The 57,671-nt window shown below is 46.2% G+C and carries 39 protein-coding genes (2 of these 39 only partly in view); 15 read left to right on the top strand and 24 right to left on the bottom strand.

Annotated features, from left to right (window positions below; all coding sequences use genetic code 11):
• The 3 genes from thiI to pomA form a co-directional block, all read right to left on the bottom strand.
• On the bottom strand, window positions 1–1,398 hold the 5' portion of the coding sequence (thiI, locus tag L5M40_RS13430; protein ID WP_263177309.1) for a tRNA uracil 4-sulfurtransferase ThiI. Its footprint begins 57 nt before the window's first position; 1,398 of the gene's 1,455 nt are visible here — the first part of the coding sequence; it begins with the start codon at window positions 1,396–1,398; its stop codon lies off the left edge, out of view.
• A 449-nt stretch (window positions 1,399–1,847) separates the two neighbouring features.
• Entirely contained in the window at window positions 1,848–2,774 is a 927-nt protein-coding gene (locus L5M40_RS13425) for a flagellar motor protein MotB (protein ID WP_113941028.1), read from the bottom strand.
• Window positions 2,775–2,777: 3 nt separating this feature from the next.
• Complete coding sequence (gene pomA, locus L5M40_RS13420) at window positions 2,778–3,545, bottom strand: flagellar motor protein PomA (RefSeq protein ID WP_173497062.1); 768 nt, start codon at window positions 3,543–3,545, stop codon at window positions 2,778–2,780.
• A 314-nt stretch (window positions 3,546–3,859) separates the two neighbouring features.
• Here pomA and xseB point away from each other — a divergent pair, with 314 nt between their 5' ends.
• From xseB to dxs, 3 genes are read left to right on the top strand one after another with little or no spacing between them, the layout of a single operon-like run.
• Window positions 3,860–4,099 carry an exodeoxyribonuclease VII small subunit gene (xseB, locus tag L5M40_RS13415; protein ID WP_006080884.1) on the top strand — a complete coding sequence of 80 codons (240 nt, stop codon included), beginning with the start codon at window positions 3,860–3,862 and terminating at the stop codon, window positions 4,097–4,099.
• Between the two features lie 2 nt (window positions 4,100–4,101).
• On the top strand, window positions 4,102–4,983 hold the full coding sequence (ispA, locus tag L5M40_RS13410) for a (2E,6E)-farnesyl diphosphate synthase (RefSeq protein ID WP_028760690.1): 882 nt from the start codon (window positions 4,102–4,104) through the stop codon (window positions 4,981–4,983).
• 21 nt (window positions 4,984–5,004) lie between these two features.
• The gene (dxs, locus tag L5M40_RS13405; protein ID WP_263177308.1) at window positions 5,005–6,873 is read left to right on the top strand and encodes a 1-deoxy-D-xylulose-5-phosphate synthase; all 1,869 of its coding nucleotides are present in this window, start codon (window positions 5,005–5,007) and stop codon (window positions 6,871–6,873) included.
• 127 nt (window positions 6,874–7,000) lie between these two features.
• Here the strand turns inward: dxs and grpE are convergent, their stop codons facing one another.
• Window positions 7,001–7,621, bottom strand: coding sequence for a nucleotide exchange factor GrpE (grpE, locus tag L5M40_RS13400; RefSeq protein WP_028760692.1), 621 nt, complete (start codon window positions 7,619–7,621; stop codon window positions 7,001–7,003).
• A 100-nt stretch (window positions 7,622–7,721) separates the two neighbouring features.
• Here grpE and nadK point away from each other — a divergent pair, with 100 nt between their 5' ends.
• The 7 genes from nadK (at window position 7,722) to L5M40_RS13365 (ending at window position 18,980) form a co-directional block, all read left to right on the top strand.
• Complete coding sequence (nadK, locus tag L5M40_RS13395; RefSeq protein ID WP_081729057.1) at window positions 7,722–8,600, top strand: NAD(+) kinase; 879 nt, start codon at window positions 7,722–7,724, stop codon at window positions 8,598–8,600.
• A 1,021-nt stretch (window positions 8,601–9,621) separates the two neighbouring features.
• A complete protein-coding gene (locus L5M40_RS13390) occupies window positions 9,622–11,265 on the top strand; it encodes an L-lactate permease (RefSeq protein WP_049821741.1) in 1,644 nt (547 codons plus the stop codon).
• Window positions 11,266–11,342: 77 nt separating this feature from the next.
• The gene (locus L5M40_RS13385) at window positions 11,343–14,147 is read left to right on the top strand and encodes an FAD-binding and (Fe-S)-binding domain-containing protein (RefSeq protein ID WP_113941023.1); all 2,805 of its coding nucleotides are present in this window, start codon (window positions 11,343–11,345) and stop codon (window positions 14,145–14,147) included.
• Between the two features lie 311 nt (window positions 14,148–14,458).
• Entirely contained in the window at window positions 14,459–15,202 is a 744-nt protein-coding gene (locus L5M40_RS13380; protein ID WP_006085148.1) for a (Fe-S)-binding protein, read from the top strand.
• 10 nt (window positions 15,203–15,212) lie between these two features.
• Window positions 15,213–16,607: a lactate utilization protein B gene (locus L5M40_RS13375; RefSeq protein ID WP_168823309.1), complete on the top strand. Its 1,395-nt coding sequence runs from the start codon at window positions 15,213–15,215 to the stop codon at window positions 16,605–16,607.
• A gap of 1 nt (window position 16,608) precedes the next feature.
• The gene (locus L5M40_RS13370) at window positions 16,609–17,178 is read left to right on the top strand and encodes a lactate utilization protein C (RefSeq protein ID WP_263256759.1); all 570 of its coding nucleotides are present in this window, start codon (window positions 16,609–16,611) and stop codon (window positions 17,176–17,178) included.
• A gap of 623 nt (window positions 17,179–17,801) precedes the next feature.
• Window positions 17,802–18,980: an AAA family ATPase gene (locus L5M40_RS13365; RefSeq protein WP_263256757.1), complete on the top strand. Its 1,179-nt coding sequence runs from the start codon at window positions 17,802–17,804 to the stop codon at window positions 18,978–18,980.
• 468 nt (window positions 18,981–19,448) lie between these two features.
• Here L5M40_RS13365 and L5M40_RS13360 read toward each other — a convergent pair whose 3' ends face one another.
• The 4 genes from L5M40_RS13360 to L5M40_RS13345 form a co-directional block, all read right to left on the bottom strand.
• The gene (locus tag L5M40_RS13360; protein WP_263256765.1) at window positions 19,449–20,426 is read right to left on the bottom strand and encodes a transposase; all 978 of its coding nucleotides are present in this window, start codon (window positions 20,424–20,426) and stop codon (window positions 19,449–19,451) included.
• 173 nt (window positions 20,427–20,599) lie between these two features.
• On the bottom strand, window positions 20,600–20,923 hold the full coding sequence (locus L5M40_RS13355) for a hypothetical protein (RefSeq protein ID WP_263256756.1): 324 nt from the start codon (window positions 20,921–20,923) through the stop codon (window positions 20,600–20,602).
• 265 nt (window positions 20,924–21,188) lie between these two features.
• Window positions 21,189–22,700 carry a hypothetical protein gene (locus L5M40_RS13350; RefSeq protein ID WP_113941018.1) on the bottom strand — a complete coding sequence of 504 codons (1,512 nt, stop codon included), beginning with the start codon at window positions 22,698–22,700 and terminating at the stop codon, window positions 21,189–21,191.
• Between the two features lie 388 nt (window positions 22,701–23,088).
• The gene (locus L5M40_RS13345; protein ID WP_028760699.1) at window positions 23,089–24,444 is read right to left on the bottom strand and encodes an MATE family efflux transporter; all 1,356 of its coding nucleotides are present in this window, start codon (window positions 24,442–24,444) and stop codon (window positions 23,089–23,091) included.
• Between the two features lie 400 nt (window positions 24,445–24,844).
• Between L5M40_RS13345 and L5M40_RS13340 the strand changes: the two genes are divergently transcribed.
• Entirely contained in the window at window positions 24,845–26,386 is a 1,542-nt protein-coding gene (locus L5M40_RS13340) for an MFS transporter (RefSeq protein ID WP_028760700.1), read from the top strand.
• 100 nt (window positions 26,387–26,486) lie between these two features.
• On the opposite strand, the gene L5M40_RS13335 is transcribed toward L5M40_RS13340, so the two are convergent.
• Window positions 26,487–27,011: a DUF3087 domain-containing protein gene (locus L5M40_RS13335; protein ID WP_219250127.1), complete on the bottom strand. Its 525-nt coding sequence runs from the start codon at window positions 27,009–27,011 to the stop codon at window positions 26,487–26,489.
• A gap of 384 nt (window positions 27,012–27,395) precedes the next feature.
• Between L5M40_RS13335 and L5M40_RS13330 the strand changes: the two genes are divergently transcribed.
• Window positions 27,396–28,157: a substrate-binding periplasmic protein gene (locus L5M40_RS13330; protein WP_263140379.1), complete on the top strand. Its 762-nt coding sequence runs from the start codon at window positions 27,396–27,398 to the stop codon at window positions 28,155–28,157.
• A gap of 79 nt (window positions 28,158–28,236) precedes the next feature.
• Here the strand turns inward: L5M40_RS13330 and L5M40_RS13325 are convergent, their stop codons facing one another.
• The 9 genes from L5M40_RS13325 to malQ form a co-directional block, all read right to left on the bottom strand.
• Entirely contained in the window at window positions 28,237–29,343 is a 1,107-nt protein-coding gene (locus L5M40_RS13325; protein WP_263256754.1) for a CobW family GTP-binding protein, read from the bottom strand.
• A gap of 240 nt (window positions 29,344–29,583) precedes the next feature.
• Window positions 29,584–31,002 carry a DEAD/DEAH box helicase gene (locus L5M40_RS13320; protein ID WP_263140384.1) on the bottom strand — a complete coding sequence of 473 codons (1,419 nt, stop codon included), beginning with the start codon at window positions 31,000–31,002 and terminating at the stop codon, window positions 29,584–29,586.
• A gap of 129 nt (window positions 31,003–31,131) precedes the next feature.
• Window positions 31,132–34,179: an EAL domain-containing protein gene (locus L5M40_RS13315; RefSeq protein ID WP_263176725.1), complete on the bottom strand. Its 3,048-nt coding sequence runs from the start codon at window positions 34,177–34,179 to the stop codon at window positions 31,132–31,134.
• Window positions 34,180–34,307: 128 nt separating this feature from the next.
• Window positions 34,308–35,927, bottom strand: coding sequence for a glycogen synthase (locus L5M40_RS13310; protein WP_263176724.1), 1,620 nt, complete (start codon window positions 35,925–35,927; stop codon window positions 34,308–34,310).
• 103 nt (window positions 35,928–36,030) lie between these two features.
• Entirely contained in the window at window positions 36,031–37,293 is a 1,263-nt protein-coding gene (glgC, locus tag L5M40_RS13305; protein WP_006085131.1) for a glucose-1-phosphate adenylyltransferase, read from the bottom strand.
• A gap of 183 nt (window positions 37,294–37,476) precedes the next feature.
• Window positions 37,477–40,011 (bottom strand): glycogen/starch/alpha-glucan phosphorylase, encoded by a 2,535-nt coding sequence (locus L5M40_RS13300; protein WP_263256753.1) that lies wholly within the window; start codon window positions 40,009–40,011, stop codon window positions 37,477–37,479.
• Entirely contained in the window at window positions 40,004–42,220 is a 2,217-nt protein-coding gene (gene glgX, locus L5M40_RS13295) for a glycogen debranching protein GlgX (protein WP_173246012.1), read from the bottom strand. Before glgX ends, L5M40_RS13300 begins: the two co-directional genes overlap by 8 nt.
• A gap of 1 nt (window position 42,221) precedes the next feature.
• Window positions 42,222–44,456 carry a 1,4-alpha-glucan branching protein GlgB gene (gene glgB / locus L5M40_RS13290; protein ID WP_173246015.1) on the bottom strand — a complete coding sequence of 745 codons (2,235 nt, stop codon included), beginning with the start codon at window positions 44,454–44,456 and terminating at the stop codon, window positions 42,222–42,224.
• A gap of 128 nt (window positions 44,457–44,584) precedes the next feature.
• Window positions 44,585–47,011, bottom strand: a complete 2,427-nt coding sequence (gene malQ, locus L5M40_RS13285; RefSeq protein ID WP_263176717.1) for a 4-alpha-glucanotransferase — start codon at window positions 47,009–47,011, stop codon at window positions 44,585–44,587.
• Window positions 47,012–47,577: 566 nt separating this feature from the next.
• Here malQ and L5M40_RS13280 point away from each other — a divergent pair.
• Window positions 47,578–48,207, top strand: a complete 630-nt coding sequence (locus L5M40_RS13280; protein ID WP_105249787.1) for a peptidylprolyl isomerase — start codon at window positions 47,578–47,580, stop codon at window positions 48,205–48,207.
• Between the two features lie 87 nt (window positions 48,208–48,294).
• Here the strand turns inward: L5M40_RS13280 and L5M40_RS13275 are convergent, their stop codons facing one another.
• From L5M40_RS13275 to betI, 6 genes are all read right to left on the bottom strand, one after another.
• On the bottom strand, window positions 48,295–48,771 hold the full coding sequence (locus L5M40_RS13275; protein ID WP_006080852.1) for a MarR family winged helix-turn-helix transcriptional regulator: 477 nt from the start codon (window positions 48,769–48,771) through the stop codon (window positions 48,295–48,297).
• A 102-nt stretch (window positions 48,772–48,873) separates the two neighbouring features.
• Window positions 48,874–49,578: a TorF family putative porin gene (locus tag L5M40_RS13270; RefSeq protein ID WP_263176713.1), complete on the bottom strand. Its 705-nt coding sequence runs from the start codon at window positions 49,576–49,578 to the stop codon at window positions 48,874–48,876.
• Between the two features lie 14 nt (window positions 49,579–49,592).
• A complete protein-coding gene (locus L5M40_RS13265; protein ID WP_263176712.1) occupies window positions 49,593–50,810 on the bottom strand; it encodes a BCCT family transporter in 1,218 nt (405 codons plus the stop codon).
• A 372-nt stretch (window positions 50,811–51,182) separates the two neighbouring features.
• Entirely contained in the window at window positions 51,183–52,868 is a 1,686-nt protein-coding gene (gene betA / locus L5M40_RS13260) for a choline dehydrogenase (protein ID WP_263176711.1), read from the bottom strand.
• A gap of 9 nt (window positions 52,869–52,877) precedes the next feature.
• Window positions 52,878–54,341: a betaine-aldehyde dehydrogenase gene (gene betB, locus L5M40_RS13255; RefSeq protein ID WP_263256752.1), complete on the bottom strand. Its 1,464-nt coding sequence runs from the start codon at window positions 54,339–54,341 to the stop codon at window positions 52,878–52,880.
• Entirely contained in the window at window positions 54,332–54,937 is a 606-nt protein-coding gene (gene betI, locus L5M40_RS13250; RefSeq protein WP_263176708.1) for a transcriptional regulator BetI, read from the bottom strand. The genes betB and betI overlap by 10 nt, the downstream gene beginning before the upstream one ends.
• Window positions 54,938–55,538: 601 nt before the next feature.
• Between betI and yiaY the strand changes: the two genes are divergently transcribed.
• Window positions 55,539–56,687 (top strand): L-threonine dehydrogenase, encoded by a 1,149-nt coding sequence (gene yiaY, locus L5M40_RS13245; protein WP_263176707.1) that lies wholly within the window; start codon window positions 55,539–55,541, stop codon window positions 56,685–56,687.
• 850 nt (window positions 56,688–57,537) lie between these two features.
• On the top strand, window positions 57,538–57,671 hold the start of the coding sequence (locus tag L5M40_RS13240) for a hypothetical protein (protein WP_028760718.1). It continues 232 nt past the right edge of the window; the window shows 134 of its 366 coding nt (coding positions 1–134); its start codon is at window positions 57,538–57,540; its stop codon lies beyond the right edge, outside the window.

Genomic DNA, 57,671 nt, shown 5'->3' with positions numbered 1-57,671 from the left:
CAATTTACTCATCACCCCACGCTCACAATAGAGCAAATAAGTCTTTTGCTTATCGAGATCGGCAAACTGAGTCGCTAACTTGAAGAATGGGATGCGCTTTATCTCAATACCTTCAATTTGCAGCGGTTTGCTTTCCTCTTCTTCAGGGGCACGAATATCAATGACCACTTGGTTGGTATCGATACTGGCAACTGTTTCTGTCTCAGTAATCCGAGTATCCATTTGTTCTGCGATCTCCCTGATATCGATAGTGACAGATTGGGCGATGATCTGATCAATCAAATCCTCAGAGAACTTTTTCTCTTCCGCTTCAACCTTAGCTAATACCGCTTTTACCGTCGGCTTTTGCGAAATTACGCCGCAATATTCAGGCATTGATTTAGCAAAATCTTCGGTGCCGATTTTACGGCTCTCGTTGATAATGTCTTGCTTATCCATGGCGATTAAGGGACGTAGAATCAATAACTCAGTACAACGGTCGATGACGTTTAAGTTGGTCAGGGTCTGGCTAGACACTTGGCCTAAACTTTCACCGGTAACTAAGGCTTGAATGCCCATACGCTCGGCGATACGCGCCGCGGTACGCATCATCATGCGTTTCAATACAACGCCCATTTGACCGTTATCGATACGCTCTAAAATCTCAGCAACCACAGGCTCAAAAGGCACAGAGATAAACTTCACTTTGTGGGATTCACCGTAGGTTTTCCACAAATGGTAAGCCACTTGTTTAACACCAATTTCGTGCTGTGCACCGCCCAGATTGAAGAAGCAGAAGTGGGTACGAGCGCCTTTTTTGATAAATTGATAGCTAGAGACGCCAGAGTCAAAACCACCCGAAATCAAGGACAATACATCTTCCTGTGTTGCCATCGGAAAACCGCCTAGACCTTCAATACGCTTAGTCACCATATAAAGATTATCGCGCTCAATCTCTAAATTAACGGTAATGTCCGGATTCTTTAAACGCACGCCCAGCGCATCTGTAAACTGGTTTAAGCCACCACCGACATAACGCTCAACTTCAATAGAATTAAAATCATGATCGCCAGTACGCTTTACTCGCACGCAGAAGGTTTTACCCGCGAGTTGGTCACGGTAAACAGGCAAGACTTGCTGATAAATATCATCAACAGATTCAAAGCTGTACTCATCCACTTGCACTACGTGTGCAATGCCAGGAATACACGCCAGACGCTCACCGAAAGCTTGTGCCAATTCAGGCTTATCCTTTGGTACCATCACCATAATGCGGTCCCATTGACGCTGCACTTTTGCATCTTCGTCAACTTTTTTAAGCACATTACGGATGTTAGTTTCGAGCATTTTGGTGAAGCGCATGCGTACAGGCTTGCTCTTCATCATGATTTCTGGATACAGCTTTACAATAAACTTCATGGGATTTCCGCGGGCAATTTTAAAACAGCAAAATTGGTTAAAAGAATAATCGGGGGATTATATACCCAAGCAACCTAAAAAGGCGAGTTTCAGCGCACATAGCCAACAGCGACACAGGCCATATTTGTGGCGTATTCATTGCGTATTAATGACTAAATCACGGCAGCTAATTAGGCTGAAATAATGTTACTAAAGCCTATTCGAGTGGTTTGAATTGCTCTGCTTAAAATAAGTGATTTGAGATGAATCATTAACAATAAGTCGTTGAGGGATGGTTAAGGAAACTTAGGGATTACACACTCAATGTGATTAACGTAAAGCCCAAATGGATTTAAATCAACCACAGCGATTTGATGCATAACACGTTAACTAAAAAGGGAAAAGTCCACATTAGCTCGATAAAAAAGCCGCAAGATTATTGCGGCTTTAGATTGGGAGTATCTAAACACTTAAGGCGAATTACCGATCTGAATTTCTTCAGACTCCTTCGCTTTACCTTGCTCAATAGCAATTTCAACCCTGCGGTTACGGGCACGATTTTCCGGAGAATCGTTAGGCACAATCGGATTGTTAGACGCCATACCAACCACTTTCATTCGATTAGAATCAAAGCCGCTGACCTGTACTAACTCATGGGCCACTGCTACGGCACGTTTGCTGGATAAATCCCAATTAGAACTATAGAGCTCATCGCTTATTTGCATATCATCCGTGTAACCTGACACTGTGATGACACCTGGCACATCTTTTAACAATTCGCCGACTGAGCGCACCACAGGTTTAAATCGAGGCTGTAAGAAACCTGAGCCAGAAGCAAATGACCCCTTCTCACGTATACGAATAATAATCTGCTGACCTAATGACTCAATTTCAATCGCTCCATCGGTGATCTCTTTATTGAGCTCCTGCGCCATCTTCTTCACTTGCTGATTGATCTTTTCTTGCGCCGCTGCTGCTTCCGCTTTAACCGCATCGGCCACTTCTTGCGCCGTAGCACTCGCTTCGCCACCCCGCTGAGAACCATTTTGCTGCTGCACGCCGCCAGCACTATCGTCTTCACCCGCTTGGAAATCCAATACAGGTTCAGTCATTTCATTCGTTTGCTGGTTAATGATTTCAATCGGAGTCGGATCGGGGCGACCGGGTCTAAATTCTAAGGCAATGACAGAAGTCCCTTTCGGGATATCTTTAACTTCCACCTTATTTTGCACACCAAAGGCATACTTCATTGAGCCCGCGATCTGCTTAAACTTCATCACGTCCATTTCAGAAAATGACAATAACAATACGAAGAAACACATCAACAGCGACATCAAGTCGGCAAATGTTGCCAACCAGAGCGGTGCTCCGGGCGGTGGACAATTGCACTTAGCCATGGGCTACTCTCCGTCCGTTGTATCGATTTTACGATTTTTTTCAGCGAGATAATTTTTCAAAAAGCCTTCAATCACCCGCGGGTTTTGTCCGTCTTGAATCGCCAATACCGCATCCATAATAAGGTTACGATTGAGCATTTCCTCCCCCATCCTAAGCGTTAGCTTATCCGCGATAGGAAGACAAACCATGTTAGCGACCATAGCGCCGTATAATGTGGTTAACAACGCAACGGCCATCGAAGGACCAATAGATTTAGGATCCGCCATATTTGATAACATGGCCACGAGACCAACGAGTGTACCTATCATCCCCATCGCTGGCCCAACATCACCAAAGGCTCTAAATATGCCAATCCCCGTACGATGACGTTCTTCCGTTAGAGCGATATCCTTCTCTAGAGCTGCACGCACTACTTCACCATCATGACCATCGACTAACATATCGACAGCCTTTTGCATAAAAGTATTGCTAATTTGCGCTTCTTCTAATGCCAAAAACCCCCCTTTACGGGCAGCATCCGCCATAGTGACTGACTGTTCAATCAAATCTTCTGGTTTATCAATCTTAAATACAAAAGCTTTCAAAGCAATTTTAACGGCGCTTAAAAACTGTTTAAGAGTGAACTTCATCATTACCACGAAGAAGGACCCACCGAACACAATCAGGATCGAGGGCACATCAACGAAAATCATCAAGCCGCCACTGGTCACCATAGCGCCGAGAATAAAACCAAAGGCTCCCACAATTCCGATTATTGTTGCTAAATCCACAACGGCTCCTCAATTTTCGTAATAAACGACATAATACTTACTCTGGGTAAGCAAGAACACTCAGTTATTCTACCGAATAAGATAATCCCACCGACACACATACGAGCCTTGTTTATCCAGTTAAAAATTACCATACAAATGATGATACTATTGTCAGTTATCGGACACACACTAAGCAAGTTTAGCGACAATTTATATTTTCTGGAAAAATTTCAGTAACAAAGCGTGCTATTGAGCAAATATCTTTAGTCTGAATTTGACCCTTACGCCGCCCTGATATACCTTGTGTCCGCTAAATCAAAGGAAACCTGAACGTGGCGAAGAAACCCGAAAATCTTAGTTTTGAAGAATCCCTTGGCGAACTTGAACGCATCGTTGCTGATCTAGAACAAGGCGATATCTCCCTCGATGACGCGTTAAAACAATTTGAACGTGGCATTAATCTCGTTCGAAATAGCCAAGCAAAACTCGAACAAGCCCAACAAAAAGTGGCCATTTTACTGAAACAAGACGAAAATGCGCCCCTATCCCCCTATGCCGTTGAGGGCGAATAAGCGTGTTAGTCAGTACCATTCAAGAATATCAACAACGAGTTGATGATCAATTAAAACAGCGTTTTAGTACGCTTGAAGATACCGCTCCCCAATTAAAAGCCGCTATGACTTACGGTGCCTTATTGGGAGGGAAACGCATTCGACCGTTCCTCGTATACAGTGTAGGGCGCATGTTTGGGGTCGAACTTGAAAAGTTAGATGCTTGCGCCGCAGCCATTGAATGTATCCATGCTTATTCATTAATCCACGACGATTTACCCGCCATGGACGATGACGAGCTCCGCCGTGGCCAGCCGACAGTGCATATCGCCTTTGATGAAGCGACGGCCATTTTAGCGGGGGATGCTCTGCAAACCTTAGCCTTTGAAATTGTCACCGAAGCGGTACCAGGGATCAGCAGCGAACAACATATTGCTATGGTAAGAGTATTAGCTAAAGCCTCAGGTTATCGTGGTATGTGTGGAGGCCAAGCGATAGACTTAGCCTCGACCGATAAACATATTGATCTTAAAGCGTTAACTCAGCTACATAATATGAAAACTGGCGCCCTTATCAGCTGCGCTGTTGAGTTGGCTTTAATCGCCGCAAACGCGCCAAAAGATCAGTATGCTGCTATGATGGATTTTGCCCGTGCGGTAGGACTCGCCTTCCAAGTACAAGACGATATCCTTGACATAGTAGCCACCACCGAAGAGCTAGGTAAACCGCAAGGCTCTGATACTGAATCGAATAAGAGTACGTTTCCACAACTACTTGGACTACAAGGTGCACAAGACACCGCCAAACAACTGATCCAAGAGGCACTATCAGCGCTGGCTAAATTGCCATACAATAGCCAGTTAATTGCAGACTTCGCCCGCTATATCATTGAGCGAAGAATATAATAAGAGTCGAAGTATCTCGCTATGAGTTTGGACATTTCTCAGTTTCCCGTGTTGGCGCAGGCCAACACCCCCAATGAGCTCCGCCAGCTTCCTCAGGCACTTTTACCACAAGTAGCCGATGAACTGCGCGAGTTCCTTCTTAAGTCTGTTGGCATGTCCAGCGGACATTTTGCCTCTGGGCTCGGCACAGTAGAACTCACTGTGGCACTGCACTATGTCTACAATACCCCCTTTGATCGACTGATCTGGGACGTAGGCCATCAAGCCTACCCCCATAAAATTCTCACGGGTCGACGTGACAAGATGCACACCATTCGGCAAAAAGATGGCTTACATCCTTTCCCATGGCGTGAAGAAAGTGAATACGACACTTTCAGTGTTGGCCATTCTGGCACGTCGATTAGCGCCGCGCTGGCGATGGCGATAGCTGCAGAAAAAGAACAAGCAGGTCGTAAAGTGGTCGCTGTCATCGGCGATGGCGCTATGACCGGCGGCATGGTGTTTGAAGCCATGAACCACGCGGGCGACTTGCACAATGACATGCTCGTGGTACTGAACGACAACGAAATGTCGATTTCAGAAAATGTCGGCGCCCTCAACAATCATTTAGCACAACTGATGTCAGGCCGTTTCTACACCACACTGCGCGAAGGCGGCAAAAAAGTGTTGAAAGGTATGCCTGTCATCAAAGAAATGGCCAAGCGCACTGAGGAACACCTCAAAGGTATGGTCGTTCCTGGCACTCTATTTGAAGAGTTAGGTTTCAACTACATAGGTCCTATCGATGGCCACGACGTAGACGCTCTGGTCGAGACCATGCGCAATATGCGTAATCTGAAAGGTCCACAGGTGCTGCACATCATGACCAAAAAAGGTCGTGGTTATGAACCTGCTGAAAAAGATCCTATCGGTTGGCATGCTGTGCCTAAATTTGACCCATCACTCTTTAAAAAGCCGGCCACCAAACCCGGTTTACCGACCTTTTCTCAAGTCTTCGGTAAATGGTTGTGCGACATTGCCGAACAAGATGAGAAAGTGTTAGCGATTACTCCTGCGATGCGTGAGGGTTCTGGCATGGTGGAGTTTTCCCAGCGCTTCCCGAAACAATATTTCGATGCAGCGATTGCCGAGCAGCATGCAGTCACCTTAGCGGCGGGTTTTGCCTGCGAAGGTTTCAAGCCTGTAGTCGCGATTTACTCGACCTTCCTGCAACGCGCCTATGATCAGCTTATTCACGATGTCGCACTACAACAATTACCCGTGTTATTTGCCATTGACCGTGGCGGCATCGTCGGTGCCGATGGTCCAACCCACCAAGGTGCATTCGATTTAAGTTTTATGCGTTGTATCCCTAATATGGTGATCATGGCGCCGTCCGATGAAAACGAATGTCGTCAAATGCTCTACACAGGCTATTGCTATGATGCGGGCCCAAGTGCGGTGCGTTACCCAAGGGGTAGTGCCACGGGAGCGATGCAAGTCGAGTCCATGACTGCGTTGCCAATTGGTAAAGGTGTCATTAAGCGCATAGGTAAGCGTATTGCCATACTTAACTTTGGTACCTTGCTCGCATCGACATTAACCGCTGCCGAAAGCTTAGATGCGACGGTTGTCGATATGCGCTTTGTGAAACCACTTGATGTTGATCTGGTAAAAGAAATGGCACTAACCCATGAAGTGTTAGTCACTGTGGAGGAAAATGCCATCATAGGCGGTGCGGGTGCCGGAGTGCTTGAACAGCTTCAAAAGCTAAAAATGCCTAAAGCCGTACTCCAAATTGGTTTGCCAGACGAGTTCATTAAACATGGCTCGCCAGAGGAAGTCATCCACGACTTGCAACTGGATGCCGAAGGCATACTGGCGCAAATCAATGCTTATCTAGCGCAATAGGCTGAACTTGCTTATCTCGTTAAGACGCTAAATGTTATCAATAAAAAATTCCGCCCATAAAAAAAGGACTGCAATTGCAGTCCTTTTTTGTTGCTGTCTTTTATAACAGCGGCTGATCCAATAAAGCTTAAGCTTCGATATCTATCGTTGCGCTTTCTTGGTTAGGGCCACCCTGTGACACCATCACCATAGCAGGGCGCAGCAAGCGACTGTTCAGCTCATAACCCTTTTGCATCACCAACATCACAGTGTTCGCAGGGAACTCGGCGCTTGGCTGCATGCCAATCGCTTGATGTTGGTCAGGGTTAAATGACTGACCTTGTGGATCAATTTGCTTAACACCAAATTTAGCCACCGCAGTGAGTAAGCTTTTTTGAGTTAACTCAACACCTTGATAAATCGCTTTCGTCGCTTCATCTTCTGGGTTTGTACCCATTAGCGCGCGCTCCATGTTATCAAGCACAGGCAAAAGCTCATTGGCGAACTTTTCCAAGGCAAACTTGTTCGCCTTTTCTACATCCATTGCGGCACGACGACGAATGTTATCGACCTCGGCTGCGGCGCGGATGACTGAATCCTTCTGCTCTTCAACTTTCGCCAAAGCTTCAGCGAGTAACTGTTCCAGCTCTTCAATACGGAAATTGGCCTGGGTAAGCTCATCGATCAGACTTGCTTCTGCGGTAGATACTTCAGACTCTACACCCTCTTGGATCAGATCCTGTTCTGCTTTAATCGATTCGTTGCTCATTTTCACTCCAGCTAAAAATGCTTTGTTTCTGAAATACTCTGGGCATATTATGGGGATCAATTTTGACGTTTCAAGGCCTAAGGCCAGATCTAGCATAAATATGACCACAAAGTTTCATACTATCGGCCTTATCGGCAAACCTCACCACCAAGGGACCAACCAAACCTTAAAGCGTCTGCATTATTGGCTGACAATGCAGGGCTTTGAAGTCTTAGTGGAAGAGCGTGTTGCTACCGAATTAGGACCCAATATCATAGCGGTCGATTTACTAGAAATTGGCGCGCGTTGCGACTTAGCCATAGTCGTCGGTGGTGACGGTAACATGCTCGGCGCGGCAAGGGTATTAGCCCGCTTCGATTTAGGCGTGATTGGGGTTAACCGCGGCAATTTAGGCTTTTTAACCGATCTGCCGCCCGATGCCTTCGAAGAGGCGCTCGCCAAGGTACTCGATGGAGAGTTCGATACCGAGCATAGATTCTTACTCGAAGCCGAAGTCTATCGCCACGGTATGCTCAAGGCGAGCAACACCGCCGTCAACGAAGCCGTACTCCATCCGGGTAAAATTGCCCACATGATTGAGTTTGAGGTCTATATTGACGATCAGTTCATGTACAGCCAACGTGCCGACGGCATGATAGTGTCAACGCCTACCGGTTCAACGGCCTACGCCCTCTCCGCTGGCGGTGCTATCCTGACGCCTAATTTACAGGCCCTAATCTTAGTACCTATGTTCCCGCACACTTTGTCGTGCCGCCCGATTGTTGTCGATGCGTGCAGCACGATAAAAATGGTTGTGTCACCTGAAAATGGCGAAAACCTCGAAGTCAGCTGTGATGGCCACGTGCATTTAGCCGTGTTACCCGGCGATGAAATTATAGTTCGCCGCAGCTCTGAACGTTTACGGCTTATTCATCCTAAAGGACACAACTATTTCCACGTGCTGCGGACCAAATTAGGCTGGGGCAGCAAGTTGTTTTAAGTCTGTATCTTTGGGCTAAATCACCAATAAAAGAGACATATCACGTCTCTTTTTTATTTTGTAAATTTAACCTAAAAGGTTGCCATTAAAGCCTTATCTTTTCCCCTGCACTGTCTTTGGTGAACTTTTTAGCACTTCTCACAAACAACTAATATTCGCATTAATGACGTTTAAGCATTAATGACACTAACCAGTTTGATAAAAGTTCAAACAGTATTTTTTAGTTTTGTTACTTAAAATTTCTGCTTCAATTTCACCCTGTTCTCTCAATTTCCCCTCTTAACCCATTAGAAGCGGTCACTTTTTATTTCAACTTTTATGTTGTTCTCTCAATATACTTGAATATTTTGGCTGGCTGTTCGCTCAAATAAACTGAAATTAAATTAAATTAAATAATGGTTATTAAATTTCATATTAAAGTAAAATTCATTAAGTGATATCCATCACAATAAAATCCCACCATTTTAAAACGTGCTCTAGATCACTATAAAAAACCATTCCAAAATGGAAATATTAGGCAAGCATTACAATAGCTTGATGAAAATAGAAGTAAATGAGTTAATCCAGCCACAACAATCTATGCGACCTTAATCACACCTTAAAAATGACTGAAAAAACCAATAACAGACTATTAATGAAATAAATGGATCAGTTAATTGCAATAATGACGATGAATATGAGTGATAGCTCTACTTTTAATAACCAGAAAAACAACAAATTTAATTTAATATAACCAAAGTAGATATACACCCAACAGTCTAAGTGATCATTGTCACATATAAGAAAATCCCCCGAGAGAAGCACCCCGCAGCACTGTAAATTAGCATTTCATATAACAGCCAAGATGATCTAGATCATATTAGTCAAGCTCACAATAGCGTCTAGTACACAACACAGAATGTCGAGACCGTAAGTACTTGCAGTATTAACTGCTGATTTATTGGTCTGGGAAGTCGACATGAAGGCAGATGAAAAATCCTAATATCAATAATAAGACAGACCACTTTATGAAGAGGCAAGCATGACAATACTTCAACTCCTCGCTAGCTTGACGCCAGTGCTCAGTGTAATGCTATTTCTAGTGTTACTCAGAATGCCTGCATCTAAGGCTATGCCTATCTCCATGATAATCACAGCGCTCGCCGCCGTGTTTATTTGGCAAATGGATACCACATTACTGGCGGCATCGGTCCTCGAAGGACTGCTCTCAGCCATCACACCGTTAACCATCATTTTTGGCGCCGTATTCCTACTCAATACCCTGAAATACTCAGGTGCCATGGACACTATCCGTGCTGGGTTTACTAACATCAGTGCCGATGCCCGTGTACAAGTCATCATCATCTGTTGGTTATTCGGTGCCTTTATTGAAGGTAGTGCTGGTTTTGGTACTCCCGCAGCCATTGGCGCACCACTACTGGTATTGCTTGGTGTACCACCCGTTGCCGCAGCTGTCGTGGCTTTGATTGCTGACTCGGCCTGTGTATCCTTCGGTGCAATTGGCCTACCCGTACTTTTTGGGATGGAACAGGGTCTGATCCAAGGTGGCGTGAGCATGGCGGCGGAGCAATTTGCTGCCCATGGGGGTAACTATGCTGGTTATGCTCGATATATCGTCATGCATATGATCACTATCGACTTAATCACAGGTTCATTAATTCCTCTCGTAATGGTGACCATGCTAACTGGATTCTTTGGTCGCAATAAATCCTTTAAGGAAGGCTTAGCAATTTGGAAATTTGCGATTTTCTCAGGTCTTGCCTTTACCGTCCCCGCATGGATCATCAACTACCTTGCAGGCCCAGAATTCCCTTCGGTTATCGGTTCATTGATCGGTATGGCCTTAGTGATCCCGGTTGCGCGTAAAGGCTACTTACTGCCTAAAACACCATGGAATGATTTCGCAGAGAATGACAGTCAAGAAAGCGGAAAAGTCGAAACAACGGCTAAGTTTTCCCAAATTGCCGCTTGGACACCTTACATCATCATGGCTGCGCTTTTGGTGCTGTCGCGTACAGTGGCACCGTTAAAAGCATGGTTATCAAGCTTTAACATCAGCTGGACAGGCCTAATGGGCACTGAGCTTAAAGCCAGCTTCGCAACCTTATATGCACCAGGTGCCTTCTTTGTTGCCGTGTGTATTTTAGGTTTCTTCCTGTTCAAAATGAAAAGCCCTGCGATTCAGCAAACGGTCGGTGTTTCATGTAAGTCCATGTTGCCAACCATTATTTCATTAGGCGCATCAGTGCCTATGGTGAAAATCTTCTTAAACTCAGGCGCTAATGGTGCAGGTCTTGCCTCAATGCCTGTCGCTTTAGCGGATATGTTGGCAGGTTCCATGGGCGCAGTGTGGGCTTGGATGGCGCCTATCGTGGGGATTTTTGGTGCCTTCTTATCGGGTTCCGCCACCTTCTCAAACATGATGTTCTCCAGCCTACAATACAGCGTGGCCGACAATATTGGCATGAACCACACACTGGTATTGGCACTACAAGGTATCGGTGCAAACGCCGGTAACATGATGTGCGTAATGAACGTGGTTGCCGCTGCAACGGTAGTGGGTATGGCAGGTAGAGAGTCAGAAATTATCCGTAAAACAATGCCTGTTGCCATTGGTTATGCCTTACTGGCGGGCACAATAGCTACCCTGTGGGGTGGATTCTAAGCCGTTTTATTTTATTGAATGCCCGAAGTCACTCCCAGTGACTTCGGCTTTAATCTATTAATAAAGAGAGTGATGCTATGTCGATTAACTATAAACTGGTCATCGATGATCTAAGAACGCAATTAGGTGATCATCCCGTGACGGATGATCCCGTTCGCCGTTTTGCCTGGTCCACCGATGCAAGCTACTTCAGGATAGTCCCAGAAGTGGTTGTCCATGCAGAAACCCTAGAACAGGTAAAGCTCACATTAGCCGTTGCCCGTAAACATGATGCACCCGTCACGTTTAGGGCCGCAGGAACCAGTTTATCTGGCCAAGCTATCGGTGAAGGTATTTTGTTGATCCTTGGCCATGATGGTTTTAGAAAGATTGAAGTCAGTAGCGATGCCAAACAGATCACCTTAGGTGCTGCTGTCATTGGTTCCGACGCTAACGCCGTACTCGCGCCGCTTAACCGCAAAATTGGTCCCGATCCCGCCACCATAGGCTCCGCCAAAATTGGTGGTATTGTGGCAAACAATGCTTCGGGAATGTGCTGTGGTACTGCGCAAAACAGTTACCAAACTATCGCTTCCGCGAAACTTCTTTTTGCAGATGGTACTGAACTCGATACAGGCTGTGAAAAATCAAAAGCTGCCTTTGTTAAATCCCATGGAAAAATACTGGATGCGCTGACAGAACTGTCGCACATGACTCGCCATAACACAGTGTTAGCGGACAGAATTCGTAAAAAGTATTCCATTAAAAATACCACCGGCTACGGCATCAATTCGTTACTCGATTTTACCGACCCATTTGACATCATCAACCACTTAATGGTGGGGATGGAAGGCACCTTAGCCTTTATTAATGAAGTCACTTATCACACAGTGAATGAAGCTAAATTTAAAGCCTCTGCTATGGCCGTATTCCATAATATGGAAGATGCCGCACGAGCCATACCACTGATAAACGGTGAAAGCGTTTCTGCTGCTGAACTCCTTGATTGGCCATCAATCAAAGCAGTAACGGGCAAGCCAGGCATGCCAGATTGGTTATCAGAATTACCGGCCCTATCCGCAATTCTACTGATAGAATCCCGTGCTGATGACGACAAAACCTTAGAAAATTATACTCAAGATGTCACCGCGAAACTCGCCGGTTTTGACTTTATCCGCCCAATGGAATTTAGTACTAATCCAGCGGTTTATGACAAATACTGGGCAATGCGCAAAGGCTTGTTCCCGATTGTAGGTGGTGAGCGTCCAAAGGGAACCTCAGTTATCATCGAAGACGTGGCCTTTGAACTAGAGCACCTTGCTGCTGCGGCGCACGATATCACTGAGCTTTTCCATAAACATGGTTACCCTGAAGGCTGTATTTATGGCCATGCTCTTGCGGGGAACTTCCACTTTATCATTACCCCCACCTTCTCGACTCAAGCTGATATCGATCGTTTCCATGCCTTTATGGATGATATTGCCGACATGGTGATTAACAAGTACGACGGTTCAATGAAAGCCGAGCATGGTACTGGCCGTGCTGTCGCGCCGTTCGTCGAAAAAGAATGGGGACAAGATGCTTACACTTTGATGAAGAGCATCAAACAAGTATTTGATCCACAGGGTATTCTAAACCCAGGCGTTATTCTTAACGACGATAGCAATGTCCACGTTAAAAACATCAAGCCCTGCCCTGTGGTCGATGATTTTGTTGATAAGTGTATCGAATGTGGTTTCTGTGAAAAAACCTGTCCAACATCGGCACTCAACTTCTCACCTCGTCAGCGTATTGCGACTCTGCGTGAAATCGAACGTTTAGAACAATCCGGTGATAAAGCCGCCGCAGCAGAAATGCGCGCCGCCGCTAAATACGATGTAGTTGATACCTGTGCCGCCTGCCAGCTTTGTACTATTGCTTGCCCAGTGGATAACAGCATGGGCCAACTGGTGCGTAAACTGCGCACGCCGTACATCAGCACTACTGAACAAAAAGTCTTAGATTTCCAAGCCAAACACTTTGGCGCAGTTAACCAGGTTATCAGTTCAGGTTTTGACATGCTTGGCGTGATCCACAAGATCACTGGCGACAACATTACCAGTGCCCTAATGAAAACCGGCCGTTTGATTTCAAAAGAAGTGCCTTATTGGAACCCCGATTTCCCGAAAGGCGGCAAATTGCCAAAACCATCCCCCGCTAAAGTTGGCCAAGAAACAGTGGTTTACTTCCCAGCCTGCGGCGGCAGAACCTTTGGTCCGACGCCAAAAGATCCCGATAACCGCACTTTGCCAGAGGTGGTCGTCACGCTGCTGGAACGTGCTGGCTATAACGTTATCACGCCAGAAAAAACCCGCGATTTATGTTGCGGCCAGATGTGGGAATCTAAGGGCGACTTTAAAAACGCCGATGCCAAACGCCAAGAACTTATCGATGCAGTGAGCAAGATGACCAATGGTGGCAAGCTGCCAGTGATCGTCGATGCCTTGTCTTGCACCTACCGCACTTTGTCAGGTAATCCAAAAGTACAAATTATCGACTTAGTTGAGTTTATGCACGACAAGCTACTGACTAAGCTCAACATCAGCAAAAAAGTCAATGTGGCACTGCACTTAGGTTGTAGCGCACGCAAGATGAAACTCGAGCCTAAGATGCAAGCAATCGCCGATGCCTGCTCTGCGCAAGTGCTCAAACCTGCAGGAATTGACTGCTGCGGTTACGCGGGTGAAAAAGGCTTGTATAAGCCTGAAATCAACGCCAGCGCACTGCGTAATATCAAAAAGCTCATTCCTGTCGAGATTAAGGAAGGCTATTACGCCAACCGTATGTGCGAAGTCGGTTTGACCCAACACAGCGGCATTTCCTACCGCCACTTAGCTTATCTGCTCGAAGAGTGCAGCCGCTAATCTGGTATGTCAGTAGTAAACAACGGGGCTATTTTTAGCCCCGTTTGTTTATATAAGCGAACTATTCTCATTTATTTGTCATTAAGTATTTTTTGAGAATTTCAAACCTGAATAAATACATTTTAAAATCAATTTAATCAGCAAGTTAAAATATTCTCATTTTTGCAAAAATCTACAAGCTCATTTACTAAATTAAGGCTACTTATTCCGCATAGATAGGCCTATATTTGATCAACTACCTTAGCATTTGTGTGGACTTTGGGGTCGCACAGCAAGGCAATGTCGTTCACTAACAAGAAAGAGAAAACACAATGAAAATCGCCCTTTTCATCCCGTGTCTAGTCAATCAAATGATGCCAGAGGTCGCGATCGCCACCTTGGAATTATTAGAGAAACTCGGGCACCAAGTGATTCTACCCGCGGGTCAAACATGCTGTGGCCAGCCGATGACAAACTCGGGTTGCTTCGATGCAGCACGCAGTACCACCCTTAAATTGCTCAACGCCTTTAAAGGAGTGGAATGCGACGCTATTGTTTGCCCTGCCGCCTCTTGTTTAGTGGCCGCCAAAGAAAACTTCCACGAGTTTGATAGCAGCCCAGAAGCACAAGCTGTGATCAACAAACTCTATGAACTCACAGAGTTTTTACACGATATCGCGCCGATCCCCGCCTTTACCAAGCCCTTCGCGCACAAGGTAAGCTTGCAACTGAGTTGCCATGGCATTCGCATGTTAAGCCTTGCCACCCCAAGTGAGCAAATGGGGCCAAGATTCAACAAAGTCGAAGCTGTATTGGCCAATATTGCAGGCATAGACATAGTGTATCCAGACCGCCGTGACGAATGCTGCGGCTTTGGTGGCACCTTCGCCGTCGATGAAGGCGCAGTGTCAGCCAAAATGGGCAAAGACAAGGCCCAAGCCCACGCCGCAACGGGTGCTGAGTATGTGGTGGGTTTTGATCCTTCATGCCTGTTGCACCTCGATGGCATGATCCGCAGACAGCAATTGCCGATTGAAATTCGCCACATAGCGCAAGTGCTAAACGCCGCGCTCTAGGAGACTCACCATGGCTTACAATCATAATCACGGAGCTAATGGCTCCCAAGTCCATGCCCATAAAGCCGATATTTTTTGCCGCGACGAAACCCGTGTCGACTGGCATTCAAAAGCGCTATGGATGCTCAGAGAAAAACGCGACCGCGCCGCGGGTAGCATCCCAGAATGGGAACAACTGCGTCAGCTTGGCTCAGAAATTAAGCTCCACACGCTAACCCATCTTGCTCAATATCTTGAAACCTTTGAACAAAACTGTATCGCCAACGGCATACAAGTCCATTGGGCGAAAGATGGCGCAGAGCATAATCGTATCGTGCATGACATTTTATCCCGCCATAAAGTCAAAAAGTTGGTGAAGTCTAAGTCTATGCTGACCGAAGAATGTCACCTCAATCCGTACTTAGAACAACGTGGCATTGAGGTCATAGATACCGACTTAGGTGAGCGGATTATTCAGCTCGCTAAAATGCCGCCATCACACATAGTCGTGCCCGCGATCCATATGAAGAAAGAAGAAGTCGGCGAACTCTTCCATGAAAAACTCGGCACTAAAGCGGGGGGATCCGATCCCTTGTATTTAACCCGCGCCGCCCGTGCCCACCTGCGTGAACAGTTCCTTAGCGCCGATGCCGCGATGACAGGCGTGAACATGGCGATTGCCGATAAAGGCGCCGTGGTGGTCTGCACGAACGAAGGCAATGCCGACATGGGTGCTAACCTGCCTAAGTTGCAGTTGCATTCAATGGGGATCGACAAAGTGGTGCCCGATATTGATAGCGCAGCCGTTTTACTGCGCACACTGGCACGCAACGCCACAGGCCAACCTGTCACGACTTATAGCGCCTTTTACCGTGGCCCACAGCCCGAAGGTGAGATGCACATTATTATCGTCGACAATGGCCGCACTGAGATGCTCAAGGATAAAATCCTCGCAGAATCATTGAAGTGTATTCGTTGTGGTGGTTGCCTCAATACCTGTCCTGTGTATCGTCGCTCCGGCGGTTACAGCTACAACTACACCATCCCTGGCCCAATTGGTATCGCAGTGGGCGCTAAGATTGATGACACTAACTCGATTGCCTGGGCCTGTACCTTGTGTGGCAGCTGTACCTATATCTGCCCAACTAAGGTGCCGCTCGATAAGATTATTTTCCACCACAGACGCCTTAAGGCTGAAGCCGGAAAACTCCCCTATGGCAAAAACAGTTACATGCCATTAGTGGGTAAATTTATGGCAAGCGAAACCATGCTGAACTGCTCTATGAGTGTGGCGAGAACTGCGCTGCGCATTCTACCGGGTAGTCTGTTAAAACCCTTTAGCGGTGCATGGGGTAAATACCGTGAACTGCCCGTTGCCCCGAACTCCAGCTTCGAAGCTTGGTTTAAGAAACACAGGAGCCTATAAGATGTCTAGTAAACTTGAAATTCTCAATGCGCTCAAACTGTCGGCCTTAACAAATCATCCTATGCCAAGCATAGATGTGACGCCAAGAGTCGAAAATCTCGTCGGCCAGTTCGAGACCAACCTCAATACTGTCGCGGGTACGCTGCATAAAGAAGGCGGCATCAAAGCCCTGCAAGCCAAAGTCGATGAACTGATCGCCCAAGGGTTACAGGTCACCTCCCTTGTAGAGGGTGTCACGGCAAACCGTGAAATGCCACCCACTGCCCACGAGCTCAAAAACATAGATTATGCAGTGATCCCAGGTGACATTGGCGTTGCCGAAAACGGTGCCATTTGGGTTAACAATAAGAATCTAGGCCACAGAGTGACACCTTTTATCTGTGAAAATCTGATCTTAGCCCTGCCAACGAATAAGATTGTGCCGACCCTACATCAGGCAGCTAAAGAAATCACGTTAGCCTCAGGTGAGTTCGGGGTATTTATCGCGGGTCCATCAAAAACCGCCGATATCGAACAAGCCCTCGTCGTCGGCGCCCACGGCGCCTGCAGCTTGAACGTGTATTTGCTCTAATGCCTCGAGATTTAATGTAACCAAGAAAATTCAAAGGTTATGGAATAATCGAAACACAAAAGCCGCCTTCATTAGCGGCTTTCTTATTGAGACTTCGCTGAATAATATATGATTTGTAGGCTGATAAACCACTAACACAGCTTACCAATTAACGTTTATTGACTAACAGTTTACAGGCTTGCCATGGCATTTACTCGCCGACTCGGTGAATAGAAACCTAGGGTTTTAAGCTTATGAACGAGAGCCATGGTCGTTCTCATGCATCCCTGCATTGCACGACATTCAGGCGTCCTGCCTATCAGATGGCGAACTGGCAGTTAAACACGGATGTTGTTCAAGTCAATCCGTGGATGCAGGGTCGCCCCGTCCTGCTCTTTGATGAACGGCGCCATCTCTGATATTTATCTGCGTACGTTAGTGACGCTTAAATATAAACCCAACATTAAGATGTTGATTTAAATTGTGATATTACTACGTTCTAAGGCAATCGTTAGTGATAAGCAGGGGATCCGCTTTAACCACGTGCGATAGCGCACATACTGAGGATACCTTGGTAGTATCCTCGACTCAGTTGATAGTATTCTCGATTATGTCCATGAGGCATTTATAGTAAAGGTGAGTAAATGAACGAGGTATTACTACAAATAAAGGCGCTCACCAATGGTGATCCTTTATTGACGGCTGTCATTGTTGGAGTATTAACATTAACGTTAATTGGACTCGTAGGCTATATGCTAAAAGATGTCCCCGCGAAGCTGTTAAGTTGGCTCAGTAGTCTGCTGTTTGTGCGGCTCACTATAGACGATAGTCATCAGGCGCGCACAGAGGTATTCAATAAACTGTCCTTTTTGATCAGTAATACTACTATTCCGTTTTTTTCACGCTCTATCTCTGAGGCTGTGTACTATGACTATAGTGTGAGTTACGACGGGCGTGTCAGTGTTAAGTCTATCGGCTACGGTATACACCTGTTTAAATACGCTGGTTGTTTCATGTTGGCTACCCGAGCTAAGGTCGATAGTACAATGGCATACGATACTATTACTGTAAGTGCACCATGGTGGGCAAAAGATAAACTATACAGTTTTTTAGAAGATACTCGTGGAGACATCTCTACTGAGCCAAAAGTGAATATTTTCGAAGAAACCGAATGGTGTCGCTATGGCACATTGAAATCATCGGGTTTTAGTGAATTAGTGCTAGATGAAGAGTTTAAGCAGAAGTTGATGGGAGAAGTTGATAACTTCGCAAGTAGAGGGAAATCGGTTGTAAGTAAGCTAACCATACTGTTACATGGAAAAACGGGTACTGGTAAGACGGGTATAGCGAGAGCCTTAGCTGTTGAGTATCATCGCGATCTATACATATTGAATCTTTCGACTGTAAATGATGCCACTATTCATAAGGCGATTAGAAAGGTACCGCCCAGAGCTATGTTGTTAATAGAGGACTGTGACTGTGTAAAGGCTACGGTATCACGAACTGCTGAAAGCAATGTAGATAACCCACCACTCACTTTAGGTGGCGTTCTAAACGCGTTAGACGGAATCATTCCTCTTGATGACTGCCTTGTAATAATGACCACAAATCATCCTGATAATCTTGACCCAGCGTTGATACGTAAAGGTCGTGTAGATGTCAGTATTGAAGTACCACTTATCAGTGCAAAACAAGTTAATGAAGACTACTTTGAGCGTTTTGGCGCAGTTCTTAATAGAACTGAGCCATTGTTAGGTTGTGAAGTCTATGAACTCCATCGCAGAGCGAACTTAAGATATGGTGTGTGTTGTAAGCCAGTGTAACCCTTATCCTCCGAAATAGACTCATTCAACGGTCAACTCTATTTGGCCACCGCTTTAACCGAGTACTTATTAGGGTCTGAGTTAACTTTCCTCAGACCCTTTAACTTTCCAAACTCAGTAGTGGACTTGAGCCAATTGTCATGGGGAGGTAATCATCCCATTTTTAATGGACGTTAGAAGTAGAAGGTTGCGTTATTAAAGCCTGTTTGTATTTTGGAGCCGATTTCCAAGCTACCCATGATGCGACAGGATTTCCAAGCCACCCATGATATAAAACATAGCCTACAACACCTAAGTCGCATTTACTAAAGGTATTTTTACTGAGGTTGAAAGTCACATTTTCGAGGTTTTTTGGTCGTTTTGTATTAATTTGCCGATAGTTAGCTGAAATTGGATGAATTAAGTTCGAGCCATATTCTCCACTGCGGTGGATTAATCAATTTGAACACTAAATTATCTCTGCTTCGGTCAGCTTGCCATTAAATGCTGGCAGCTGTGTCGATAATGCCTTCGTCGCTTTTCAAGGTGTTCGCAGTAACAAGTGAGCTCTTGCAAAGTACCCACGGGACCTTTAAATAGCTGCCCGAAATGGTGAGTGAGCTTAAGCCAATGCTCAGGTGGAATATTAAGGCGACTCAGTAAGCTAGCACTGTTCGAACTGATACTCCCGCATTTATCATCGCGAATAATTCTGCCTGTATCGTCGACCAGCTGCAGATAATCTTGTAAATCAAAGTGCAGCCCTTTAGACATATTGTCCCGCTCATTACCGATAAAGGGCAATAATGTTTGAGGTTGTTTGCCTGCGAGTGCCGCGCGGATACGCCGTTGAATACTGGTGAAATCCGAGGTTGCTGGTGTTGTGGCTAGTTGAGCGCGAATAGGGTTGAGGTCAACATAGGTCATACATGCGAGTACTGCCGCCTCATCGAGTAGGGCTTGGGATTTAAAACGGCCCTCCCAGAAGCGTCCTGTGCAGTTATCCTCTTGATTTGCCTTACGGGCTATAGGTTCATTTAACGCTCGCATAAACCAAGAGATATCACTTAAGCGACTGCGATATAGGGCGATATGGTGTTTAAGGTTAGCCACGTCATGGGCTTCAACAATGTGCCCTTTGACAAATTGTTGTGTTAATTCAGTGCCTTTAAATACTTGATGCCAATGCTCAAGCACTTCTCTATCACTCCATTGATTGGCTTGGTAAATATCCACACAGAGTACCAAGTACAGATGGTTGCTCATCACTGCATATGCTGCAACATCAATAGCAAAGACCTGAGCCAGTTTAAGTAATTGCTGCTCTACCCACTCGCGTCTATGGTCGTAATTTTTACCTGAGAAAAGGTCTTCACCACACAAATAGGCACGTCTGACTACTCGACTACAGCAGTGATAAAAGGGCGTATCTTCCAAACTGACTTGAGTTCTCCTTGGCTGTGGCATCATCACACTCCTTGTGCGGGGAAACAGACACTAAGCCTAGTTGCTAATTTGGTGACTCACCAAGAAGCACCATCAAATTCACAATAATTAATAATGGGTGGCTCAGAGAAAGAATTGATGGGTGGCTTAGAAAAAGAATTAACAGGAAGCAAACATTAGAAGACTCTATGGGTTCAACAAATCATTAAGTCATGATAACCATGAATAAAAATAAACTTATCGTCTTCAGTTAGGGGGAACTGGCCAAGTTGCTGTAATCTGATTTTTAACTCAGTAAGGAGAAATAAATTGGTATCAGTCAAGCCGGAAGGAAAAACGGTTTTGGCAATTCTAATAGCATAAATGGATTTATAGCTAATACGCCTTTGCACAAACAGACAATCAGCAGCCATGATCTCGAATAACACTTGATTTGATACTTCATAATCGAGAGGAAAATCCTCTTCACCTACCAACTGCAGCTGCAAATACACAGAGCTAGAAGCTAACAGCGTCATACATTCGCGCCATTTAGTATTATTCATCATAGAATTCATAACGTTAAATTGTTCTTCGCCATTATTATCGACAAATTGCCTTTGGCGTTTAACTGTACCACTACAAACAGCCCATATAGAGATTAAAAATGGCAGCGAAGAGAGACCTACGCTGCCATTTTAGTGTGAGAGTTCAATGCTCAAGCTGATTACGATGACTTTTAATACCTAACTTAATGCTAAGTAAAACTCCCACCGACATATCAACAAGCTCTAACGAAATAAGCTACATAAACGCTTTGGTGAATGCTTCTTTCGACTGGCGAATGTAGTTACGGGCGCTTTTGGCGTGCTGCTCCCACACGGCGCGGTCGCTAGGATCGGTAAAGGGGTTTTGCTCGGCGGCAATTGAGCGCTCAAATTTGTCGTAGAAGGTCAGCATGGCCGAAGTGATCTGATTAAAACGTTCCTTGAACTCTTGAAATTCATCAATCTTCTCAGTGGTTTTAATCATGTACTGCACTAACTCTGCATTGCTGTTCGAAGCCAATAGCGCTTCAGCTTTAGCACTGATATTGGCACTCGCCTCGGCAATCACCAGCGCGCGTGCCTGCTCGTCTTTACTCATCACTCGGCTGTAATTTTCAGGTGTACGGGCAATACTGGCATGCTGTAAGTAACTGCGCAGATGCTTGTCGAGATCCTTACGGAAATTATCTAAGTTCTTCTGCATACTGACTAAATCATTGTCGAGTGCAGTGACTTGTTGCAGTTCTTTTTCGATTTCAGACATAAACCGTTCGGCCTGCTGATAAATTTTCAGGCCATTTTCTTCAGCAAACTTTTTATCACTACGGCTTAAGTCACTGTTGTCATAATTAGAGCGATCAAAAGTCGCAGCTAAGAATGACTTAAAGGGTTCGGCAAAGGCGGAATACGCACCGGCACTGACCACGTTTAAGGTGGCAGTAGCTAAGTCACCAAAGGGTTTCACCATAGAGCCTAAACGCGCCTGTTGGAGAGGCGATGCCACACGTTTAGCGTCAGTTAAAACCGACCTAAAGGTGTTATATCCCATAGGGTTAGACATTTTATTGCGCTCAGACGTCGCCAACACAAAGGTGATACTTGAATAAATAGCATTCGAGTACTCGAGGTATTGTCTTTGGCTCTCGAGCTGAGCGGCATAATTTTTACCTAAAGTACGAAATGACTCAGACTGCACTTCGTAATTCTTATCAGCTTTCAGCTTATCTAAAATCCCGCCGATAATTTTCTGCTCATTTTTTTGCAGGGCCATATCAAGGCGAATTTTACCTAAGCTCAAATCGTCCAAACTGATAGGGCCATTAATGGCCTCAATATCAAGACGGATATATTGGCGACTCGGATCATCAATAGACACTCGGTGTGCTAAATATTCGTTAGCCCCAGGGGTGATATCGATTAAAGCAACATGCTGCCACTGGGCATCGAGCTTTAATACCGGAGAGGTCAATACATTGATTCGATATTGGGTTTGAGTATTCTGGGTTTTGACCCAAAACTCTAATAGACCCGCTTCAGAAATAGGGTACTTACTGACGATACTGCTATTGCCTTCGACGCAAAGCAGCGCACTTTCACCTGTGTGAGGTTCAGCGCCTTCAAATTGACAACCCATGATCCACGACCAAGGTTGAGATAAACGATTGCCTTCGAAGTCGCTGGCAAACACTAACTCATTCTCTTTGGCACTGGCATTAACTGTCGTTAACACGCCAAGCAACAGCATAGAAATGACTGCAGTGGTGCGCATAAGGGCCTCATAAAACATAAATTACTAAAATCAACGAGCGAGTCATTCAGCTCAATACCCAGTCATATCAACGATCAATCGACCCAAAAGCCTAAGCGAACTCAGTCTATTAATTGAGGACTATAGCCTCGACTTAAGAGCACGCTTGGATAAGTCATTTTTGATTGCAGATTAAACCAGCGAAATGTACCAGAGGCCATCATCCCACGCTAGCCCTAAGTCATGTTTAACGACGAAAGATATGTGGGCAATTACAATCGGGGCCATTAATCGCCCCAATTGTAAAATTTACGTAAAACTAAACACTTATGCCCCAGCTACAGGTTACTTGCCTCGTCCCTTGTCTTGTCAATAAATCAGGCGAAACCAATACAACCCAAAGCAAGGATTAATGCAAACGAGCCTCGACTCGCTTCATGGCGTAAAACATCCATATGGTCAAGATTGTGCTACAGGTCGCGAGCGACACCCACACACCAATCACGCCGAACGCCCAGGCAAAGCAGTAGATGATCGCAGCGATAAGAATAAGCTTAGCGCCCGTCAGCATAGAAGCTTGTTTCGAACAGTTAATCGCTTGGAAGAAACTCGCACCGACTAAGATTAAGCCTTCCATAGGCAAGCCCCAAAAATACCAGCGCATACCTTCAATCGCCACTGGTGTTAAATTCGGATTATCACCGGCAAACAAATACACTAACCATTCAGGGCGAGAATAAATCAGCGCTAAACCTAAAGCTGCGGTGAGTAACGTCATACCAAAAGCAATATTGCGCGCTTGTTTAACCCTGTCAAAACGCCCAGCTCCCGCGTTAAAGCTATAAATAGGTTGAGTACCAAGCGCAATGCCCTCAAAAATCAGATAGAAGAATGCTTCTGTGTAACTCACCACACCATAGGCTGCCACGTGTAAGGGGCCGCCCACCCATAAAAAAGCTGTGTTGTGTAGGGTTAATACTATCGATAAATAGAGATTCATCAAAAAGCTGGGGAAACCAACGCGGGCTATATTAAGGCAATTATCGAGCTTGAGCTTCATCTGCTCAAAAGTGATTTTAAGCTGAGTGCGCGGACTGAAAAAATGCTGCAAACACAAAAGCCCCGTTACCGCCTGCGACAACATAGTCGCAATCGCAGCACCTGCTAAACCAAAGGGGAAAACCACAATAAACAGCCAGTCTAAGAAAGTGTTTAATACACCACCCAAAATCAGCACCCAAGTCACCATGGATGGCCTGCCATCATTACGCAGCAGTGTGGTGAAGGTCATTGAAATTATGGGAAAATGACACAGTGCAAAATACCAGAATAAGTATTCGTTAGCGTTTTCGAGCATCTCCCCTTGCGCCCCGAGAGCAACCAAAATATCTCGCGAAAATATCCCACCAACAAGGGCAAAAAAGCATCCCGTTAATAAACATAACGTAAAGGCATTACCCAGTAGTTTACGGGCCTTGACTACATTACCTTGGCCAAGATTGATTGACACTAATGCCGCACTACCCATACCTATCATGGCGCCAATAGCGTATAAAATCGCGCCCACAGGGTAAGCTAGCATCATCCCCGCCAGCCCTGTTTCACCTAAATAGTGGCCAACAAAGATGCCATCAATTGTCACATATACGCCCGTGACCAACATAGAGGCTATGGTGGGTATGGTATAGCGCCAAAAAAGCTTCGCAATCGGCTCCTCGAGCAAGCTCATATCCGCAGGAGCATGATTAGATGTTGTTGCTGTCATTAGCGTTTCTCACAAAAAGGGGGGCTAGAGTCGTATCTATCTAGAAAAATGATCGGGTGAACAAAAATGCGACAATGGATTGTACCTAAAAATAGCGAGAACTCAAAGCATGTTCATTGTGAATAATTAACAATAAAGATTAATCATCACAATGACTTAAGCAGAAACAGTCCAATTTCAGCCAAATGACAAACTCAGTACAGTTCAATAACAGATGTGGGTTAATTCATCATTTTCTGCTACTTTTTTGGTGTTTAAGGCCGAATTAGGTAAAGTATCCGTTCAAGCAAGCCCATTAACGTATTTAAGCAAGATGAAATCATTAACTTTATAAATTTAAGTTTTTGATAATTAATGGGTTAAACAGAAATAAATTCAATAACAATAATAAGGGAAGGACATGAGTCAGAATAGTCCAAATGCAGGCAACGATCTGCGAGAAGTCAAACAGCTCGGCATGTGGGCCTCCATTACTAGCTTAGGTTATGTGTTTTGGTTAGTTGGTGGTATGGAGTTAGTCGAGCGTATCGCCTACTACGGTGTTAAAGCCAGTGCTGGATTGTACGCTAAAGCGCCAGAGTCTGCGGGCGGCCTTGGGATCAGCCTAAGTGACTACGGCATTATTATTTCCCTCTGGGCGATCATGCAAACCTTTGTGCCCGTGTTCACTGGTGGCATGTCTGACCGAGTGGGCTACAAAGAAACCATCTTCGGCTCCACCATCATTAAAATCTTTGGCTATCTCGTCATGGCATTCTTCCCCAGCTTTTGGGGCTTCCTTGTCGGTGCATTACTCCTTGCCATAGGCACAGGGATATTTAAACCGGGCATTCAAGGCACCTTAGTGCTGTCCACTAATCGCAATAACACTTCAATGGCTTGGGGCATTTTTTACCAAGTTGTAAACATTGGCGGTTTCCTCGGACCCTTAGTTGCCGTGCATATGCGCCAATTGTCGTGGGACAATGTATTTTTCGCCTGCGCCGCGATTATTTCACTCAACTTCTTATTCTTACTCACCTATACCGAGCCAGGTAAAGCCGAGCGACTGGAACGCAATAAGCAAATAAAATCAGGTGAAGTCGAACAAGAATCCCTGTGGCGTGATGCTTGGCGCGAGTTGAAAAAGCCGATTGTAATCTACTATATGCTCGTTTTTTCAGGATTTTGGTTCTTGTTCAATGCCTTATTCGATGTGCTGCCTATCCATATTTCCGAATGGGTCGATACCAGCGTAATCGTCACCTCCCTCTTTGGCAGCGAAGGCACCAGTAACGGCATTCTGCAATTTTGGCTTGGCCTCAATAACGAAGGCACTAAGGTGATGCCCGAAGGCATGCTCAACCTTAATGCGGGCCTGATCATGACCTGCTGTTTTATCGTCGCGGCACTGACGGCTAAATACCGTATCACTACCGCCATGTTTATTGGTTGTTTGCTGAGTATTTTAGCTTTTGTGTTTATCGGTGCTTTCCATGCGGCATGGTTTATCGTATTCGCGATTGCCATGTTCTCCATTGGCGAAATGATGATTAGCCCGAAGAAAAACGAGTTTATGGGTAATATTGCTCCCGAAGGCAAAAAAGCCATGTACTTGGGATTTGTGATGTTGCCCCAAGGGATCGGCTGGGGATTAGAAGGCTACTTTGGCCCTAAACTCTACGAGATTTATGCATCAAAGGAATTGTTTTCGCGGGATTTATTGCTAGAGCGCGGCATGAACAGCACTGAGGTCAGCGCCATTCCCCAAGGTGAAGCCTTTACCACTTTGGTGAGTTACACAGGTGAAAACGCACACGATCTCACCCAACTGCTATACCACAGCCATAACATTGGCATGGCGTGGTACATCATCGCCGCCATAGGGACTATCTCAGCGGTAGGGATTTACATCTATGGTAAGTGGTTACTCACACTACAAAGAGCCCAGCAAGCCGCCTAAGTGAAACTCGCTGACCTCATTCTGGGCAAGGACGACAAAGACAAGATAAGGGCTAGATGATGGCAAGGTGAGGAGCGATCCTCATCTTACCTCATCAGTATCAGAAAGATCTTGTCAGCAACTCAGGCGTAAATTGTTCGGGCGACAGCAATAAGCCTAGGCTTTCGATTTGTGCATTCAAACGATTGAGATCTTGAGTCAGCGCCGGCAAGGTTAGCGTATTGTCATCGAGCTCATACACTTGCCTTAAACTAGTGTAATAAAACAGCAATATAATCAAAGCATTCACATCATTTTGCGCCGCAGCGGCTTTAATCTTTATCAACTTGCGATAGATACGATTATGGAGTTGCTTTAATTGCCACACATAATAAATTTCGCTGAAGAAGGATTTATCCTTCAAGTTGTAAATCACTGCGCTACACAGACCCAGACTGAAAATCACCCCTAAGAGATTCAAATGGAAATTACCTGTAGGCTCACCTGGCACAGGCGTCGCCCCAAACAGCGCAATGAGTCCAGTACCAAAAATCAGCGATAACACGACTAAGCTAACAACTAGAATCACAATGAATAAATTCATATTTTTACGATACAAGGTTTTATCTATTTCCTGCAGCTTCATAACATCCCGCTCAAATAAACCGCCCAGCATTGGCGTATAAATCAATCAATGGCAGAGCATACCGCAATCCCCTTTATTCGGCCTTAACTGATTTAAACGCATAACGAAAATACATTTCTCATTCTCACTTACAAACGATACAAATTGAAACTTTTAGGCGTAACTAAGCAGGCTGAGGGATAGGATGATGTATCGATTGAAGATCAACGGCTTAATGCCCTTACGATTAATCTTCCATTTATTTCAAAACATTAAAATGTTAACGTGCAATCAAATCTGAGTAAAATTTGCTAACCTTAACCCTAGTGAATTGCATAACGATATCGCCGCTTTTACGAGAGACAGTGTTCTAACCTTCCGCATTCAAACCACACAAGGAATGCCATGATACTCAGCAAAGGCTTTGCACAAGTCGTCCTTTTGGTGCTCAGCAGCCTTTGCTTGACTGCACAGGCCAAAGATCTGCTCGCAGTGGGTTCGAGTTTCAGTCAAATTTTTGAACTACAAGCCAATGGCGAATATACCGGCTTAGGTGTCGATATTTTGAATCGCTTCGCCCAGCAGCAAAGTGTGAACATTCACTATCAAATTACCCCATGGCGCCGCGCTATCTCTATGGTTGAACGTGGCCAAGCGGATATTCTTATTGGTCCCTACGATACCCCAGAACGTAATGCCAACTTGGTTTTTGCGGCGAAGGCATTTTACCGCGATGATATGGTGTTTTATGCTCGGGCAGACAATGAAATAGTGTGGAATGGCGACTATGCCAGTATTAAAACGCAACGGATTGGAAAAATGCAGGGTTGGAGTTATGGCACACGGTTTACTGAACAAACTAAATCATTAAATATCAATGAATTTGTCGATATTAAAAGTGGCATAGAACGGCTTTCGCGGGGTGATTTAGATTTACTCGCCACCAATAGTCGCAATACCAATGCAGTGCTCGCCCAAATCAAAATCCCTAAAGCAATTACGCCAATCATGCCGATAATCGATGTGCGAGACGGCTTTATGGCTTTTCCGAAACAAGCTAAATTTGATCCGCTAAGAATTCGTTTTGACAGCTTCTTCGAGGAGATGATCCAAAATGGCACACTCACGACACTCGGCCAAAAATACCGCGTGACCTTGCCTTACTGAGCCGGCCTTACTATTCCCACCAAATCTGACCCCTCTTACCTATGCTCACACCTGTAATAAAGAGTGATGGGGAACTCTGTTAGCTAAGACAAGCAATCAACTGCAGCTCAATCTCGTTCCAATTGACGTCGTCCATGGTAATCATTTCTAGTCTGGAATCTAAGGTGTCATCGAGTTCAACCACAGTAAACTCATGGTCAATCCAGTTAAATCCCGCAATTCCATCAGTAGTGATCATCACGGCCTTTAATCTAAGCAACACTTGCCCAACGTTGGATGACTGAGCTTGCCGCTGAATAAAATTCATTAATTTATCAAAATCAAATTCTTGACTCGGTTCAAACACCCAGCCGCAGCTAAAACAACCTTCACCTTGATTCTGCTTTCGCACTATACCGCGATCATCAAAATCAAGTGCGGCTTCGATTGCACCTTCGGCAAAGAGGCTCAACTCACTCAAGCGAGAACCACCAGCACGAAACAAGCTTGGGGCCGTCGTCGGTAGGCTGCCCAGCTTTAGGCCAGCGCTAGCATGCCCATTTATATTGAGTGACACGCGCCTTAGTTGGTTAAGATAGTCCAGCAAAGCGCTAGGTAAAGGCTGTTGATTAGAGTGGCTCACTACAGGAATATCAGTACGTTCAATATGGCTTAAATAAGTCTGCAATTCATAGAGTAACTTAGTATTTTCAGCATCATACAAGTCAGACTTAGTTGCGATGATCACATCGGCCACTTGCAACTGTTGAATAAAATTTGCATGTTCGCGATAGCGAGGATCGTGGATCTTACGCGCGTCCACCAAACATAGGGTGCTACGCAGTGAAATCACATTCTGATAATGGGGCGCACTCAGTACTTTAATGATTTCATTAGGATGCCCAAGCCCAGTCGGTTCAATCAATAAGCGGTCAGGTTTCGCTTTCGCAATCAACTGATTGATGGCCACTTGTGTCGGTACGCCCGCGGCGCAGCACATACAGCCACCCGCAACCTCACGAATTTGTATGCCGTTATCGGAGGAATTAAGTAACCCCGCATCAATGCCGACCTCACCGAATTCATTGACCAGCACTGCCCAAATTTCATCCGCGGGTTTAGTCGCCAGCAATTGCTTAATCAGAGAGGTTTTACCTACACCTAAAAAACCTGTAATGATATTGGTGGGAATCGCTTTGATAATCATAAGGAAACTCGCTCGAATAGAAAGCTTAGCGCTCGAGTGTAGAAGTATTGGCTTTGAAGCTCAACAAAAAGCGCATCGGTGAGGATGCGCTTTTAGAATCGCGACAGGCTATGTAGCAAAATATGCAACTGACTATTCAACAGTCAAATCAACAAACTAGGCAACCGTTAGACGGCTAAACTAATAGGCACTTTGCACTTATTAGCCTTGATTGTTGGGCTTAGCTTATTTTGACTTAGCCTATTTTGACTTATTGGTGCGAGAGCCAAAACCTGACTTATTGCTCACCAAATTCGACTTAGGTTTAGTCGCATTAAACGGCTTACCTAAGCCAGAAGCTGGCTTAGCACGGCTAGAGGATTTATCGGCACTGGTTTTGCTATCCTGCGCTTTACCTTTCGCGTACTTACCCTGACGAGACTGACCAATAGTACGATCCTGCGGCGCCTTATGGCTCCACTTTCCAATCGGCTTAATCGGTGCCGCAGGCGCATCACGGTAACGGGCAGGCAAAGGCGTGCCTTCTTCATAACCCGGTTGTACCGACACGGGCAGTTTCTGCTCAATCAAGGCTTCAATTTCAGCGAGCATTTCATCGTCAGAAGGTGACACGAACGAAATCGCGCGACCCGTTAATCCTGCACGACCTGTACGACCAATACGATGGATATAATCTTCGGCAAGGAAAGGTAATTCAAGGTTGATCACCATAGGCAAGGCATGAATGTCTAAACCACGAGCGGCCACATCGGTCGCCACCAGCACCCGCAATTTACCGGCTTTAAACTCTTCCAACACCCGATTACGGGCGCCTTGTGTTTTATCGCCGTGGAATACACCTGCGGCTATGCCATCCAGCTTTAATTCTTGTAATAAATGCTCGGCGCTTTCTTTCGTGCTGGCAAACACCAGCACTTGGCGCCAATTGTTGCGGCCAACGAGTTCTGACAACAGCTCGGCTTTGCGGCGTTTATCAACGCGATAGACTTCCTGCACAACTGTGGATGCGGTAGTCGTGTCAGCAACATTCACCCACTGAGGTTCATTCAGCATTTTCTCGGCGAGTTGTTTGACGGCATCGCTATAGGTCGCTGAAAACAACATGGTTTGATGCTGCGGCGCAATTAAGCGTTTCACTTTTTCAATGTCGCGCACAAAACCCATGTCTAACATACGGTCGGCTTCGTCGATCACTAAGGTCGTGACGCTCGACAAATCTAACTGGAATTGGCCGATAATGTCGAATAAGCGACCAGGAGTTGCCACCAAAATATCAACGCCCTGCTCTACCCCTTTACGCTGGGGATTCATATTGGCGCCGCCGTAAACCGCTAAGGTTTTCAGTGGCAGGAACTGGCTGTATTTCTGGATATTTTCGCAGACTTGGATCGCGAGTTCGCGGGTTGGCGTCATCACCAACGCGCGTAAAATCGGTTTATCATTGCTGTCGCTTGTTAAAGACTCAGCCGCCAACTTTTCAAGTACAGGCAGAGCAAAGGAAGCCGTCTTACCTGTACCCGTTTGGGCGCAGGCCATAATGTCTTTGCCTTCAAAGGCAAGCGGGATCACTTTCTCTTGCACTTGAGTGAGTTGCTGATAGCCACACTCAGTTATCGCATTCAAAATAGGAGAAGATAAACCGAGTGTTTCAAATTTCATAGGGACTCTTTAGCTAAGTAGTAAAACTTTGATGCGAGGTGATACTCAATGCCCCAACGCGGGGCCGCGGAGTCTAGCAAAATCCGCGGCGTTTTTATAGGCAATTATCGCCACTAAGTTAATATCTCCTCAGACATGGGAGACTAAAAGCGGATCCTGTAAGTATTTTTGGCTAAATTCACCCGCAGGAACAGGTCTTGAGAACAAGTAACCTTGGCCGTAGTCACAGCCTGCAGCCAACAAGACTAGCCGCTGCGCATCGGTTTCGACACCTTCGGCAATCACCTTCATTCCCAACTTGTGGGCCATCACGATAATCGCCTCGCAGAGAATTTGATCGTTTGAATCGGTATCGATATGGCGGGTAAAAGATTGATCAATTTTAAGATAATCAATGTCAAACTTTTTCAAATAGGCGAGTGACGAATAGCCAGTACCAAAATCGTCCAGCGACACTTGCACACCCGCATCGCGGTAGGCCAGTAGTTTTTCGGTTACACCCATACTGGCATCCAATAACAGGCCTTCGGTAATTTCAACACAGACTCCCGCACCTGTAATATTAAGATCTTGCAATAACTTCAACCAATCATTGAGCAGCGTGCCTTCATCACGAAATTGAATTGGGGATTTATTGACGCTGATTTGGATTTCAACCCCTAATTCGTGACGCCACGCCGCACTCTGGCGAGCGGCTTGCTCGAACACCCAATTGCCGATTTCAACAATCAAGCCGGTGTCTTCTGCCACAGGAATAAACTCAGCAGGCGACACAGCACCATGCTCCGCATGATGCCAGCGGATCAAGGCTTCAGCCTTGGTCACTTCACCCGTTGCTAAGGCAACAATCGGCTGATAATGCAGTTCAAATTCTTTATTCACGACCGCTTGACGTAAGTCTTGGATCAAGCGCATGCGGTATTTGGCGTATTCCTGCATCGATGGGGTGAAATAGTTGAAGCGATTACGCCCTTGATCTTTCGCCGCATACATAGCCTGATCCGCATGCTTGAGAAGCCCTTCAATACTGGTCGAATCATCGGGATATAAAGTAATCCCGATACTGACGCTGATATAAGCGGTTTCTTCCCCTAACACATAGGGTTCGGCAATTCGTCGCAAAATATTCTCGGCGACGCGCTCAATCCCCTTATGGTCTTCCATCGAACTTAACACCACAGTAAATTCATCGCCGCCAAGACGCGCCACGACGTCAGCATCACGCACACAGGATTTCAATCGACTCGCGGTTTCTATCAGCAGTAAATCGCCCATGGCATGGCCTAAGGTGTCATTCACTTCTTTAAAGAAATCTAAGTCCAAGAACAGTAAGGCAAAGTGGTTGCGATTGCGGTCGGCATTTTTCACTTCACTGCTTAAATACTCCAACAACATGCGCCGATTGGGCAACCCCGTCAGCGTATCGTAGTTGGCTTGTTTCCAAATCAGATGCTCATTTTGCTTCTTATCGGTAATGTCTGAGAACAGGGCAACACGTCGATAGGGATGGCCTTCTTTATCATTAATCGTATTGATGGTTAACCAGATGACATATTCTTCGCCATTTTTGCGCCGCTGCCACATTTCCCCCTGCCATTGGCCTTTCTCGCGGATATCATTATTCATTTTGGTGTAAAAATCACGGCCATTGAGGTCACAATAAAGCAGCCGAATATGTTGGTCCCGCACTTCAAATTCGCGATAACCCGTCATCACACTAAAGGCGGCATTGACGGTAATAATTACACCCTTTTCATCGAGGACACTCATGGCTTCTGAGCTGTTATCGTAAACCAGTGCCGACAACTTTAAGGATTCTTCGATAAGTTTTGCGTCGGTAATATCGGTATAGGTTCCACACATACGCAGAGCATTGTTGTTTGCATCTCTGCTCACGACTTTACCCGTATCAAGGATCCACCGCACCTTACGGTTTACGGTATTTAAGCGGTACTCCATCTTATGTTGCGCCGTTTCGCCACGAATATGGGCCTCAATCGAATGCAGCACTTTAGGCCTGTCTTCGGCGACTATCGCATCCATCCATTGGCGACTATTAGCGTTGAGCATATCAACATCGCAGCCAAGAATATCGGCGCTGCGGGCGTTACGTTCGATACGATCATTGCGAATATCCCAATCCCACACCCCAAGATCGCTACTGCTCAGCACCAGTTCGAGTTGCTCACGACTAGCAAGTACCTCTTGGTCAGCAATGGCCTGTGAGGTGATATCTAAATATCCAGCAATAACAAGCAACACGGCATTATTACCACCACGCTTACAGGCGACTGTCATATGGGTGTAAACCACGCTACCGTCTTTAACGATAAAACGTTTATCCATCTCGTAATTATCGATATCCCCCCGCAGCATAAGCTCAAATTTCAGGGCATCCGCTTCTAAATCATCGGGATGAGTAATTTGTGCCCACGTCATCCGTAGCAATTCAGCTTCTGAATACTTGAGCATTTGACATAACCGTGGATTCACCTTTATCCACTTTTGATCTATCCCCGTTATTGCAATACCAATATTGCCCGCGTTGAATTGGCTCCTAAAAAGAAAATCATCCTGCAGACGAATTTGTTCATCACGCTCTAATTCAAAACGTCGCGATAACAAGCGGCTCAATAGCCAAGTCGCAATCGGGAAAATGGTCAATACTGGGAGGGTCACTTTGGCGAGTAATGGCATTGCTATGCCATCGGGTAGAAATAAGAACCACAACAACATCACGATATGAACGGTATAGGCAAAGAGAAAAATTTCTCCACCTGAAATATTGGCTAACAGAGACTTACGATATTGACGCCAGATCACCCCGATTAAACCGGATGACACTATCACGCCGACGCCAACCCATATACCAGCGCCACCGATACTGATGCGATACAGCGCCGTCATCACGACAGCAACTAAGGTCGGTAAACCACCGAAAAATAGACCAGAAATACAGAGAATAACCGAACGGGTATCAAAGAAAACGCCAGGCAAATATACCCAAGGCGTACTCATAATAGTGATACCAATACCACCGATGAGTATCCCAATAATGATGCGCCACAGTAAAAAATACTGCCGCTGGTGTTTTTTAGGGATCACGTCGTACAAAAAGACCAACGCCAGCAATAAAGCCGCATTTTGTACTAACGGAAAGAGAATACCTTTATCCATAACTCAGAGAGCGACTCCAAAAATGAGGGGGCTTGATACCATTTTAACATTCCCCCACAAGTGTAGCAGAATCACTTAGAAATCATGCGTTAATTCCCTTTGCCGCATCACACTTTGGACTTACCACATTACATTTTGCAATAGAGTTGTTGACGATATTGCTCTGCAATAGAATGCCAGTCAAAACGCTGTGCCATGGCCGCAGCACGCACTTGTGACCATGTTTTCCCCTCGAAACAAGCAATGGCTTGCATCAACCTTTGCAGAAACGCTTCGGCTTGCTCATTTAAGCTATTGCCGTTAAAAGCAAAACCATTAACGCCATCCTCAACAGTATCCTTTAAACCGCCTACACTATGCACTAAACATGGCTGCCCCGCGCGCATGGCCAACATTTGACTGATGCCACAGGGCTCAAAGGAACTTGGCATCAAAAATAGATCGCCATGCTGATACAGCGCTTCGGATAACGCCTCGTTGTATCCCTGCAAAAATAATAGGTTATCGTATTTAGCCCCTAACGCTTGGAAAGACTTAGCAATCGATGCATCGCCACTGCCGAGTAAAATCAGCAGCGCCGTCGGTTTTGTTTGCTTCAATGCTTTAAGTAAGGTTTCAAGCACAGATAAACCCGAGGGCAATTGATGGCGCAGCAGTAAGACTTTTTGATCGGTCAAGCGGCCCACCGAAGTCAATAGCAGACTCGGTACTTGCTCCGCCATTGCTTGACGCCAATGGGCTTGGGTGCGGGCAAAAGCAATCATGTCCACGCCACTCACTTGCGTTTGATGCCCCTGCCATTGCACTAACGCAGTTTCAACCGCACTCAGCAGTTGCTTGAACTGCGCCACTTGAATACGCGCCTTTGGCTTAGGGTTTACATCGGTTGCGGCTGAGTACACACAGCCATTTAAAATCCCCACCACTTTGCCGTCATTGGCCTTGGCCTGTAAGTCTTGTTCTAGCCCTTCGCCACCAAAGAATCCCGCTTCGGGTTTGGAGGGCTGCAACACTTCTTTGGCGTAACTGGGTGAGACTAAATGCACTTTGTCGCTCAGCACTATGCCCATGCGCATAGGGTTAACACAGTAGGGATAACGGGGATCGGTAATTAACTGTTTTTGCCCCTGCGTCAAAGTGGCAAACAGCTCGGGAAACCAAGCCGCAAAGGAGGATGAATCTTGGCTTAAGGGACGTATCCCCTGCAGTGCAAGATTGTGGATAGAGAACACACACTCAATTTCTTTGAGAACACTGAACTCAGGCACGAATGCTCTTAACATGGCTAAGCAGCCCGCATGCCAGTCATGTAAATGCAGCACAGTCGGCATAGGCACTCGGCCAGTAACTAATGCTGTCGCGACGCTCGCGCAAAGGAAAGCAAACTTAGTCGCATCGTCGGCGAAAGGACGATCGGCACTGCCTTGGCTATAAATCTGCCCAGGTACGGATTGCCATAATGCATGTTCGAGCAAATAAATAATCGCCTCTGGCACATGGGGATGGGGCATGGAAAACAAATGCACCCGCTCCAATCGACCACCAAAGGCCACAGTTAACTCACCCAGATCTTGGGGTTGATTCGCTACCGCAGTCAAAAAGCCATAGCTTGGCATGATCACATCGGCGCACAAATCAACACCCGCCAAAGCGGCGGGTAAATCACGGATGACATCCGCCATACCGCCAACCTTGGCGCCCGCAAGGGCACCGTTTTCAGCCGCGACCATCAAAATGCGTTGTTTCAATTAATTGGATACTCCCGCTACTTCAACTGTGCAGCTTTTATTAAGCTGCCTATACCTAAGTCATTTTTACTTTAATGATCAATTTACTTTAATGATCAAAGCACTATTCATAGCCTACAGGCAAACCTAGCATGTCACGGGTCACTAAAGTCACGCCTTTTTCGGACACCCTAAAGCCTTTAGCTCTGTCGTGATCATGGTTATAACCTATCACCATGCCTTCGGGAATAATGCAGCCACGGTCAAGTATCGCATTCTTGATTTTGCAATGGCGCAGCACGACTACATCGGGTAGCACTACTGAATCTTCAACTAACGAATAAGAACAAACGCGTACTTCGTTAAACAATACGCTACGGCGCACTGTCGCCCCCGAAATAATACAACCGCCCGAAACAATCGAGTCCAGCGCCATACCGCGTCTGTCATCGTCATCAAACACAAATTTAGCGGGTGGTAATTGTTCTTGGAAAGTCCAAATTGGCCATTTCGCATCGTACAAATTCAGTGCTGGCGTAGGCGATAACAGTTCCATATTCGCTTGCCAGAAAGAGTCTAGCGTACCCACATCGCGCCAATAGGCTTGCTCGTTCGGGAAAGCGCTCTTAAAGGGATAGGCGAACACATTATGTTTTTCGATGATCGCAGGAATAATATCCTTACCAAAATCGCGATCTGAGCTTTCGTTTAAGGCATCTTTCTTGAGCTGGTCAAACAAAAACTCTGTGTTAAACACATAGTTGCCCATAGATGCTAAACACATTTCAGGATTACCCGGAGAATGCTTAGGTTGCAGCGGCTTTTCTTCAAAGCCTAAAATGCGCATCTCTTCATCGACTTCCATCACCCCAAACGAACCCGCAGCTTCGGCAATCGGCACTTCAAGGCAAGAAACTGTCATATCTGCACCCGACTCGGCATGGGCGGCTAATAACCCAGCATAATCCATGCGATACACGTGATCGCCAGACAATACCATCACGTATTTAGGCAGCTCGTGGCGAATGATATCGATATTTTGAAATACCGCATCGGCCGTGCCTTGGTACCAGTTTTCCGAATAGCGTTGTGAAGCGGGTAAAATCTCCACCGACTCGCCCAGCTCCTTCTTAAAATGGCCCCAACCCCGCATCACATGGCGGATCAAAGAATGCGACTTGTACTGAGTCACAACCCCGACTCGACGAATACCCGAGTTGATACAATTTGAGAGCGGGAAATCGATAATACGAAACTTACCACCGAAATACAGTGCAGGTTTAGCACGCCAATCCGTGAGTTCATGCAAGCGAGACCCGCGCCCACCAGCTAAAATCAACGCATAGGTTTCACGAGTTAAATTACTGATATAACGAACATTAGACATAGGCTCTTACTCCGAAATCGGCAAAATGATTGCCCATAAATGGCTTATCGATACGGCAGATACTGCCGTACTCCCCTGAGTATTTCTCACTTGCATCCCCCATTCCTTCCATTGATTACTTTAATCCTTTCAAACACTTATACTCAACCGCTATAACAAGACTTATAACCCAGAGCCCAGCCCTTACAGTTTCCAAATTTCATCGCGATAACCCGCGATCGTCACATCACTCGAAAAACGTCCACTGGCGGCGGTATTGCGAATACTCATCTGCGTCCACACCTGCGGATCTTTATAGGCCCGCGCCACGGCTTCTTGCACGACTCGGTAACTGTCAAAGTCGGCGGCCGTCATCCATTGATCGTCGCTGCTTTCGATGGCGGCAATAATGGGATCGAAAATCCCCGGCTCAAGCAGATTGAAGTGACCACTTTTGAGTAACTTCATCACCTCAGATAACGCCGGTGAATCGTCAATAATGCTGCGCGGATGATAATGGTTACGTACCTGCGAGACCTGCTCCGCATTGAGTCCAAACAGGAAGAAGTTCTCAGAGCCCACTTCCTCTAACATCTCGATATTGGCGCCATCCATAGTGCCGATTGTCAGGGCGCCGTTCATCATGAACTTCATATTGCCCGTGCCCGATGCCTCTTTGCCCGCGGTTGAAATTTGCTCGGACAAATCAGTCCCCGGACAGATTTTTTCCATGGCGCTGACGTTGTAGTTTGGTAAGAAAGCAAAGCGTAGGTAAGGCGTCACCATAGGATCGGAATTGACCATATGAGCAACATTGCTGGCGAGCTTGATGATCAACTTAGCCATAAAGTAACCGGGCGCCGCTTTACCGCCGATCAATACACAACGTGGCACCATGTTTTCGGTGTGGCCTTGCTGGATCTGGTGATAGAGATGGATCACATGCAAGATATTGAGTAACTGACGTTTATATTCGTGAATACGCTTCACTTGCACGTCAAACAGCATAGCCGGATCGAACTCAACCCCACATTCCTTAACAATCATCTTAGCCAGCAAAGCCTTGTTGGCTTGCTTCACATCACGCCATTTTTGGATAAACGCATTGTCCTGTGTGAGAGCATTGAGCGCCGTTAACTGGCTTAAGTCTGTCACCCATTCTTGACCTAAATGGGCGGTCAGTAACTTAGCTAAGGCAGGGTTACAATGGGCAAGCCAACGTCTTGGCGTCACACCATTAGTGCGGTTATTAAACTTATGCGGCCACAACTCATAGAAATCCTTAAACAACCCAGATTTGAGTAGTTGCGTATGTAAACCCGCGACACCGTTGACCGAGAAACTCGCCACAATCGCCAAATACGCCATACGTACATAGGGATGTGGGCCATCTTGAATAATTGACATACTCGCCAATTTCTCACTATTTCCAGGCCAATGGTGGGCGACAATATCTAAGTAACGGGCGTTGATTTCATAAATGATTTCTAAGATGCGTGGCAACATTTGTGCCATCATACGCACGGGCCAACGCTCTAGTGCTTCAGGCAACAGGGTATGGTTAGTGTAAGCCATGGTCTGGCTGGTAATCGCCCACGCACTGTCCCATTCCAAACCGTATTCGTCGATCAATAATCGCATCAACTCAGGCACGGCAATGCTAGGGTGAGTGTCATTCAACTGCATGACATTTTTAGCGGCAAACTGCGTAAAATCATGACCATGACGACTCACCCAACGTTTGAGTAAATCCTGCAAGCTAGCGGAGGATAAAAAGTATTGCTGACGTAATCGCAGCTCTTTGCCGTTCTCGCTCGCATCATTAGGATAGAGCACCATAGTGATCTGCTCGGCCAAGTTTTTACGGGCCACGGCTTCCGTGTAGTCGCCTTGGTTAAACTCAGCTAAATCAAAATCATCGGTCGCTTCAGCCTTCCACAATCTCAAGGTATTTACTCGGCCATTGCGATAACCAGGAACTGGCATGTCATAGGCGACGGCGAGCACATCTTGGGTTTCAACCCAAATAATGTGCCGACGGCCTTGTTTATCGACATAGGATTCAGTGTGGCCAAAAAAAGGCACAATCACGTTGTGGGTAGGGACACGCACTTCCCACGGATTGCCTTCGCGCAACCAACGGTCAGGGCGTTCAACTTGGTAACCGTCGACTATCTTCTGGGCGAACATGCCATATTCGTAACGTATGCCATAGCCTGTCACTGATAAGTCCATGCTGGCGCAGCTATCGAGGAAACACGCGGCTAATCGACCTAGGCCGCCGTTGCCTAAACCGGCATCATGTTCGGCCTCTTCTAACTCTTCTAACGATACCGCATAGTTGCTCAAGGCATCACGGCTATCTTGTTGCAAATCTAAACTCAGTAGTGCATTACCTAGTGCACGGCCCATCAAAAATTCAAGGGATAAATACGCCACTTGCTTGCGCTTAAAATGGCTGTCATCCACTCGAGTCTGACGCCAATTATCTAGCATCTGTTCTTTCACGCTGTAAGCTAACGCTTGAAATAATTCGCAGCTCACGCCTTCGCCACGGCTGAGTCCATAACGTAAATGGCGCTCAAAGGAAGCGGGCAAAGCATCGCAGGGTTCACAAGGCTCAGCGGCTTTAGACTTAGTCTGACGCTTAGCGGGCGCCTTCTTGCTCGCTGCTTTTGACTGAGCTAGTGTTACTGGTTTTTCGCTGGTATTGGGGCTCAGCTCGCTTTTGTCACTCATAGTTAATTCCTTCATTTCCTATAAAATCAGCATGAAAAAGCATGAGACTACGATCTTGCAGTAAGTATCGCGTCGCAGAGATCTGAACATCCAGCGGCTCAGTTTGGGTATGAATAAGGCATTGCCACGGACTCAAGTGCTCGAAAGTCGGCAGGGTAAAAGCGAGAGGATTGTCGTCGGCATTAACCATCAACAGCAAAGCTTGCTGCTTGCCTTGATCTTCTAAATCACCGGAAAGCACCACAGACAAACTGCGGCACATAGATTCGGTCCACAAGCTCTTGGTCATTTGTTCACCTTGGCGACTAAACCAATCTAATCGAGTACCAATATCGGCTAAGGATTCAGCCAATAACTGTTCGTGAATGAAGCGCTTAGCACATAACAGCGGGAAACGTTTCCGCAGGGCAATAAGCTGTTGAGTAAAGGCCAACAGCTCAGTGTCCATGCCCTTTGCCGACCAATCAAACCAGTTCAGTTCATTGTCTTGGCAATAGGCATTATTGTTGCCTTGCTGAGTGCGGCCTGTCTCATCACCGCTCAACAACATAGGCACACCTTGAGATAAAAATAGCGTAGTCAATAAGTTACGTTGTTGACGACTGCGAAGTTCTAGAATTGAGCTATCTTCGGTTTCCCCTTCAATCCCATAATGATGGCTGAAGTTTTCTTGGTGACCATCGCGGTTATCCTCCCCATTTGCCAAGTTATGGCGCTGGGTATAACTCACTAAGTCTTTAAGGGTAAAACCGTCGTGACTGGTTAAAAAATTAAGACTGGTCGCAGGTGGACGGCCACTGTGCTCAAAAAAATCCCCCGAGCCGTGAAAACGCCGAGCAAATTCGGGCAACATGCTGTGATCGCCGCGCCAAAAGCGGCGCATAGTGTCTCTATATCTGTCGTTCCATTCACTAAAAGCCACGGGGAAATTGCCCAATTGATAACCGCCAGGGCCAATATCCCAAGGCTCAGCAATTAATTTCACTCGGCACAAAACAGGGTCTTGCAACAGCGCATCGAAGAAACCTGAGCCGGGATCAAAACCATAGGCTTCGCGACCTAAGCAAGCCGCCAAGTCGAAGCGAAACCCATCGACGCCCATGATTTCTACCCAATAACGCAGCGAATCTAGTACGAGCTGTAACATGCGTGGATGATTGATATTTAAGGTGTTTCCGCAACCCGTATCATTAATATAAAAACGCTTATCATTCGGATGCAGACGGTAATAACTGAGATTATCTATGCCACGAAAACTAAAGGTCGGCCCAAGTCGACTCCCCTCGGCGCTGTGGTTATAGACCACATCGAGGATCACTTCGATACCTGCGCCGTGAAGTGCATCCACCATGGCCCGAAACTCACCAATGTTGTCGGATGATAGATAACTCGGCTCAGGAGCAAAAAAACCGATACTGTTGTAACCCCAATAGTTAGTGAGCTTTTTCTCGAGCAAAAATGGCTCAGTGAAAAAGGCCTGTACAGGAAGTAACTCGACACACGTCACCCCAAGTTCGGCCAAATAATCGATAGCCGGCTGAGTCGCTAAGCCCGCAAAGGTGGCACGTTTATGGGGTTCAATCTCAGGATGCACCGCCGTAAAGCCTTTAACATGCATCTCATAAATGATACTGCGCTCTAGAGGTTTGGGCTGAAACCTCGTCGCAAGGGGCTGAATCGACTGCTTGGCAGCTATCTCGATTAATGGACGAATGTCCACGACCTTGCATTTTGGCACATAGGCAGCGTTATCTAACTTGCTGAAAGATAAGTCTTCATCCATGTGGTTCAGCTCGTAACCATAGTTAGACTCATGGTCGCAATATTCACCGACGAGCTGGCGCGCATAGGGGTCGAGCAATAATTTATTGGGGTTAAATCTGTGACCAAGCTGAGGCTCATAGGAGCCATAAACGCGATAACCGTAGAGTTGCCCCGCCTTAAGCCCTTGCACAAACACATGCCAGATTTGCTGGGTTTGTTCAGTTAACGCAATACGCGCGACTTCTTGCTCGCCATTGTCATCAAATAAACATAACTCAACCGCTGTGGCGTTAGCTGAAAATAACGCAAAATTGACGCCATCGCCCTCAACATTAGCACCGAGCGGAAAAGGCTCACCTACCCCTAACGCCCATTTTTCGCTTTGAAATGGGTGTTTTTTAGCGTCAGGGTTGAGCTTAATATCATCAGCCGTGGGCTTTTGCATGCTAGTTCGCCTCAGCCAATCCGGTTAACGCAGGCCCTATCACTAGGCAACCCAAGGGTGGCACAGTGATCAGCGCGCTCTGCGCCATTCCTTGCCACGACAGCGGCTCAGCAACCACAGTGCCCGCATTACCTTGATTACTGCCACCATAAATCTGGCTATCGCTATTAAGATATTCGCGGTAATCCCCCGCCAAAGGCAAACCAATACGGAACCCAGTGTGCAATTGAGGCGTCATGTTGATGACAAACACTAACGGCGCATCACCTGCTAAACCGTAACGCACAAAGGTAAAGATGCTGTCGCGGCTATTCTCACAATCTAGCCAACTAAATCCTGCGCCCTCGTAATCCTGAACCGATAAGGCTGGCATTTTTTGATATAAGTGATTGAGATCTTTAAGCCAACGCTGGACGCCTTGGTGCGGCTCGTAAGCCAATAAGTGCCAATCTAAACTCTGGTTATGGTTCCACTCATTTCGCTGACCAAACTCGCAGCCCATAAAGAGTAATTTCTTACCTGGATGCCCCCACATAAAACCATAATAAGCACGCAGAGTTGCAAATTTCTGCCAATCATCACCGGGAATTTTATGCAGCAACGAGCCCTTGCCGTGGACCACTTCATCGTGACTCACGGACAACATAAATTGCTCGGTATAAGCGTACATCAAACTGAAGGTCAATTGATGATGGTGGAATTGGCGGTAAAGCGGATCACGGCCTAAGTAGCTTAAGCTGTCGTTCATCCAGCCCATATTCCATTTAAAGCCAAAGCCGAGACCTTGCTGATCCGTCGGCTTAGTCACCCCCGCAAAGGCGGTGGACTCTTCGGCAATCATGCAAATGCCGGGGAAAGCTTGGTACAAGCGTTGATTCAAAATTTGTAAGAAACTGATGGCCTCGAGATTCTCCCGTCCACCATAGGCATTAGGCAGCCATTGGCCCGGCTCGCGGCTGTAATCGAGATACAACATAGAAGACACGGCATCGAGACGCAGGCCATCAAAATGAAACTCCCGCAGCCAATAACAAGCATTACTCAACAAGAAGCTGCGCACTTCACCGCGATCATAGTTATAAATTAGGGTATCCCAATCGGGATGTGTACCCTTGCGAGGATCTTCATGCTCATACAGACAAGTGCCATCGAAACGCACTAAGCCGTGGGGATCCTTAGGGAAATGCGCCGACACCCAATCGAGGATAATACCAAGCCCCGCCTGATGGCAGGCATCCACAAAGGCCTTTAACCCATTGGCATCGCCAAATCTGTGGGTCGGCGCATAGAGACCCACAGGCTGATATCCCCACGAACCATCAAAGGGAAACTCGCTGATCGGCATCAGTTCGATGTGGGTAAAGCCTTGCTCCTTCACATAGGGAATAAGCTGTTCAATCAAGTCTTGATAATCAAGATATTGCTCGCCTTGCTCTCCCTTACGACGCCACGAACCTAAGTGCACTTCGTAGGCCGACATGGGCGCTTTATGCCAAGCAGTCGCCGCTCGCTTACTCATCCAAGCGGTATCATTCCAGCTATGGTGAGCTTTTTGGGGCACGATAGAAGCATTGTGGGGCGCGCATTCCATTTGGGTTGCCATAGGATCGGATTTAGTATGGCGCTCACCATTTTGATAAACCAAATCAAACTTATAGTGTGCACCTTCAGCCACATTGGGTAAAAATAGCTCCCATAAACCATTGGCAATATGTTGGCGCATCACATGGCGAGTATCGTCCCAATGGTTAAAATCTCCCACCACTGAAACCCGCTTAGCATTGGGTGCCCACACACAAAAATGCACACCTTCGACGCCTTGGGTTTGACGCCAGTTGGCCCCCAAAAATTCATAGGCGCGCTCGGCGCTGCCTTCACCAAACAGGTAAATATCGTCACTATTGAGCAGGGAATCAAACTGATAAGGGTCGACTATATCTAACTGACACAGGGGATATTCCACCCGTAGCAAGTAGAGAAACGGCTTGACGCGTCGTCCCAGAGTGCCGGCGAACAGTCCCTGCTCGTTGACTTTGTCCAGACTCGCTACTTTGCGGCCATCTTTAATGCTGATCACATCTACACTGAGGGCATTGCGTAAAAAACAACGAACAATTAATGCCTTCCCCTCGTTGGCACTGTGCATACCCAAGAGCGAAAAAACATCAGTGTATTGACCATTAAGTAGGGCGACGTCGGCACCATCGTAGAAATAGGCATTGGCTTGAGTCATCATTTTTCTTCCGTTTATCAGTCAATTAAACTTGCAAATTGGCACTCTTTACCCACATCCCCCCTAATAATCTCATCTTTAGGGATGGCATAATGTGGTGCGACTTAGGCAGCCTTTCGCTGGTGCTAGATTTAGCTCGGTAGCTGTCTCGCCACAGCGATATTTTGTAATCGCTGCAGTATCTCTGGCGAAGTCGACACTTGCGTTAAATTCAGCGGCAGGCGACGCTGCCAATTTGGATATTCGAGCCAAGTACCGGGAATATTCACCGCATGGCGATCGGCTAATAAATCGCACAGTTGCACGCTGTATAGCGCACTATTGCCGCGAGCTCCTAAGGTCATCCAAGCCGTGAGTAAGGTTTGAATATCGAGTTCGGCTATCGTCACATCGGCTAAAAGACCTTGAGCGACTAACAGTGAAATGAGTTGCTGCTTTTCATGTTCACGCCCAGCAAGCGCCTCACCTAGCTGCTCGTCAGTTTCAAACAGGGATAACTGCCGACGCAGGTGTAAATCACTGCCACACCACCAAGCGACTAAAGTCGGCACATCGTGATTCGCCAGCATCATTAAGCTTTGGGACTTATATTGATCCGGTGATTTAAAGCCTTGATGGTCTTTGCAGAAATAGAACAACTCGTTGGAATAAATGCCAGAAGTGTAGAGACGATGAATAATGTCAGGTGGCACCAGTCCTAAATCTTCGCCAATCACCACACAGCGAGCACGTTGGCTCTCAAGGCAAACGATGGCAAGCAAGGTTTCGACGGGATAATAAACATAGGCACCGTGACCGAGTTGCTTATCCAGCGGCCACCACCAGAGTCGCAGTAAGCCCATCACATGATCGATACGCAAGGCACCACAGCTTTCCATATTGGCGCGGATCAAGGCGATAAAATGACTGAAATGATGTTGTTTTAACTTCACAGGATCGAGTGGCGTTAAGCCCCAATTTTGTCCTTGGGGTGCAAAGGGATCGGGCGGTGCACCTATGCTGGCATTCAAACAAAACTGCTCGGCATTGGCCTGCACTTCACTGCCTTGCAGCGCTGCACCAACGGCCAAATCACGGATCAATCCCAACCCCATCCCCACCTCTTTAGCTTTTAGCTGACAGAGGTGTAACTGCTTTTCAGCAACAAATTGCAGGTAAAGATAGAAACCTTCCTCTTGCACAAACGCTTTAGGACTACGTAAATATTCCGCTTGAGCAAACTCTTGTAGTGCACTGCCCTGCTCACGTACAAACTCATGGAATCTTTGCGCTCTGGGCGTGTCGTTCGCCAGATGCGTATCACAAAAAACGCGATATAACTGCTCAAAGGCACGGTATTTCAGCTCACTGACCTTTGGATAATCGAGCCAATTATCACGATTCAGTAAGGCGATAGCCTCTACCCAAGTAGCGCTTGAAAATTCAGTGGCAAGAGCTTGATATTCAGGAACGCTTTGTAATTGAATATAAAGAGGATTAAGTCTGCGGCGATCGCACGGACTATAGGGACTCGGATGCTCTGGCGCTGCGATATCGAGGGCATGCAAGGGATTGAGTTGAATAAAATCCGCGCCTTGCGCCGCCACCAGCCCGATCAGTTGTTCTAAATCACCAAAGTCGCCAATGCCCCATTGGCTCTCGCTGCGCAAACTGTAGAGTTGGACGCTAATCCCCCAAGGTTTATGGCGTTTACCTTGGGCAACAGCCGTGAGTACGCCTTGGTAAGCGGCCCGCGGCGCCACCATTAAGGTGCCAGAGAACAAAGTACGAGTATCAGCCTCTGCCGTCACACAGCCCTCTAGCGCAGAGCTTGGCGCTTGTGTACTTGTCGATAGGGCATGTTTTAAGCTTAAGGCTATACGATGAAAGCCCAAACCTAACACAGAGAAATCACTCGCATTTTTGTCTGCTACTTGCACAAATGAGTCTTGGTTTTTTGTGAATGCAGGGTTGTTAGTGAACTCTTGGCTGCTCAGGAAATAGGACGCTAAATTCACCGCTTCAGTCTCGGCGGGCATTAAGTTGTCAGGGAAAGCTTGGGTCTTGGCCTCTGCTAAATCGAGGCGTGCGAATCCCAGTTGCGTAAGATCAAGGCGATAGTGTAGATAAAGCGTTTGTTCAATGCGGTAATCGCCAATGGACTTAAGCGCCGAGAAAGGCACATCGAATACGATGGACTCACCCTGTTCGCATTCAATCGCCACACTCAGATCTGAGGTATAGGTTTCCGGTAAACAAAGGCTTATCCAAGGTTCATCCACAAAACACCAATGGAATTCAGGTAGCACCTGAGTCCAAGGACGGGCATCCAGTAGATCAATTTGCGACGCGATCAGTGCTTCGGTCAATACCGCATCGACACAGGTCAGCCCAGCATCACTCGATAACGCTTCTGTAGCAGGAGCATCAATGGCAGTCCCTGCCACGCTGTTTTTTTCCTGTAACATACAGGTCAAGATACCTTGCCTGTCTACCTCGGAAATATGGATATTTTGGCCAAAACAATCAGTAAATTCTGCTCCAACTCCCCGCAAATACAGCAACTTTTCCAGCCCCATATTTTGTCGCCCCCGCGACCGCTCATCCATAGCTTTAGATATACAGTAACCATGCCAACGAAAAGTAACAAGAAGATGACATAAATATTTCAGAGAAATAACAAAAAACATTTTCAAAAAATCAGTAACTTACTAGAAGCACTCAGTTAAGTTGGCGCTCAGTAGCTATCAGGATATAAAGAGTGGAATGCACTAAATTGGGGCATGCGTTCAGCAAGAGGGCAAGCATGGCTCCTAAAGCATGCAATAAGTGAAGAGCAAAGGGATAGAAATAACATGACAAGCGTAAGTCATTTTTATGTCATTGCGTTCAGACTAATACTAACAAATACGTCAGGTGGCATATTAACCACAGATATCAGTGCAACACTTTGTATCAATTGCGTTTTATAACTTGAACAGCCTATCTCTCCTCTGTCAACATCTCGTCTCGCTACAGCATAGAAACATAATAACAACATTAAATTCATGGAACCTGATATGCCCTCGCATATACGCCAGTGGCTCAAGCCCATGGAATGCTAAAGCAAAAACACCCCAATGATGATTGAGAATAAGGATATGAAATGAAGAAGTTATCAGGATTACTATTTGTCGGCTGCATTGCCTTGACGGGTTGTGAAGGAAGTACAGATGGTGATTTAACGCCGACGCCACCGACGCCCGATCCCACGCCGCCAGCCTTAGCTGCGGATGTGTGTTATTTAATGAAAACGACGAAAGGCGATATCACACTTGCCATTGACTTAACTAACATGCCAATCACAGGTAAAAACTTTAAGCAGTATGTTGATAAGTCTTTCTATAACGGCACCTTATTCCATAGAACCATCAATAACTTTATGATCCAAGGCGGCGGTTTTACCACTGGTCTCAAAAGCAAACCGACCAGTGCCTCAATCAAGAATGAAGCCGCAGTCGGTATTAGCAACAAACGTGGCACTATTGCGATGGCAAGAGCAAATGCACCTGATACCGCTGCCTCTCAGTTCTTTATCAATGTATTAGATAATCCACATCTAGACGCGTCAGCGAGTAGTTATGGTTATGCAGTATTTGGCAAAGTGGTTGACGGCATAGAGGTGGTAGATCAAATCAGCATAGTCCCAACAAAAAATATCGAAGGCTTCCAAGACACACCAGTACAAGAGATCCTCATCAATTCAGTAACAGAAACAAGCTGCCCTGCTGTCTGATCTAACGCTTAATCGGCTAAAAGCAAAAAAGCACTGAGAATTCAGTGCTTTTTTTATCTTATAACTTTAGTCGTTGAAAAACGAAACTTACTCATCCCCTTGGATCTTCCCCACCAAGAGCATAGGCGCCGCATCAATTTTATCGGCGTCCATCATAGTCGCTATACGCTCAACGGCTGAGAGCAATTGACTCTGCTCCCATTCTTCAAGATTCTGATAACGCTTAATAAAATGATCCTGTAGCGGTTTAGGTGAGTCCTGTAACAGCGCTCGGCCCGCATCGCTAAGGTATAAATGCACCTTACGTTTGTCAGTCTCACTGCGCAGACGGATCACTAAACCACGGCCCTCGAGTCGATCGATAATGGTCGTCACAGTTGCAGGGCTCAGCGTAATTTCTTCCGCCACGGTTTTAGCCAATGGCGCATCCAATTGGGCGATTTTCTGCATCACCATCAATTGCGGCCCAGTTAAACCTGAGTGTTTGTTCAGCTGGCGAGAATGAATGTCGATAGCGCGTATCACTCGGCGCAGCGAAATAAGCAGTTGTTCGTACTTTTCCATCGTTCTTTTCATTCTCCCCATTCTAAGCAACGAGTGCACCTTACCAGAAAGCGCGACTGAACTCACCCACGGGAGGCACTTTTATGGTAAAAGTCCCTTAGATTACAACATGAATTGACGTGATACCGACAACACTAGACGCTCGTCGCTGGTATCTAAGTTCATGCTAGTATCTTCAGCGGCAAGACTGAAATCAAAGCCACTCCAGCTGGTCAGATAGGCGATACGGAAATGATTAAAGGATTTGCCACCATCCCATGACCATTTATCTTCATCGAGTGATGTCGAGCGATCGACACTAAAGCGAATATCATGTCCTTCAGCGACACTAACAGTATGGCCAAGCAACATAGTGTAATGCTCACCACCCAAACCAAAGTAATCCCATGTGTAGGTTAACTTAGCTTCAGAGTGACCCAGTGAACTATCATATCCTAACTTGCTATACAGCTCAGGATAGTTGTATTCATCGGAAAACGACTCGCCGTGGTAAGTGTAATAAGCCAGTCCGACATCGAAACTCAGTTGCTCATTGAGCTGATAAAACTTACCCGCATAGGCATCGAGTTCCAACCAAGTGCTGTCGTTTCCCCCAAAGTCGACGTTCGACGTAAAGCCACCCACATACCATCCCGAATCAAACCCGTAATCCAGACTGCCTTGCAGTGCTGGGCCGCTGTCCGTTTGGCTGACACCGTTAAAAGTGTAATCCGAAGTTGCCGTCACAGTGGCCGATAATCCGGCATTGGCCGCTGTTGACATCAATAACAATCCACTGGCGACAAGATAAAAACATTTTGATTTCATTATTAATTTTTCCATTAGTTAGCTAGCTCAATTTTAGTAAAGTCGATTTTGTTCTCTTTTGGCGAGCGCTCAATGGCACGAACAGTTTGCAATTGCGTCATCATGATGTAACCAAAACAGCTAAAGATCAGGCCCAGTGCGATTGCACCAACCCATTGAATTTGAAGAAAGTCTAATTGAAACAGTAATGTCAGACTGCAGAGCAAGACTAAGTTAAAACTGACATATTGAAACTTGCCTAACCGCTCAATGGTCAAATTAAGATTATCGGTATACAGGCGCACCAGTGAGTCGAGGGAATTGATTACAAAGGTAATTCCCACGATCACCATCGCCAGATTATAGAAGCCCGAAGTATCTAAGCCATTGGCGCTGTAGTAATAAAGTACGGTGAACCAAATCGCGATGGGGATAGACGGAAACACCATCATGGCCAACAGCACTTGATAGGTTTTCATGCCACCGACAAAGCGCGAGGTAAATTGGCCTATCATAATGCTCCATGCAAACCACCAGAACAGATAAAACTCATGGTAGTCATTGATGGGTAACACAAAATGTTGAATATTGCCGAAGTAGTCACCCAGCATGGCAAAGGTCGTAAAGAACTCGCCCACACTCGAGTCAGCCGATAAAAATGCACTGGCCCACATGATGGCAATCAAGCCTAAAAATAACCAAGTGCTCGCCAGACTCAAGATACGCACATAACGTATGCTAGTGCTGGAATACACAGCCGCGGCGATCACCATAAATACGATTAAATAGAAGCTACCGACTATAGTTTCGCCATCACCTAATTCGGGTAAATACCAAGGTAAATTGCTCAATAGCAAATAGGCAGTAAAGGCGCAGGTGCCAATAATCACGATATTATTAATGAACTTAACCCAAGGAATATCAAAAAACTTCACCCTAGGCTCGATGACACAAAAATAGAAACAGGTTAAAAAGTAGAAGCTCCAAATCAAGAAGGCCCAGAAGCCAAACTCAATCGCCAGTGGATTACTAAAGCCGTATTCAGGACTCGCCGCCACATTGGCGTAACCCGCAAACTCGGTGAGCGGAAACATGATCAAGCCAACATCAAGGCCTGAGGTAAACAGAATCGCGATAAAGGTAAAAGTACGCACAGGCGTCACGCCGATACAACGAATATTGCCCCAACGGTAAATCACAAACGCAATCGCGGTAAAAGTGAACAGTATCCCTGCGGATAATAACCAAGTCATAATGAGCACTCAGTCCCAGTCGATACTGGGTATAAGTCGGCATCTGGATATAAACCCATAAAATGTAACTCCATGTTTTTATTTAATAATAAAAACTGAACCATTTTTAAAGGCAACGTTCTGCCCTCAAGCCTTAAATATCGCTACTTAAAAACACTCCGCGATAGTTAAACCCTGATAGATGATCAGTCGTGAAAGCGGTCATTTGCACACTCACTGCGGGCTGACCGACCCTTTAGATAAAATGAATCATGACCCTTTTGAGTAATCAATTAATGAGTTTTGAGCCATCAATTAATGAGTCACTTCAAAATTGAAGCCGCCAGTCCGTCGATACGACGGACTGAGCAGGCGTGTTGTTAACTTATGGCTTTAACTTGTCGCAGTACTTCTTTGTGTGGTTTGCCAAGCGTCGGCAACCACAACGGCGGAATCTGCTGGCACTAACATCTCAGCCTCTAAAATCATATCCGCGGCGCGCTCGGCCAACATGATGGTCGGCGCGTTCAAATTGCCGTTCAGGATAGTCGGGAAAATAGAAGAATCCACCACCCGTAAATTCTGCAAGCCGTGCACGCGGGTTTCAGGATCCACCACCGCCATCGCATCTGTGCCCATCTTGCACGAGCAAGAAGGATGATAAGCACTCTCAACCGATTGGCGCACAAAGGCATCGATTTGTGCATCGGTTTGCACTTGTATGCTGGGTTGAATTTCCTCACCGCGATACTCATCGAATGGTGCCTGATTGATGATCTCACGAGTCAAACGCACGCAGGCCCTAAAGCCTTCAATATCATCGGGATGCTGTAAATAATTGAACTGAATTTTGGGCGGCACTTTTGGATCTGCCGACACTAAGGTCACGGCACCACGACTTTTAGGCTTGTTATGGCCCACATGCACCTGAAACCCATGACCCGCAAAGGCTTCTTTGCCATCGTAACGCATAGCCGCAGGTAAAAAGTGGTACTGTAAATCTGGCCATTCCAGACCCGCTTTTGAGCGAATAAAACCACAGGACTCGAAGTGATTCGTAGCCCCTAAACCGGATCTATCTAAAATCCACCGAGCACCGATTAAGAACTTGCTGAAAGGATCTAACTTGCCATTGAGTGAAATCGGTTTAAGGCATTTGAATTGGAAATAAAACTCTAAATGATCCTGTAAATTCTGACCAACACCGGGCAACTCATGTTGTAACTCGACCCCTGCATCGGCCAATACTTGGGGATCGCCAATGCCTGATAATTGCAGTAAATGCGGCGAACCTATTGAGCCAGCAGCTAAAATCACGTCTTTGTTACAACGAATATCTTCAACTTTACCTTTGTGTTCAATGCGAACGCCAACAGCCGTTTGTCCTTCCAATAACACTTTATGCACTAAAGCGTGGGTCACAACCGTGAGGTTACGTCTAGCCATCGCTGGGCGTAAATAGGCATTGGCGGTCGACCAGCGTACGCCTTTTTTGACCGTCATATGCATAGGGCCAAAACCTTCTTGCTGCGCCGCATTATAATCGGCGGTCGATAAATACCCCGCCGCAATGCCCGCATCCACAAAGGCTTGGTACAAGGGGTTTTGCATTTGATTGCCGTTATTCACGCCTAACGGCCCAGACTCACCGCGATACTCATCACCACCAAAGGCCCAGGTTTCCGCCTTCTTAAAGTACGGTAAGCAGTGGCTATAATCCCAATCGGTCGCCCCTTGCGCCTGCCACTCATCAAAGTCCCTGGCATGACCACGGACATACACCATGCCGTTGATCGACGATGAACCGCCAAGCACCTTACCCCGAGGACAATGCATCTTGCGATTATCTAAATATGGCTCAGGCTCAGTTTCAAACTGCCAAGCATATTTAGGGCTGTTCATCGGAATTGATAACGCTGTCGGCATCTGAATAAAGATGCTCTTATCGCTGCCACCGGTTTCTAATAACAGTACTTCGTTTTTAGGATCCTTTGACAAGCGATTGGCGAGCACACAACCCGCTGAGCCTGCGCCGACTATGATGTAGTTATAATATTTTTGCTGGAGTGAATGGACCAAAATGCCTCCTTAAAATGGGCTTTCTAAGGGCTGTAGACCCACGTAAACGGCTTTGACTTGGGTGTAATGCTTGAGTGTCTCGCTACCGTTTTCACGGCCAATACCCGACAATTTATAGCCACCCACAGGCATTTCGGCTGGCGATGCACCATAAGCATTGATCCAACAAATACCCGCCTGTAACTGATGAATGACCCTATGAGCACGGCTGATATCTTGGGTAAACACCCCAGCGGCCAAACCCATGGCGGTATTGTTTGCCCGAGCAATCACTTCGGCTTCATCTTTAAAGGTGAGTACCGACATCACAGGGCCAAAGATTTCTTCTTTACAGATGCGCATCTCGTCGGTGCAATGGGTGAAAATCGTCGGGGCAACAAAGTAACCATTGGGGGCATTATCAGGCGTTAATGCTGTGCCACCGGTGAGCAGAGTTGCGCCGTCATCGATACCTTGCTGAATATAATCGAGTACTTTTTGCTGGTGATCTTTGGAGATCAAGGCGCCAAAGTTAGTCTCTGGCGCCATAGGATCGCCCACCACAATATTGGTTTGAGTACGCATAAGCAGTTTTTCGATAAAGCGTGGATAAACTGACTCATGGACAAACACCCGCGTCCCATTGGTACAGACTTCACCTTGGGTATAGAAGTTACCGAGCATGGCACCTGAAACGGCATTATCGATATCGGCATCATCAAATACGATAAGCGGTGATTTACCACCGAGTTCCATAGTGACGTCTTTTAATGAACTTGCTGCCGCGGCCATGACTTTTTTACCGGTACCGACCTCCCCCGTGAAGGACACTTTGGCAATATCCGGATGTCCCGTTAACCAAGCGCCGACCTTGCCGTCACCCATCACGACGTTAAATACGCCATCAGGTAAACCCGCCTCACTAAAGAGTTGCGCTAATTTCAGTGCGCCAAGCGGCGTTTCTTCCGAAGGTTTAAAAATCATCACATTGCCGCTAGCTAAGGCAGGTGCGGCCTTCCAACAGGCGATTTGCAATGGATAATTCCACGCGCCAATGCCAGCACAAATACCTAAGGGCTCGCGGCGGGTGTAATAAAAATCCCCACCGACTTGCTGCTGCGCGCCTTCAAGCCCTGGGGCAATATGGGCAAAAAATTCGATAGCATCTGCGCCTGTGACCACATCAACCACTGAGGCTTCTTGCCAAGGTTTACCTGTGTCGCACACTTCGATTGCCGCGAGTTCATCATTACGAGCCCGCAATAATGCGACCGCGTTTAACAGAATACGACTGCGTTCGGTAGCACTCATGGCAGACCAAATCGCAAAGCCTTTTTTGGCGCTCTCGATGGCCGCTTGCTGAATTTTTTCATCGGCCACTTGCACTTGGTACGCCAATTGCCCAGTGGCAGGATTGACGACGTCGAAGGTTTCGCCGCTGTCGTTAGCGAGCAACTGACCCGCAATAAAGTTGTACTGTACTTCTACTGACATGTATTGACTCCATGCTGCTTTATCACATTGTGGATAAAGGTTTTGCATAATTTTTCGGCCTGAACAAAATCCTGCTCAGGGGTTTCACTTAAGGCGCTACGTAACCAAAATCCATCGATCATCGCCGCCGTTTGCTTAGCAGCAATCAGGGCAAACTCTTTGGGCAACACGTGCCGAAAGGAAAAATGTAAGTTGCTGTATAAGCGGCGACTATTGATATTCTGCAAACGGGCTAACTGGGGATCGTGGACGGCCTGTGCCCAAAAACTCAGCCAAGTGTGAGTGACATTTCGTGAGCGCTGTAACTCGGTAAAATTCGCTTCAACTATCATCATTAAGCGCTCTGTTGGCGCCAACACTTGTCCTTGGATTCGATTGAGCAACGCCTGCTTTAACTGCTCGAGTAAGTGACGCAGCGTCGCTTGGATCAAGCCCTGCTTACCACTGAAATAATGACTGATGATCCCCGACGACATCCCCGCCAACTGACTAATGCTGTTGATAGTCGTGTGCTGCAATCCATGCAAGGCAACCGATGCTAATGTCGCATCGATAAGCTGCTGTCTGCGTATCAATTTCATTGCGGCTTTAGGCATAAATACTCAAGGAATAACCACTCTCTCAATACTCTGAACGACGTTAATTGAACGTTCAATTAACAATCATGATAATGATTAGTGATGTAACTATCAACCTAAAATAGCACAGTGACAAAGCTCACAAGTTAGTTATGTAAAAAAGAATTAATGTGTAAAAACAAGATAAATGTATAGATTTCTTTGACTTGCGGCCCTAACACAACCACAGCAGCACGCATAAATTAATATTAGATATCAAACTAATTAATTGGAGTTAATGCTACAAATGAGAGTATTCATGAGGTTTAACCTCTGTTAGATTTAACAATTGAGCCGTCAAACTCTGGATAAGAAAGTGGGATAAAAAGTAAACGAAAAATGCACAGAAATGATGCATCACCAGGGGCGCTAACAACGCTAAAAAAACCATATCGTACGCCAACACTAATACCCGTCATAAAAGTCCGAAATTTAGTTACCCAGTTCCAACTTTAGTGGGAAATTACCCTCAGATAAGCGCCGAACTCGATCAAGCTCACACTTTCACTACCTCCAAATTGGTAGCTTGATCACCAGAAAAGAACACAACTTAATCTTTACAAGCAAATAGGTGGATTTTATGGCTGCTAAATTTTTTATTCCTTCTGTCAACGTATTAGGCCAAGGCGCAGTGGATGATGCTATCGGTGACATCAAAACCTTAGGCTTTAAACACGCACTCATAGTGACAGATAAACCCTTAGTCAAGATTGGCTTAGTGGGTGAAGTGGCCGAAAAACTCGGTCAAAATGGTATTACCTCCACCATCTATGATGGTGTACAACCTAACCCAACAGTGACGAACGTCGAAGCGGGTTTAGCCCTGTTAAAAGCCAACAAGTGTGACTTTGTGATTTCACTCGGCGGCGGATCACCCCATGATTGCGCCAAGGGTATCGCCCTTGTTGCCACCAATGGCGGCAGCATTAAGGATTACGAAGGGTTAGATCAATCCGCAAAACCACAGTTGCCGTTAGTGGCCATTAATACGACGGCAGGTACTGCCAGTGAAATGACGCGCTTTTGTATCATTACCGACGAAGCCCGCCACATTAAAATGGCGATTGTCGATAAGCACACCACGCCTTTGCTGTCGGTCAACGACCCTGAGTTAATGCTGAAAAAGCCTGCGAGCCTCACGGCCGCAACCGGTATGGATGCACTGACTCACGCAGTTGAAGCCTATGTGTCTATTGCAGCTAACCCGATCACAGACGCCTGTGCGATCAAGGCCATGGAATTGATTCAAGCTAACTTAGTCAACGCAGTTGAAAACGGTCAAGACATCAACGCCCGTGAACAAATGGCCTACGCCCAGTTCTTAGCGGGTATGGCGTTTAACAATGCCAGCTTAGGTTATGTGCATGCGATGGCGCACCAATTAGGCGGTTTCTACGATCTGCCCCACGGCGTGTGTAACGCCCTGCTGCTGCCCCATGTGCAGGAATACAACGCCCAGGTCGTCCCTGCTCGCTTAAAAGACATTGCCAAGGCTATGGGTGTCGATGTGTCTGCGATGACAGATGAGCAAGGTGCCAGAGCGGCGATAGCGGCAATCAAAAAACTGTCTGTTGCGGTTAAGATCCCTGAAAACCTGACCTTATTAGGCGTGAAAGCGGAAGATATTCCAACACTTGCAGATAACGCGTTAAAAGATGCCTGTGGATTCACCAATCCAAAACAAGCGACCCATGCGGAGATCTGTCAGATCTTCACTAATGCGCTGTAATTGTGCGCAGTAATCGCCATACCTTACCAATCGCAAGTTATCGCACTGTAATCGTGCGCTAACTTGCTGGATAACGACTTATTGTCCTGCTAGTGCGTAAACACGACTTCATCCTCCAATGAATTCGTTTTAGGCTCCAATAGTGCACAGATTATTGCTGCACTATTGGGGCCTTTTTTACACCTGTATCAACAAGATGGTGAGGTAAGTTACTATCTTAAAAATTGAGTAACAAAAACCAACATAAAACTCAGTGTCTATGCACCTTTGCACTGACAAAACACTCACAAATCAGCATATTCAAGAAGAAAGGATCTGAACCTAAAATATTCATAGCAAAATGATATAAAAAACGTGATCTCTGTGGGTTACAGACTGTTACAGATCCGATAAGATGGCCCCAGTTCGCTTTTTCCCTGCAAAAGATGAAGCCAGCTGAGAGGCCCGTTCTAACGAATGGGCCTCTGTCCATTCTACCTTCTGCATTTCCTCTGCGACAACTTATGCTGCCACTTACTCATATAGCTCCCATCAAAGTTTAATTAACCTATTTACTCCGCTGTTCGCTCTTTTTATCAATAAGACTTACTGACGACCAAGTTGTTGCTTTATTAATCAGTAATTCAGCAAAAGCGAAACTTCACCCAAAACTGAGATCTAGCACAAAGTTATTGGCATAAAACTCATGCTAAATAGAGACATGACAGATTAAGTAAATGGTTAATTTTCATGCAGTAACTATCCTTCTCCGTCAAAAAACATCAAGGCTATATAGACTTAATTAATGATTGACCGAATTCAAAAACGATGCCTATGATGGCAACAATATCCTCGAACAGGTAGGTACGCTATGACTGCAATCACCCATGTATATAACTACACAGTTAGATGTCCACATTACAAAGATCCTGAACATCCCGTTACTTGGTTAAATCATATTGAAATGAACCAGTCCTGTGAGATCGCGTTAAATCGCATCACTAA

The organism is Shewanella sp. SM68 (assembly GCF_025653925.1).
GTDB classification, from domain to species: Bacteria; Pseudomonadota; Gammaproteobacteria; order Enterobacterales; family Shewanellaceae; genus Shewanella; species Shewanella oncorhynchi.
The sequence above is the reverse complement of the archived record's forward strand: the minus strand, read 5'-3'. Positions and strand labels throughout refer to the sequence as shown.

Excerpts from the sequence above, each read along its gene's own strand:
- dxs (WP_263177308.1), top strand. The coding sequence starts at position 5,005 with ATGAGTTTGGACATTTCTCAGTTTCCCGTGTTGGCGCAGGCCAACACC.
- L5M40_RS13360 (WP_263256765.1), bottom strand. The coding sequence starts at position 20,426 with ATGCCACAGCCAAGGAGAACTCAAGTCAGTTTGGAAGATACGCCCTTT.
- L5M40_RS13390 (WP_049821741.1), top strand. The coding sequence starts at position 9,622 with ATGACAATACTTCAACTCCTCGCTAGCTTGACGCCAGTGCTCAGTGTA.
- malQ (WP_263176717.1), bottom strand. The coding sequence starts at position 47,011 with ATGGGGCTGGAAAAGTTGCTGTATTTGCGGGGAGTTGGAGCAGAATTT.
- grpE (WP_028760692.1), bottom strand. The coding sequence starts at position 7,621 with ATGAGCAACGAATCGATTAAAGCAGAACAGGATCTGATCCAAGAGGGT.
- yiaY (WP_263176707.1), top strand. The coding sequence starts at position 55,539 with ATGGCTGCTAAATTTTTTATTCCTTCTGTCAACGTATTAGGCCAAGGC.
- L5M40_RS13375 (WP_168823309.1), top strand. The coding sequence starts at position 15,213 with ATGGCTTACAATCATAATCACGGAGCTAATGGCTCCCAAGTCCATGCC.
- L5M40_RS13425 (WP_113941028.1), bottom strand. The coding sequence starts at position 2,774 with ATGGCTAAGTGCAATTGTCCACCGCCCGGAGCACCGCTCTGGTTGGCA.
- glgX (WP_173246012.1), bottom strand. The coding sequence starts at position 42,220 with ATGCAAAAGCCCACGGCTGATGATATTAAGCTCAACCCTGACGCTAAA.
- L5M40_RS13275 (WP_006080852.1), bottom strand. The coding sequence starts at position 48,771 with ATGGAAAAGTACGAACAACTGCTTATTTCGCTGCGCCGAGTGATACGC.
- L5M40_RS13380 (WP_006085148.1), top strand. The coding sequence starts at position 14,459 with ATGAAAATCGCCCTTTTCATCCCGTGTCTAGTCAATCAAATGATGCCA.
- L5M40_RS13345 (WP_028760699.1), bottom strand. The coding sequence starts at position 24,444 with ATGACAGCAACAACATCTAATCATGCTCCTGCGGATATGAGCTTGCTC.
- betB (WP_263256752.1), bottom strand. The coding sequence starts at position 54,341 with ATGTCAGTAGAAGTACAGTACAACTTTATTGCGGGTCAGTTGCTCGCT.
- L5M40_RS13350 (WP_113941018.1), bottom strand. The coding sequence starts at position 22,700 with ATGCGCACCACTGCAGTCATTTCTATGCTGTTGCTTGGCGTGTTAACG.
- L5M40_RS13335 (WP_219250127.1), bottom strand. The coding sequence starts at position 27,011 with ATGAAGCTGCAGGAAATAGATAAAACCTTGTATCGTAAAAATATGAAT.
- L5M40_RS13385 (WP_113941023.1), top strand. The coding sequence starts at position 11,343 with ATGTCGATTAACTATAAACTGGTCATCGATGATCTAAGAACGCAATTA.
- glgB (WP_173246015.1), bottom strand. The coding sequence starts at position 44,456 with ATGATGACTCAAGCCAATGCCTATTTCTACGATGGTGCCGACGTCGCC.
- L5M40_RS13365 (WP_263256757.1), top strand. The coding sequence starts at position 17,802 with ATGAACGAGGTATTACTACAAATAAAGGCGCTCACCAATGGTGATCCT.
- L5M40_RS13320 (WP_263140384.1), bottom strand. The coding sequence starts at position 31,002 with ATGAAATTTGAAACACTCGGTTTATCTTCTCCTATTTTGAATGCGATA.
- L5M40_RS13340 (WP_028760700.1), top strand. The coding sequence starts at position 24,845 with ATGAGTCAGAATAGTCCAAATGCAGGCAACGATCTGCGAGAAGTCAAA.
- L5M40_RS13330 (WP_263140379.1), top strand. The coding sequence starts at position 27,396 with ATGATACTCAGCAAAGGCTTTGCACAAGTCGTCCTTTTGGTGCTCAGC.
- L5M40_RS13355 (WP_263256756.1), bottom strand. The coding sequence starts at position 20,923 with ATGACGCTGTTAGCTTCTAGCTCTGTGTATTTGCAGCTGCAGTTGGTA.
- glgC (WP_006085131.1), bottom strand. The coding sequence starts at position 37,293 with ATGTCTAATGTTCGTTATATCAGTAATTTAACTCGTGAAACCTATGCG.
- L5M40_RS13265 (WP_263176712.1), bottom strand. The coding sequence starts at position 50,810 with ATGACTTGGTTATTATCCGCAGGGATACTGTTCACTTTTACCGCGATT.
- L5M40_RS13325 (WP_263256754.1), bottom strand. The coding sequence starts at position 29,343 with ATGATTATCAAAGCGATTCCCACCAATATCATTACAGGTTTTTTAGGT.
- betI (WP_263176708.1), bottom strand. The coding sequence starts at position 54,937 with ATGCCTAAAGCCGCAATGAAATTGATACGCAGACAGCAGCTTATCGAT.
- L5M40_RS13370 (WP_263256759.1), top strand. The coding sequence starts at position 16,609 with ATGTCTAGTAAACTTGAAATTCTCAATGCGCTCAAACTGTCGGCCTTA.
- L5M40_RS13300 (WP_263256753.1), bottom strand. The coding sequence starts at position 40,011 with ATGAGTGACAAAAGCGAGCTGAGCCCCAATACCAGCGAAAAACCAGTA.
- nadK (WP_081729057.1), top strand. The coding sequence starts at position 7,722 with ATGACCACAAAGTTTCATACTATCGGCCTTATCGGCAAACCTCACCAC.
- L5M40_RS13315 (WP_263176725.1), bottom strand. The coding sequence starts at position 34,179 with ATGGATAAAGGTATTCTCTTTCCGTTAGTACAAAATGCGGCTTTATTG.
- L5M40_RS13280 (WP_105249787.1), top strand. The coding sequence starts at position 47,578 with ATGAAGAAGTTATCAGGATTACTATTTGTCGGCTGCATTGCCTTGACG.
- L5M40_RS13270 (WP_263176713.1), bottom strand. The coding sequence starts at position 49,578 with ATGAAATCAAAATGTTTTTATCTTGTCGCCAGTGGATTGTTATTGATG.